Raw genomic sequence first — 56229 nt, 5'->3', positions numbered from 1 at the left:
CCGCTATCTTTTGGATCAGAATGTGTTGTTCAAGGAGCTTGCGTAAATGTTGAAGGGTCTCAACCCCATCCTTAATCCCGAATTGCTGTCGACGCTGCGCGCCATGGGGCATGGCGATGAAATTGCCATTGTCGATGGCAATTATCCGGGGCTCGAACATGCGCGCCGCTTGGTGCGTCTCGATGGGGTAGGCCTCATCCCTGTTCTGGATGCCATCCTGTCCGTTCTGCCAATCGACGATTTCGTGCCGGAAGCAATTTTCCGCTCCACTGTCGGCAAGGACCGCGATGCGCTTGATCCGGTGCATGAGGAAATCATTGCCTGCTGCGCTGCCCATGAGCCGAAGCAGCCGGTCGTGCCGCTGCTGGGGCCGGATTTTTATCCTCGGGTCAAGGCCGCACATACAGTTGTGCAAACCAGTGAACCACGGCTTTATGCCAATGTCATTCTTAAGAAAGGCGTGATATACCCTAAGTGACCCTTGGTTGTGGCAGCTGCAATGGTGGACCTGCAGCTGCAAATGGCGGCGGCCTCGCATCAAGGGGCTGCGCCGAAAGAGGCCGTGCGGGCATGCTCGCACGGCCTCTTCCTTTTGGAGCCCATGCCCCAAAAGGGCCGATGTCAGATGGCGGTAAAGCCGTTATCGACGAAGAGGTGCACACCGTTGACGAAGCGGGATTCATCGCTGGCGAGATAGAGTGCGGCGCGGGCCACGTCTTCAGGCTCGCCGATCCGGCCTTGCTGAGCTGCGATGGCGGCATCGGAGACATCGACCCCGAGCGCCTGTAGTTCCGCCACTTCCTTAAGGCCATGCGGGGTGCGGATGAAGCCGGGGCAGACAGCGTTGCAGCGAATGTTGCGATCACGGAATTCGATGCCGATCGCACGGGCGAACATATGCACCGCGCCCTTGGTCGTATCATAGAGCACTTCCATCGGCGTTGCCGCCACTGCCGAGATTGATGAGGTGCAGACGATCGATCCGCCGCCCGCGGCGATCATGCCCGGCAGCACCGCCCGCGTCATCAGAAACATCGAGCGGACATTGACCGCGTGAAGCCAGTCCCATTCCTCAAGCGTGGTTTCGAGAAATGGCTTGATGACGATCGTGCCGGCATGGTTGAACAGCACGGTGACGGGGCCAAACCGGTCCTCAACGCCTTTGACGGCGCTCTGCACGGCGGCTTCTTCAGAGACGTCAGCCACCCAGAAATCGGCTATGCCGCCAGCCGCCCGGATGTCCGCGACCGTCTTTTCGGCTTCGGTGCCGTTGCGGTCGATGATGGCGACGCTAGCGCCTTCAGCAGCAAACAGGCGCGAAGCCGCGCCGCCCATGCCGGTTGCACCACCGGAAATGATGGCAATTTTTCCCTTCAATCGATCTGTCATGGTTCCCCTTTTTTGGTTTTCTGCGTTGTCATTACTGCATAATTTCCACCTTGGGTCTGGATCGAGTTAAGGTAAAAATCATGCAGCAGATTAAAGTGCTACAGCGGCGTAGGCCGCTGGAGTGATGCCCGCACTCACGGCGACAGCCTCGCCCGAGTGGAGCGCGGTGTCGAGAGGATCAGACTGGTTTCGCTGTTGGTGATGCCAGGCACCAGCCGCACGCGGCGCAGCACGCCGTCGAAGTCGGTCAGCGTTGCAGCGCCGAGCTCGACGATCAGGTCCCAACGACCGTTGGTGGAGTGAATGGCGGAAATTTCGGGAAAGCCGCTCAGGGCGCGGATCACCTTGTCGGTGACATGGCCCTCGATCTCGATCATCATGATGCCACGCACGCCGAGGTCAACAGTGTCGGCCCGCAGGATGACGGTATAGCCCAGAATGGTGCCGTCGCGTTCCAGCCGCTCCAGCCGGGCCCTGACCGTGGCGCGCGAGGCGCGGGCTTCCAGCGCCAGGTCGGAAATGCTGCGCCGGCCATTATGGCGCAGCAGCGTGATCAGCTTTTCGTCAAGATCGTCCACTGATTTTCCATTTTGAGCAATAAAACTGCCATAACGGTAAGCCATATCGATAAAATTGCCAATCTATATCGTTCAAATCGCCGGTATCAGGTGGTTGACTATATTCTAGAACAGGAGACGCACATGGACGTGACGTTGATCGGAGTTCCCCTGCAGATCGGGGCAGGCAGGCTGGGTTGTGAGATGGGCCCGAGCGCGCTGCGCATCGCGGGCCTCGCCCCGATGCTGGAAGAGCTTGGTCATCGCGTGACCGATCTCGGCAATATCGCGCCAGCGCCGTTCAAAGCCCTCACGCATCCCAATCCGGCCGTGCATCACCTGCCGGAGACGGTCGCCTGGATCGAAGCGCTTTCGGAAGTTTCTTATCTCGAAAGTGCGGCGGCCATGCCGATCTTTCTTGGTGGCGACCATGCGCTATCGGCCGGCACGGTGCCGGGCTTGGCGCGGCGGGCGGTGGAACAGGGGCGCCCGCTGTTCGTACTATGGCTCGACGCCCATACCGATTTCCATACGCTCGACAGCACTGAGAGCGGCAACCTGCACGGCACGCCTGTCGCCTATTTCACCGGCCAGCCCGGTTTTTCCGGCTATTTTCCTGATCTCGCCAAGGCCGTCGATCCCGCCCACATGGCAATGATCGGCATCCGCAGCGTCGATCCGGCTGAGCGGGCGGCGCTGAAGCGCACCGAGATGACAGTGCATGACATGCGGATGATCGACGAGCACGGGGTGGCGGTGCTGTTGCGCAGCTTTATCGACAAGGTCCGCGCGGCAAACGGTTTGCTGCACGTCAGCTTCGATGTCGATTTTCTCGATCCGATGATCGCGCCGGCCGTTGGCACCACGGTGCCCGGTGGCGCTACCTTTCGCGAGGCGCATCTTGTGATGGAAATGCTGCATGACAGCGGCCTCGTTACCAGCCTCGATCTGGTCGAACTCAATCCTTTCCTCGACGAGCGGGGTCGTACGGCCATCCTGATGGCCGACCTGACCGCCAGCCTGATGGGACGGCAGGTCATGGACCGCCCCACGCGCGATTTTGCCGGGAGTACATGATGACTGCGATCGCCAATCTGAATATCGTCCCCTTCGTCAGCGTCGATCACATGATGAAGCTGGTTTGGCGGGTGGGGGTCGAGAGTTTTCTTATCGAGCTCGCCGCCACCATCGAGGAGGATTTCCGCCGATGGGAGATCTTCGACAAGTCGCCGCGCATTGCTTCGCATTCCAGCGATGGCGTGATCGAGTTGATGCCGACCAGCGACGGCACGCTCTATGGCTTCAAATATGTCAACGGTCATCCGAAAAACATGCGGCAGGGGCGTCAGACCGTGACCGCTTTCGGCGTGCTGTCTGATGTGGGTAATGGTTATCCGATGCTGCTCTCGGAAATGACTATTCTGACGGCGCTTCGCACCGCCGCGACTTCGGCACTGGCGGCCAAATATTTGGCCCGGCCCGATTCCCACACGATGGCGGTGATCGGCAACGGCGCGCAGGCGGAATTTCAGGCGCTCGCCTTCAAGGCGCTATGCGGCGTTACCCATTTGAGGCTTTACGACATCGACCGTAGCGCCAGTGAGAAATGCCGCCGCAATCTGGCCGGCAGCGGTCTAGACGTCACGCTCTGCACCTCGTCGCAGGAGGCGGTCGAGGGTGCCGATATCATCACGACAGTCACCGCCGACAAGCAATGTGCAACGATCCTCACCGACAACATGGTTGGCCCCGGCGTCCATATCAACGCTGTTGGTGGCGACTGCCCCGGCAAGACCGAGCTGCACCGCGACATTCTCAGCCGTTCTGACATTTTCGTCGAATATCCGCCGCAGACCCGGATCGAGGGCGAAATCCAGCAGATGCCAGCGGATCATCCGGTGACGGAGCTCTGGGAGGTGATGACGGGCCGCGCCTTGGGCCGCAGCGATTCGCGCCAGATCACCCTGTTTGATTCCGTCGGCTTTGCCATCGAGGATTTTTCGGCGCTGCGCTATGTGCGCGCGAAGCTGACCGAGACTGGCCTTTATGCGGAACTCGATCTGCTGGCCGATCCAGACGAGCCGCGTGATCTCTATGGCATGCTCCTGCGCAGCAAGACTGTCGGCAGCGTCTAACGAAAATTTCATGATCCATTCTATGGATCCTTTTGTCGTGATCCCCATTTCTGGAGAGATATGTGAACACGAGAAAGGATCTTTCATGGATATCATTCGTATTTTGCTGGCAATCGTCCTGCCGCCGGTTGGCGTTTTTCTTCAAGTCGGCCTGGGGTTGCAATTCTGGCTGAATATTCTTCTCACCTTGTGCGGCTATTTGCCGGGCATTATTCATGCGATCTGGGTGATCCTGCGCAAGTAAAGAATGCCCAGACCGTGTGACAGCGTTCGGCAAGACGATTGACAATGGCGGCAGGGCGGATGACTTTGCCCCTGCACGCCGCCGGGAGGAAACGGGTGACGTGCCGCCTGGGAGCCCTGCCATGACTATTGATCTGCTTGTTTATTTCGATGCCTATGCCCGCGATTACCAGCCCTACAAGGGCGGTAGCTGGTGCTATGAGGATGGCTGCCTCTATGCCGGGTTGATGGCGTTGGATGTAGCGACCGGCGATCCGCGATGGGCCGCGCATCTGAAGCGTCTCGTCGATGCGCAGGTGGATGAAGCAGGGCGGATGCAGGACTATGTGCTAACCGAATACAATATCGACAATATCCTGCCCGGGCGGGCGCTGCTTTTCCTGCTGCGGCAGGGCGGCGATAAGCGCTATCGCATCGCCGCCGACCGTCTGGCGCGGCAGTTGCAAAGCCATCCGCGCCTTGCCGCTGGACCCTATTGGCATAAGCTGCGCTATCCGCATCAGGTTTGGCTGGACGGACTTTATATGGGGCTCGGGTTCAAGGCCGAGTACGGCCTTTTTGTCGATGCGCCTGAGATGGTCGCGGATGCGCTCGAAGAATTGCTGGTCACCCTCGATCTCACCGCAGATGCAGTCAGCGGGCTTTATCGGCATGGCTATGATGAAGAGCGGCTACAGGATTGGGCCGATCCGCAAACTGGGCTTTCGCCTGCCCATTGGGCAAGGGCCATAGGCTGGCTGGCCATGGCGATGATTGACCTTTTCGAGCATGTGCCGTTGGGCAGCGGTCGCGACAGGCTGGCCGAAAAGCTATCGGCCCTGCTTGCGCGCCTTGCCGCACTTCGCACCAATGACGGACGCTGGCTGCAGGTGATCGACCAGCAGGATCTGCCGGGCAACTATCCCGAAAGCTCTGCTACGGCGATGTTTGCCTATGCTTTTCTGAAGGCGGCGCGCCTCAGGATTTCCGGAGCAGATGCCACCGTTGGGCTTGCCGCGCTGCAGAGCCTTCGGGATCATGCGATGCGGCCTGATGCGGGTGGCCGTATCCTGTTGCAGGATATCTGCTGCGTAGCCGGCCTTGGCGGCTTCGGCGGGGTCTATCGCGACGGCACGCCGTCCTATTATCTCTCGGAAGCCCTGAACCCAGATGACATCAAGGGCGTTGGCCCGTTGATGATGGCCGAAGCCGAGCGCCTGCTTTTGACGGCGGGCAGTTTGCCCGCCTGAACCGATAGAGCCTCGTTTTATCTCAGATCAAAGCGGATGGGCACGTTGATCGTCTTGTTGACACCCGGCGGCGGGGCCGGCACGGGCGAGGAGCGGCGGATCGCGTCCAAGGCCGCCTGGTCGAGATTGGCAAAGCCCGAGGACCTCGAAATCGAGGCCGACAGGACATTGCCGCTGTCGTCGATCTGGAAGCGGATGGAAACCGTGCCTTCCTCCTTGTTGGCGCGCGATTCACTCGGATAGCGCTTGCGTCGTTCCAGATAAGCCTGGAGGCGCGACTGCCATTTTTGCGGCGTCGCTGTGGATGAAAAAAGACCGGAACTGGTTGTCGATGCCGCGGTGCGATCCGATTGGGTCACCTCAGCCTTCGCCTCGCGCTGGGCCTTTTGAGCAGGGCTCTGTGGCGCGACCTTTGCCGGCTTCTTCTTGGTCGGGGCCTCCCTGGTCTCGACGGGCCTTTGCACCGGGCGGGTCAGGGGCAGCGGCACTTCGACATTGTCGAGTTCCTTGGTCACCTGCTCTTCGACAGGCTTCGGCTCCTCTACCGGCGGCGGCCCGGGTTGAACCTCTGCCATCTCAGGCACAGGTGGTGGTTCCTCAACCTTTTCAGGCGGAGTCGGCTCTTGTGGTTGCGGGTCAGGCTGCGGCTGTGGCGGTTGGGGTTCCGGCGGTGGCTCGACCGGCTCCGGCGGCTTTTCCGCCGTTTCCGATTTCACCTCCTCGGCATCCTTCTGATCGGGCGCTATCTGGGTTTCCTCGACCTTGGCTGCTTCCGGCTCCGGTGCCAGCTCTATCATGACGGCCGCAGGCGGCGCGCTGCCGGCGGGCGGCTCTTCCGGCTGCTGCAGCATCAGCACGACGGCGCCGGCATGGGCGGCAAAAGCCAAGGTTCCGGCCGTGCACCAGAGCAGCCAGTCGAGCGACGAGCGACGTCGTCCCGTCAGGTCTGTTCTCTTGCTCATTGCCCGTTGGTATCCTCAGCCGGCGATGCGCCTGATGTGCCGTTTGACGTGCTGCCTGGCGGTTGCGGTAGCGTTTCCACACCCACCAGCGCGATCTTCAGGTAGCCGGCGTCGCGCAGCAGGTTCATGACGGTCATGAACTCGCCATAGCCAACCGTCTTGTCGGCCCTCAGGAAGATGCGGGTATCCTTGTTGCCCTTGGAGATCTGGTCCAGCATCGCTGGCAGGGCGTCACGGCCGACAGTATCATTGCCAATCGCAAGCGTCAGATCCTGTTTCAGTGTCAGATAGACGGGCTCGTCCGGCCGCTTGGCCGGTGCGGCGCTGGAGGCCGGGAGATCGACATTGACATCGACGGTGGCTAACGGTGCCGCCACCATGAAAATGATCAGCAGGACCAACATGACGTCGATGAAGGGGGTGACGTTGATCTCGTGGTTTTCCACCAGATCATCGCCGGAATGATCGCGAATTCCGCCTGCCATGGGTTTACTCCGTCACCACTTTCAGTCGAGCAGCCCGCACATCGGCCGGCACCTTGCGGAAGTCCAGGTCACGGCTGACCAGCCGCTCCACCGCCGCTGCGGCATCGACGAGCTGCTGGCGGTAGCCGGTCACGGCACGGGCAAAGACGTTGTAGATCACGACGGCAGGAATGGCGGCGACCAACCCGACGGCAGTGGCCAGCAGCGCCTCGGCAATGCCGGGGGCGACGACTGCAAGATTGGTGGTCTGCGATTGGGAAATGCCGATGAAGGAATTCATGATGCCCCAGACGGTGCCGAACAAGCCGACGAAAGGCCCGATGGAGCCGATCGTGGCGAGGATGCCGGTACCTGAGGTCATCCGGCGTCCGGCGGCGACCTCGATGCGCGACAGCGCCGAGCCGACACGCTCCTTCACGCCGTCATTACCGGCATAATCGAGCGCAGATTCCGACAGCTTCAGCTCACGCGCAGCTGCCGCCAGCATGACGGATACAGTACCGCGGCCGCCTTGCAGCCCGCCTGCGGCCTGTGACAGCGAACGCGCTTCCTGCAGGATGGCGAGGCCACGCCGCAGCCGGATCTTGCCACCGGCAAGCTGCATGGTCTTTGCCAGAAGGATGGTCCAGGTTGCGACGGAGGCAAGACCAAGCGCGATCATCACCGATTTCACCACCCAATCGGCGGCCATGAACATGCCGACCGGCGACAGATCATGCGGGATGTCGCTGCGCTGTCCGGCATGGTTCGCTGCGCTGGCGGCAGCCGCTGGGGCCGAGGCGGGGGCCGGAGGGGGAGCAGATGCGGAGGGAGCAATACCGGTTGCAATCGGCGCCGACTGGCTCGTGGCGCTGTCCATCGCAGCGGATGTTGGCGGCGTCTGCGGGCGCTCGGTCTTCTGCTGTGGTGCTGTCTGTCCGCTCCCAGTTGCCGGAGAAGGGGATGTTTCATTCGCGGCTGGCGGCGTGGTTGCCGGTTGGCTTTGGACCTGCTCGCTGGTCGCGCTTGAGGCCGGCTGCGCCTCTTGGGCGTTTGTGGATAAGACCACTGCGCCGAGCAACAGGCTCGAGCCGAGAGCCAGGATCTTACTCGCGCGGGCAAGCGGAGAGGAGCCAGAATGGGCCATGAAACAACCTTCCAGATCGAAATCAATTGCAGGCGCTGGCTGACGTGCCAGCATGCCTTAACCCGTTCTCGATATTAAACTTGAGTACTTATTTCAAGTATAATATCGCCAGCGCCGCATTTTCCAGGGTTGCATTCTGCGGCTGGCATTTGTCGACCAGCGTGGCGATGCAGGAACCTTTTCAGCCGCTTACCGTTCTGCTTCTGATATTTTTGATAAGGAGCCTAACATGCTGCACTGGATCTTGATTTTTCTGCTGATCGCCGCCGTTGCGAGCCTTCTTGGCTTCCGGGGTGTCGCTGGTGCCTCTGCCGGGGTGGCGAAGATTCTGATTTTCATCGTGCTGGTGATTTTCATCATCGCGCTTATCAGCGGTATCGTCATTGTCGCCTAAGGCCTCTGGTCGCGGGCTCCTTGCCGCTCACTGCCCCGATGCGGGCTGGGCGGCAAGGAAACGCGATGTTCGACCGACATCTACCGCATAGGGCCGGAAGCGATCCCTCTTAGGTTCTATGCGTCGCCCGTGCGACGGGCTAGGCCAAAGTCCACTGGTTTCTCCAGGGTGGGCTTTGGCCTTTTCTTTGTTTTGAGGAAATTGTGGGTCAGATAAACGGGCGACGGGTGATACCGTCCGGCTTCCAGTTTGCCGCTTCCTGAAGCCCGAAATTGTCGAGAATTTCGCAGCCGCGATCAAGCCAGCGGATTAAGCCGCGCGAGACCAGCTTCTTCAGGGTCTTGTTGGTATGCACGATCGACAGGCCAAGCGTGTCGGCAACGTGGGCTTGGGTGATCGGAAGATAGGCCTTGTCTTCGCCTGTCAGGCCAGAGACCCGGCCGCGATCATCAAGGAAGGCCAGGAGATAAGCGGCCCGTTCCAAGGCTGTTCGCCGTCCGATACTGATCAGGTGATCGTCCAGCATGCTTTCTTCGCGTGACGCGATCCAGGTAAGGTCGTAGCCGAGGCCGGGGTGCTTTTCGAACAGCGATAACAACCTGTCGCGCTCGAAGACGCAGAGCCGCATCGGGGTCAGCGCTTCCACGGAATGAGCCATCTCATCGAAGACGGCTCCCTGTAGACCGATCATATCACCGGGAACGACGTAATTGAGGATCTGGCGGCGACCATCCTCGAGGATCTTATAGCGAAAACCCCAACCGGTCAGCACTGTATAGAGATGGGCGCTGTGGCTGCCTTCGACGAGAATGGTGGTGCCGGCATCGGCGTGAAACTCGCCCTTGCGAAAGCTTCTGACGAATTCCAGTTCGCCAGGGCTGAACTCGCGAAAGTGATCGTTGAGACGGATGGGGCAAACCAGACAGGCTGTATGGATTCCATTCTTTAGCCGTTCACTCTGTCCTGCCCGTTCCTCCGGCATTGCGACCCCTTTTTATGTTTTTCCCGAAATATGCTCGATCCCAGAAGACTGAACGATTTCCCGGCTCTTTTGTTGTCGTCGATCTCCCGGGAAAGCCGGTCTTCGCTCTTCCCGATCGCATTCGAGACGATAAAGGGCCGGAAGACGCATTTGTTCCTGCATGTCGCATGCGGAACATGTCTTTTTTAAATGACCCCGGCGAGCCTAGCGTCGATAAGGGCTTTTAGCAAAAAGGTTAATCAATGACTGACAAGCCTCTGCACGTTCTGGTCGCCGAAAAGCAGGCCCTGATCGCTCTAGAAATTGAAGTCCTGCTGACTGAGGCTGCCGGCTGCACTATTACGGTCTGTCTTCCCCGCGACATGTCCTCAAAGCTGCTTGAAGAGCGGTATGATGTGGTCCTGACCGATGCAACCATCATTCCCCGACATAACCGCGCCCAGTTCGATCTCATTCGTCAGAACGGTGCCGGCGCCGTCTTTTTGACTTCCTTCGACGAAGTGCCAGGATTATCGCAGGCCGAGCCAAGTTTTGCGTCGCTGATGAAGCCGTTTGACGAACAGAGGCTGCTTGCTGCCGTCTTTGCGGCGGCCAATCGCGACCCGCAGGCTGCAGTGAGTGATGGCGTAGATGGGGGCGATACCGGCAACCGGCACGGACATGGTGGCTGATCGCTCAAACAAAGACGCCGCCGAAAGCTGATCTCGGCGGCGACGAATTTAATTTATAGAGATATCTTATACCGCAAATGCGCGTTTGGTCACCGCCGCGTCATGAGCGTCAGGGCCGAAGTCGCCTTCGCCGCTGACGCCGAGAATTTCCTGCAAGCGATTGCGTGCGCGGTTTATCCGGCTTTTGATTGTGCCGACAGCGCATCCGCAGATTTCAGCGGCTTCTTCATAGGCAAAACCAGATGCTCCGACGAGGATGATTGCTTCGCGCTGATCGCTTGGCAACTGATCCAGCGCCTTCTTGAAATCTTGCAGATCAAGAGATCCATATTGCTGCGGATGCACGGCCAGCTGGGACGTAAAGATGCCATCTGGATCGGACACTTCGCGACCGCGTTTGCGCATTTGTGAATAGAATTCATTGCGCAGGATGGTGAACAGCCAGGCTTTCATATTGGTGCCGGGCTCAAAATGGTCCTGCTTGGCCCAGGCCTTCATGATCGTGTCCTGCACGAGATCGTCGGCCACATGATGGCGCCCTGCAAGCGACACTGCGAAGGCGCGCAGATTGGGAAGCGCTGCCAGCATGTCTCTCTTGAAACCGCGGTCGTCCGCCTCTTTTTCAGCTGTCATCGGGCGTTATCCTTCATATCACGCACGGTTCCTGAGGCCTTTTCAGCCGCGTCCAGGCGCTCAAGCAGATCCATGAACCGGTCCGGAATACCTTCGTCTTGAACGGCATTATAGAACTGTCGCAGCTTGCTGCTGATCGTGCCATGCATATCTGCCGGTGCTCCCCCGGCTTCCTCCTGTCTCAGGTCACGATAGTTATGATGGTTGTTCATGATGTCTCTGACGGTTGCTTGGGTAACGTGCGGCCTTAACGAGTGATACCGATGAAGGTTCCGTTTGCCAGCGCAGAAAATTCCCTGTCGCTTCTTCCTTCAAAGATTAAGGCCGGCGTCGCGCTTCTCCAGGGCACTTGCCAGTGGCGGGATAATAACTCGCTACGTCGGTCATGCTGCTGTCTGTTCTTGGAACACTCTATACCCCAAAAGTGTGCCTGATGCGAGAAAACTGTCCCGCTGAAGATCGGCAGGGAACTTTAAGCACCCGGTTTCGTTTTTTAAGCAGTTTCAAAAGGAGGCTTCATCGATGCTGTACTATTCTCTCGTCTTCCTCGTAGTGGCCCTGATCGCCGCCGCTCTGGGCTTTGGTGGCATTGCCGGTGCTTCGGCCGGTATTGCGAAGATCTTGTTCTTCATTTTCATCGTTCTCTTCCTGCTGTCGCTGGTCAGCCGCTTGTTTCGTCGGGTCTAACCCCGGAAACGTCCGGCGGTAGCGCAGGACATCGAGAAGAACGAAAAGGCCCGGTTTTGTCCGGGCCTTTTCGCTTTTGATCATTGGAATAATAAGGCCTCTCGGCGACCTAGCGGTTAATATCGTCAAGCGCGACCGCCGAGACAGTTTTGCCGCTGCCTTGGCGTTCGTTAGAACTACCCTTAGCGAAATCCTGCTTTTGATTCTCGCTCAGCATCGAGCGGATCCCGATCTTACCGGCCACCAGGTCGGCGGAAACCGGAATACAATCGCCATACAATTTCAATGTCCGCTCATCGAGCTGGCGCAGACGCACCGGCAAGGCTGTCTGACACTGGCTCAAGTTGCCATAATTGATGACGGCGACTGGCTGTTTCAAGCAATCGGCCCGCTCGGGATGACAAGCAACAATCACCATTATTGCCGCAAAGCTTACCATGACTGATCTCCCTTACCCTTGCGGGGAGAATGTCCGGGAGACCTGCTTGTTCCGGCAGCGACAGGGCGGCTGCGAAGCCCGCCGACGCGCCTGTTGCAAGATGGCAACAGACGCCGTCAAGGCTGGTTACCAGCTGCGGGTGTCCGTCGCGGCGTGGATGAGGTTGTGGATGAAATCCAGCTTGACCAGCACCGGTTCCGATAGCACGAAGGGATAGAGATCCGGCTGCCCCATGCTGCGGTTGATGCTGTTGATGGCAACGGTGAGCGGCACCCAGGCCTCGACCAAAGCCCGAGCATCCTCTGACCGGTAGGGATCGAAATCTACCTTCACGGCCATGTTTTCCTCTTGCGTCGCCTTTCTCTCCGGCTCTATGGCCGGCCGGGTCCGCAGGCCAAAGGCATAGGCGGTTTCGAGCGCATCGACGATGTGGATATAGTGGGCGAAGGTCTCGGCGAAGTCCTCCCATGGGTGGCTGGAGGCATAGGCGCTGACAAAACTGCCTTCCCAGCCCGGCGCCGGGCCGTTGGCATAGTGGCGCTGCAATGCCTCGCCGTAATCTTCTTCATCATTGCCGAAAATCGCCCGGCAGTCGTAAAGCCGGCCGCCATCGCGAACCAGAACGTTCCAGTAGTAGTGGCCGACCTCGTGGCGGAAATGACCAATCAGCGTGCGGAACGGCTCGCCCAGCGCCACGCGCCTGGCTTCGCGCTCGGCGTCCGACCCCTCGGCGATGTTCAGGGTAATCAGCCCGGAATCATGGCCGGTCATGACTGGCTGACCGCCGGTCAGAGCCGAATCGTCTTCCAGGAACTCGAAGGCCAGACCGTCAGGCACGGTATCTGAACGTTCGGCGATCGGCAGGTGGAAACGAAGCAGCGAATAGAACAAGACATGCTTTGCATTTTCAATCTTGCGCCAGTTTTCCAGGTTGTCACTGCTCGACAGATCAGGGATGACCAGATTGTGGCGGCAGGCGATGCAAAAATCCGCGACATCTTCCACCAGCCAGTTGCAGGCATCATGCTGCGCATTGGCGCAGAGCCTCATCGGGTCACCCTGCCTCATGCCATCGATCAGCGCGGTATGATCGGCATCCATGGCAAGGAAGCGGGTTTCCGAGGGCCGAAAGCCGAGCTGGGACTGGCAGGACAGGCATTGAGTGTTGTCGAAGAATACAACGGTTTTACAATTGGAACAGTTGAACAGGCGCATCATGGCTCCTTTATTTGCCGCGCGCGTGATCGCAGCGCAGCAGCTTAGCGCACCAAAGCGCTGGCGGGGGAGTCTGTTCCCCTTTTTATGCGGAATTCGTTATTAGTGAGGGACTTGAACGCAAACGCGGTCATTCATGCGCTTCGACGGGAAAGGTCAGCTCGTAATAGACGCTGTCTTTGTCGAAGCGGTGAACGACATGGCCATTGACGGAAGCGGGAACAACCCGCTCCAGCACGGTGCTGCCAAACCGCCCCTTGGCGCGATCCAGGTCTTCATCGGTCATCGTTTCTACCGGTTCGTTCCAGGTGACGCGAATTTCCTCGCCATTCTTGGTCCACTGCCGGTGGCATGCGACGTCGATCTTTCTCCGCCTGCTGATAAAATCGCCATGGCTGACCGCATTGACGATCAGTTCATGCAGCGCAAGGCCGATATGGAGAGAGGCATTCGGGGATAGCAGTACATTATCCCCGGAGACCTGAATGAGATTGGCCGTTTCCGGTACGTATTTTTCCAGTTGCTGGCGAACCAGGTCTTGAAAATAAGCACCACGCCAGCTGGAATCCGTGATCAGGTCCTGTGACATCGATAAGGCATGCAGTCGCCCCCGGAATTTGCCGAGGAACTGGTCGAGCGTGCCGGAATAGCGTGCGGTCTGGAAGGCGATGCTCTGGATGATCGCCAGCAGGTTTTTCGACCGATGGCTGACCTCGCGCAGCAAGGCCCGCAGAAGTCGCTCGCGCCGCTTTTCTTCGGTGCGATCAACCAGAATCGTCATCATGCAGACCTCTTCGGGGCCGATGCGGATCATTCGGCAACGAAACTCGAAGACCGTATCATCGCCCGGCTCGACGCTCAGCTCGGCGCCCTGTCCGGTGTCGGTCAGCCCGGCTTTCAGTTCACGCAACTGCGCGCCTATCTCCGGGCCGAATATCGAATCATCACTCGGCTCTTCGCCATGGGCGAGCGGCCACCTTTGTGGAAGCGAGGTAATGCAGATGTATCGCCCGTCCATGTCCTGCAAGGTCAGGCTCGCGCCAATATCCAGCAGGGCCGTGATGAAGAACTCGCGCAAAGGCCTATCAGCACGCTGCGGTTCGAACCATGTCAGCCGATGTACCAAGTGCTTCTCTCCAGCGCCAAGCGCCCTCCCGAGAGGGTGCCGGCGGCATCCATGCTCCCGCACAGTTTAAACAGTCTCTAAACGGCGAATGTGATTGTTCCGTCGTCTCGCCGTCAGGCCTCCTGATGTGCGCGCTCGTTGAAGAACAGCGCCTGGCTGATGAGCGCTTTGACCATGTCAGGGTTGAACGGCTTGGTGACGAGGAAAGCCGGTTCAGGCCGCTCTCCGGTCAAAAGGCGCTCGGGGAAGGCGGTGATGAAAATGACCGGAACGGTATCGACCTTGAGAATGTCGTTGATTGCGTCGATCCCGGAGCTGCCGTCGGCAAGCTGAATATCAGCCAGCACCATCTTCGGATTGGTCCGGCCGTAAAGCTCCACGGCTTCTTTGTGGGTGCGGGCAATGCCGGTCACGCGGTGGCCGAGATCTTCTACCATCTGTTCGATATCGAGCGCGATCAGCGGCTCGTCTTCGATGATCATGATGTCGGTTGCGACCTGGCGGGAAATTTCAACGGATGCCTGGTTAAACAGGGCCCGGAATTCGGCATCGTCGACGCCAAGGATTTCGGCCGCCTCTTCGTAGGTGAAGCCTTCGACTGAAATCAGCAGGAAAGCGTGACGCTCACGCGGGGGCACGGCGAGCAGATTGGACGCGGCACGATTTTCCCAGGCAAAGGGCGAGGCAATCGAGCGGATCTCGATATGAGTGGAACCGAAGATTGTCACGAACAATTTATAAAGAGCAACCCGGTCGCTACTGGCTTCAGGATAGATCGACAGATCAGCGATCAAAGCCTCCAGAACAGCGGCGACATACGCGTCACCTGACGTCTGCGAGCCCGTGACGGCTCGGGCATATCGCCTCAAATAAGGAATATGAGCGGCGACGCGGGTGGTAAGGGACATCAAGTTTCTCCAGTTTGCACGAATGCAGCATAAACTCGCTAGCAAACGTGGGGATCCAAAAAAAGTTCCAATCTTCCGCCATCAGTCTTCCCAAGGGTTCAGAGTAGCGGCGGTGGTTATCGGTAGCAGCAGATCACGTTCGTTCGATGCCCTAAAACAATCGCTACAAAACCTGTCGCTGTTAGTGCTAGGGACGATTTTGAGGAGCGCGACCATCGTCATGGTTGAAAGATTATGGCGGGAATCTTATGCGCCGTAGGTGCTCAATTCAAGGCCCAATGACTGGAACCATATGGCTTCGGATCCGTTGGGTGCAGATATTCCGAGCCTTGAATGGATTTGTGAGAAGCACGCAGTTTTGAATATGCCGACCCCCCTAAAATTCATGAATTGTGTTCTACAGCATGGCCGGCATAAAAAACAGATTGCGATGGATCACGAACAGATGCAGGCGATCAAAGTTAACAAAAGTCAAGCGAAACGGCTATGCAGTCTCTCCGAACATTCTCGCGTTCTAAGGTTACGACATGAATTCCCGACATTATCTCTTCACTTGCGGCAATTATTGTTTATTGGGCGGCCTTCCTATTCTCGTCCCGAGCGATTTGCTGGTATAATCTGATCCACCGACGAATTTCCCTTTCCCAGGCCGCAGGCGTGCTCATGTCCGAACAAAAAATCCCAAAGCCCGCGAAGAAGCCGACGAAACAAAGTCGGGCCGATGCAAATGCGACCATCGCGTTAAAGTTGAAGTCTTATTACGATGAGATTGTTGAGGAAGGCACGCCAGATCATTTTCTCGACATGCTCGAGAAACTGGACGCCGCCGAAAGAGCCGCGAAATCCAAGATTGGTGACAACTGAGTCATCGATACGCTGAACAATAGCGAAACGGTCTTGGCATTCGACAACGACAAAGCATAAAAGAAGACCGGATACTGTCAATGCAATCCGGCCTTTTTCGTTTCAACGCCAAGGAATACCGTCCGCTTTTGCTAAGCGTGAACGAAATCCTCCAGCACCGCTTGGTATTACCATGCAGTGCCGGATGCTTCGCTATTAAGCCGCGATGATTGCCCGCAGCATCCAAAGTGCCTTCTCATGAAAGGTCAACCGGTCTGTCAACATGTCTGCGGTCACCAGGTCGCCGGCTTCGTCGGCAGCCTCGCCGGCCTCGCGCATCTGACGCACCGCTTCTTCGTGATCGGCGATCAGGTCCTGAACCATGTCGATAGCGGCATGATGCTGTGTCTCGCCGCTCTTTGGCGAGAAATTGCTGCTGTTTTGCAGGTTGACCGGGGCGAGGTGGCCGAGTGCCCGAATACGTTCGGCGATAATATCGACCGCAGCAAACAGCGTATTGTAATGCTCTTCCGTCAGTTCATGTATCGGCTTGAACAACGGGCCAACGACGTTCCAATGATAGACCTGGGTCTTGATGGTCAAAGCATAGGTTGCGGCGAGAATCTCCGAGAGATCCTTTGCAGCCTGCTGGCGATAGCTGTCTTCCAGGCCGATATTGATTTTTTCGTCACGGGCGCGTGGTTTCAGAACTTCTGCAACTTTAGCCATGATTATCTCCTGTTTTGTGATCTTGTTTTAATATCGCGTCCGCCAGAGGACAGCAGAAGGCGTCGCCGAAATCGATGATCTCGGCGTCCTTGCTCTGAAAGCTTCGTCTGACGGCAATAAACCGTTATTTGCGGCCGATGCCCTGACTGCGCGCAAAAAGATAAGCGAGCATACCAACCGCTGCGACGCCAACGACCGGGTTGACCTTCAGCATACCCGGAAGCCGCCCCATAAGACCGGTCGTAATCGGGTCGGTGGCCGCGAGTGTAGCCGTCTGCAGGAACATCCGACGACGTTCTTCCCGGCGATTGATCACCGAAACGATCGCCAACGCGATGAGGCCCAGCAAAACGGCAATGCCTGCGATCACCAGCCCTGCCGGACCTGCACCAATCTCAGCGGCGAGAAAAATCCAGCCGGAAACGATACCTGCGACAATAGCCACAAGGAAGCAGAAGCCGGCAATCATGCCGGCGACGGCGTTTCGCTTGGCCCTGTCAATGCGGGGCTTCACGCCTTCGGCAGCAACCAGAGACAGCCGTGCGAGGAGACCGAACATCGGTTAGCGCCGCGACAGCAGGGCGCAAATGAAGCCGAGACCGGCAGCAATGGCCACGGACTGAAGTGGCTTCTCGCGGATCTTATCTTCCAGATCCTGCTCCATGGCCGACACACTTGTGCGGGCAGAATTGATGGCGCCGGCGGCCTTATCGCTGACCTGGTGCAATGTCGCATTGCCGAAAGATGCAAGCGTGCTGGTCAAGGCGGCTACGTCGTGCTTCAGCTGCTCTATCTGCGCTTCGAGTTCCTTGGCGCGTGCATCGGCTTCGGCATTGTTGACGGCTTCGTTGATGTCTACCATGGACCAGCTCCTTTGGATGTTGTGGCTGTGCAGACACCTAACACGTCTGCGCGCTCGCTCCCTTGACAAACGTCGATCTGCGGCAAGGGTTCCCAATTTTCATCCACTAACCCGTCAGCCTCCTGCGAAAAGGATCAGATCATCGCAGAAGCCGCACCATTAGCTCATGGGAATAGCCTATGCGGAACAATCTGCGACTTGAGGGTGTTTTATGGACGTAAGCCTCCAGGCGAAGATTTACCTGAGGCGCCGAAATCCGCACTGCGATGGATTTGCAACCGAAAAGGAGACAGCCATGAACTGGAACCGTATCGAAGGCAATTGGGAACAATTCAAGGGCAAGGCCCAGGTTCAATGGGGCAAGCTCACGGGTGACGATCTCGACGTCATCGCCGGCAATCGCAAACAATTGAGCGGCAAAATTCAGGAACTTTACGGAAAAGGCCAGGATGAGGCCGATCGAGAGATCGACGAATGGGTCAATCGCCACTAATATATCTTGAACCGCGTCGGACGACATGATGTCGTTTAGCGGTGGCGGCGCCGGAAACCATGATGGTCCTGGCGCCGCTTTTTTATGCCGGCAGCATGTGCAGCAGGGTATCCAGGCGGTCGGCATCGCGCGGCAGCTTGTCGGTGCGCAGCCGGGCGATACGCGGAAAGCGCATGGCAACGCCGGATTTATGCCGGCCTGACCGGTTCAGGCCCTCAAAGGCCACTTCCACCACGAAACCATGATCCGGCTCGGCGCGGATGGAGCGGACGGGGCCGAAGCGCTCTATAGTGTTATTGCGCACATATTTGTCGAGCACTTCCAGTTCCTGATCGGTGAAGCCGAAATAGGCCTTGCCGACCGGCACCAGTTGGTCTCCCCCTTCAGGCATGGCCATCCAGACGCCGAAGGTAAAGTCTGAATAATAGCTCGACCGTTTGCCATGGCCGCGTTGGGCATACATCAGCACAGCATCGACATTCAGCGGCTGCTTCTTCCATTTGAACCATGGGCCTTTAGCACGCCCAGCCTGATAGATGCTGTCGCGCCGCTTGATCATCACCCCTTCAATAACAGGATCGGGTGGCGCGTGGCGCAGTCGGTCCAACTCGTCCCAACTGGAAAACGGGATGAGCGGCGACAGGTCGAAGCGGTCATGAGGGGCGGCATCGACGATATCGCTAAGCAACGCGCGCCGCTCATCGTAGTTCAAGCCGCGCACATCGCGCTCGCCGGTAAACAGAATGTCGTAGGCCCTGATGAAAACCGGATAATCACTGAGCATCTTTGCCGTGACGCTTTTGCGGTTCAGCCGCTGCTGCAGGTCCGAAAAGGTGCGGGTCGGCTGGTTGGAGCGCGCCGTGCCGCCCACCAGCAATTCGCCATCGATGACGCCATCGAAGTTGGCGGCCGAGACAATGTCTGGAAAGGCGCCGGAAATATCGTCGCCTGAGCGGGAATAAAGCCGGCAGGTGTCACGGTGGCGCGAAAGCTGCACGCGGATGCCGTCCCATTTCCATTCCGCGGCATAGTCGGCAGGATCGAGCCCGGTGAGGTCGCTGTCGCCGACCGGGTTGGAAAGCATGACCGAGTGAAAGATGGCGGGGGTCGCGAGAACCGGCTTGTCGGCGCCACCTTCAAGCCAGGCGAACAGGCTTTCATAGGGCGGCTGTAATCCATGCCAGAGCGTTTCGATCTCGACGATGTCCTTGCCAGACATATCGGCCAGCGCCTGTTTGGCAAGTCGTGCGGAAACCCCGATCCTGAGGCCGCCGGTAACCAGTTTCAGGAAGGCGAAGCGGCCGGATGGATCGAGCGTGGCCAGCAAATCACGTACGGCGCCACGCACCTGGGTGCGGCCGAGCGACTGCATGAGGGCGACGACCTCTCCCAGCGAGGGCTCGGCGCGTTCGGCCTTTTCGCCCCGGTCCTGATCCCAGACAAGAGCGATGGTTTCTGCGAGATCACCGACATAATCATAGGAATAGCCGAACAGGACCGGGTCCATCCGCTCCAGCACCAGCTCCTTCAGCAGCGCCGGCTTGACCGCCTTCAGGTCGAGCGTGCCAGCGAGCACTCCGAGCGCATAGCCGCGATCCGGGTCCGGCACGCTTGCAAAGTAATCGGAGAGCAGCTTCAGCTTGCCATTGCGGCTGGGCGTCAGGACCAGGCGGTCGAGCAGGGTGGAAAAGGCGCGCATCAGTCCCCCTCATCTTCATAGCCGACCAGATGCAACGGTTTGGCGGCAATGCCGTTCAGCTCGCACCAGCGCACCAGTGCCTCTTCCCGGCCATGGGTCACCCAGATGGCGCCAGGTTTCAGCTCGCCGATGGTTTCGATCAATTCCGGCCAGTCGCAATGGTCTGATATCACCAGCGGCAGTTCCACCCCGCGCTGCTTGGCGCGCTGGCGCACCATCATCCAGCCCGATGCAAAAATCGCCAGGGGATCGTTAAAGCGTCGCGCCCAGCGGTCGTTGAAGGCCGAAGGCGGACCTATAACCACTGCGCCCTCAAACTGGCTGGCGCCGCCGTTTTCGATGGTGGCGGGACGCAACTCGCCAAGCTCGATGCCTTGGCTGCTGTAATAATCGCAGAGCTTGGCCAGCGCGCCGTGAATATAGATCGGCTTGTCATAGCCGCCCTGGCGGATCAGCGAGATGACCCTCTGCGCTTTGCCCAGCGCATAGGCGCCAATCAGATGGCTGCGCTGCGGAAACTGTTCGAGCGAAGCGAGTAACTTGCCTATTTCCAAGGCCGGATCGGGGTGGTGAAACACCGGCAGACCAAAGGTCGCCTCGGTGATGAACACATCGCAGGGAACTGGCACGAACGCTGTGCAGGTCGCATCCGGCCGGCGCTTATAGTCGCCGGACACAACGATCCTTACGCCCGCATGTTCGATGGCAATCTGCGCCGAGCCCAGCACATGGCCAGCCGGATGAAAGCCGATCTCGACGCCGTTGAGATGGATGGTTTCGCCAAAATCGATCGCCTGCTCAGACCCCGCAAAGTCTACGCCATAGCGCAAGGCCATGATATCGAGCGTCTGGCGCGTGGCGAGCACGCGGCCATGGCCGGAACGGGCATGATCGGAGTGGCCATGGGTGATCAGCGCCCGATCCACAGGACGCACGGGATCGACATAGAAATCACCGACCGGACAATAGAGACCGGCGGGCGTGGGAAAGAGCAGGGCCTCGGGCTTGATCATAGAGCTAAAATAGGGCGAAGCTTGCGGGAAGTGTAGGGCGAAAAGGCGCTTGACCCGGCCCCTGGGGCCGCTCCCAAAGAGATGGCGGTCCACAACGAACGAGGTGATTCGTGACTCATTCCGCTCTCTATCTCAATCCATCGGAAGCGGCGCGCCGGCTGGGCGTTTCCGCAAAGACTTTGCGTCTCTATGAGCAGAGGGGCCTGCTTATGCCGCTGCGCACGTCGGCAGGCTGGAGAACCTATGGGCCAACGGAGATCAGCCGCGCCAAGGAGATCCTGGCTTTGCGCGGCCTTGGTCTCAGCCTTATGGCCGTCGAGCGGGTTTTGCATGGTGACGTAAAGTGCCTGGAACAGGTTCTCGCCCAGCAGCAGGCGGCACTTGAGCAAGGCATAGGCGACACAGTGGCGGCGGTTGAGCGAATCCGGCTTCTCCGCCAAAGCATCGCTGCCGGCCATATTCCCTCTCTGTGCGAGCTTGCCGGCCTGTCAAAACCTGTGCGAGATGCCTGCCTTTCCCTGGAACTACCGTGGCCATGGGACGGAGAGCGGTTTGAGCTTCTGGATATCCGCCCCATCACCTACATTGTCGGCCCACTCGGCAGCGGCAAGACCCGCCTTGCCCGGGAGATTGCCGCAGCCCTGCCGAACGCGGTTTTCCTTGGACTGGATCGGCTCGCCGAAGACGGCTCGCCCGCACACACTCGGCTCGACGGCGATCCCGGCTTGAAAGCGAACGTCGAGAGCGCCTTGACGTGGCTTGTCGAAGAGGGGGGCTCTCCCTCGGAAGCGTTGACGGCGCTGCTGGCGTGGACGGAGGCGAACGAACCGGCCTGTCTGGTTGTCGACATGGTTGAACAGGAGCTGGATCGGGCGACGCAGGAGGCGCTGATCAGCTATCTTCGCCTGCGCTGCTCACCGCATCGGCCTCTATTTCTGATGACCCGCTCGTCGTCCATCCTCGATCTGGAGGCGGTTGGGAGCAATGAGGCAATCCTGTTTTGTCCGGCCAATCACGGTGTTCCGACCGTGGTGCAACCCTATCCCGGCGCTCCCGGATACGAGTCGCTATCAACGTGTCTTGCCACACCGGAGGTCCGGGCGCGCAGCCATGGTGTCATTGCCTTCAGGCCAACGGCGTGATGGCAGTTCGGCGCGCCGAGCCTCATTCCAAGCGATTGCAGGGGTGACATCCCGCTTGCATTTGGGATATCGCATGGGAATAGTGCGGGCATGGGTGCGTCAGCTCATGCCCCGTTCCACCTCGACGCAAAATCCAGGATCCATCCTCATGAAGCCTATCTTCGTTCAGCTGCAATGCGTGCCCGGCAAGACCTATGAGGTGGCCGATGCGATCTACAAGGCGGAGATCGTCTCGGAGCTTTACTCCACGTCGGGCGAATATGATCTGCTGATGAAGGTCTATATCGAGGATGGTCAGGATGTCGGCAAATTCGTCAACGAACACATTTCCGCCGTGCCGGGCGTGGTGCGCTCGCTGACGACAATGACATTTACCGCTTTCTGACGGTGCTGGTTCTTACCAGCCTTCGCTCAAGACCTTGTCCAGCATCGACGCGAAGAAGCTGGCGCTCTCATAGGTCAGGCACAGCGGCGGCTTGATCTTCAAGACGTTGAGATGGTCGCCGGTCGGCTGCATGATCACGCCGAGGTCGAGCAGGCGTTCGCAGATCGCGGCAGTTTCTTCTGTCGCGGGTTCCAGCGTCTCGCGGTCGCGCACCAGTTCTAGGCCGAGATAGAGCCCCATGCCGTGGACAGCGCCGACCAGGGGGTGGACGGCAGCGAGGTCTTCGAGCTTTTCGCGCAGGAAATCGCCGACATCGCGGGCATTGGTCTGCAATTGCTCGTCACGCATGATGTCGAGCACGGTCATGCCGATCACCGAACTGACCGGGCTGCCGCCTGAAGACGAGAAGAAATAGCCTTCCTGTTCTAGCGCATCGGCAATTGCCTTCGAGGTGATGACGGCGCCCAGCGGCTGGCCATTGCCCATGCCCTTGGCAAGCGTGATGATGTCCGGCACGACGCCTTGTTGCTCGAAGGCCCAGAAATGATGGCCAAGTCGGCCATAGCCGACCTGCACTTCGTCAGCGATGCAAAGCCCGCCGCGCTCCCGGATCATTCCATAGACGGCGTCGAGATAGCCCGGTGGCAGGACGATGCCGCCCGCATTGCCGAACAGGCTTTCGGCGATGAAGCCGGCCAGGCCTTCGCCGCTGGCATCGATCTCCGCCAGGGTCTTTTCCACTTCAGCTGCATAGGCAGAGGCGCTGGCGTCACCCCTATAGGTGCCGCGAAAGCTATTGGGGGCCGTCACAGGCCGCACCCAGGCAGGTCTGGTTTCCAGCGCACGAGGATTATCCGCAATCGACGTGGAGACAGCGTCGCTTGCCACGGTCCAGCCGTGATAGGCCTCTTTGAGGCTGACGATGTTGCGTTTGCCGGTGGCGGCCCAGGCGAGGCGAATGGCAAGATCGACCGCTTCCGAGCCGCTATTGACCAGGAAAACCGTATCAAGCCCCTCGGGCGCAAGATCAGCCAGCCGCTCGGAAAATTCCGCAACCGCGCCATAATGGAAGCGGGAATTGGTATTCAGCCGCGACCACTGCCGCCAGGCGGCATGGGCAAGACGCGGATGGCCGTGGCCGACAGTCGCGACATTGTTGACCATATCAAGGTAGGCGCGGCCCGCCATGTCGAACAGATGTTCGCGGTAGCCGCGCTCTATCTGTGGCGGTTGCTGGTAATAATGCTTCTGTGGGCTGGCAAAATGGCGCTTGCGGCTGGCGAGCAGGCGGTCATTTCGTACCGAGGGCGCATCGAGATCGATGCCAAACAGGGCTGATGGAGACAGGCAAATGCGGCGCCACGCGTGCGCGTGATCGGGCCGGGCAAACAGCGGCGGCACAAGGTCCTGATCCCGGCAGAGCTGCAACCTGAGGCCGCCGACCGAGCCCTCGGCCCCGGCGATTTTGCCGAGCGGCGCGCCGCTCTGCAATTCGGTACCGTCTTCCAGCTGGCATTCCAGCCCGTGGATGTGCAAGGCGAGATCCGGCGCCATCAGGATAAAATGCTGGCTTGTCCGCTTCAGCACGCAATCGAAGGGCACGACAGCTTCGGTGCCAGCCGGCAGGCAGGCATCGACATGGAGCGCAAAAGTGGCAGGCATGCGCGGTGACAACAGCCGCGTATAGGAGAGCCGGCATTCGCCATAGCGGGTGGCGGCGACGCCTGTGTCAGCCGCAGCCTTGGCCAGCAATTTCCAGTCGATCTGCGCATCGGCCCAGTCGTCTTCGATCAGGTCGGGGCTCAGTGTCGACAGGTCGGTCAGATTGACGGTCAGCGGATCGATACCGGGCAGCAGCCGTCCGAGAACGGGCTGTTCGTCGGGCAGATCTTTGCCGAGCGCCGTCATGATCGCCGCTTCCATCACTGAGAAGGGAATGGAGGTAGCCAGCGTGAAGATCTCGCGCTCGTGTTCGAGATTGCCCGCAACATAATCATTGTCGGGATCGATCGATAATTGCTGCTCGCCGCTGGCGACCAGCACGGCGGCGCGGGCAACCACCAACGGCCAGAGCGCCCGGACCTCCGCATCCGTCAATGGATAGAGATCGTGAAAGGCCCGGATGGCCGGCAGGACGGCGAAAACATCGCCATCGGCCTGGTGCAGCAGGGCGGCACAGGTGACGGCGAGGTCGCCGACCAGCCAGCCGTTGACCAAGTCGCCGAAATCGATCACCGCGTCGGGAACCAGCCGACCGGCTGCATCGGAGACGCCCATGATATTGTCGCCGGTCAGGTCGTGATGCACCGGTTGCAAACGCAGGTTTTCGATGAGTGGGTTGATATGGCGCATGGTGACAATCATCGCCTTGGCGACGTCGTCACGGCGCTTCTGCTCACCGACCGAGGCCAAGAGATGCAGGGTCACCGGACCGGCGCGCCGCAGATCCCATTGCAGGTCGCGTTCCAGGCCGGGATGGCTGAAATCGGCAAGCGCCAGCGCAATACGTGCGCAAAAGGCGCCGACAGCCCTGACGCTGTCGGGCGCGAGATAGCGGCGGCGGCTGAGCGGTTCGCCGTCGATATAGGTCAACAGCCGGGCGTGATAGCTTTCTTCGCCAAGGGTGACGGTAAGAATTTCCTCGCCATTGAGGGCTGCGACTGGCTGCGGGGCCGAGGGTGCATCCGGCTGTTGCGCCAGATGCCGCATGGCGGCATTCTGGGCGTCGAGCTCGGCCATGCTGTAGTCCTGGCGGCAGATCTTCAGAACGAAGCGGCCAAGGGCTGTGTCCACGCGAAAATTGCGGTCCTGCTGTGAGCCCAGTTCTTTGATATGGCCTTCCAGGCCGTAATGCTCTTTCAGCAGGGCAGCTGCAGCCTCTGCTCCGACCTGGGGACGTGCGAGTCCCGTGCGGTGAAAGAGAATTGTATTGGGCATGAACTGCCTCCTGCAGAATCGCCAACGAGACCGAGCTGTCCCGCCCGTGGGAACGGATCGGTTCGAAACCGGTTCCCGGCGCCGGCCGCTGATTTTCCTCGCAAACTCTAGCAGAGAGAAACGGCGCGTCTATCGCCCAACCTTAAAATAGCATGGACAACAATCCTTTGAGGTGTGGACAGAGCGCGATTTCGCGCCGGAAGATGCCCCAAAACGGAACGGAGCAAGGCGCCCTTGGAAAAGGAGCGCCTTGCTGTGTGCGGTTGCGGACACTTGTATTGCTGGACTTAGCCCATGCGTTCCGAGGCGTAGGAACCTGGGCTTGCCGGGAAGACGACGGTCTTGTTGCCGTTGATGAAGGTACGGTGATGGATATGGGCGTGGATGGCGCGGGCCAGAACCTGACTTTCCACATCGCGGCCGATCGACACGTAGTCATCAGGGCTTTGGGCATGGGTGATACGGGCCACGTCCTGCTCGATGATCGGGCCTTCATCGAGATCTGCCGTGACATAATGGGCGGTGGCGCCGATCAGCTTCACGCCGCGCTCATAGGCCTGCTTGTAGGGGTTTGCGCCCTTGAAGCTTGGCAGGAAGGAGTGGTGGATGTTGATGATCCGGCCCGACATCTTCTTGCAGAGATCGTCCGACAGTACCTGCATATAGCGGGCCAGCACGACCAGTTCGGTGCCCGTCTGTACCACGACATCCATCAACTGCGCTTCGGCCTTCGCCTTGTTCTCCTTCGTCACCTTGATGTGGTGAAAGGGAATGTCGTGGTTCACCACGACTTTCTGGTATTCGAAGTGGTTGGAGACGACGCCGACGATATCGATCGGCAAGGCACCGATCTTCCAGCGGTAGAGCAGGTCGTTCAGGCAATGGCCGAAGCGGGAGACCATCAACAACACCTTGACCCGGTCGGCGGCATTGTAGAGACCGGTTTGCATGATGAAGCTCTTGGCAATCGGCTCAAGACCGGCCTCGATCTGCTCCCGGGTTGCGCCTTGCTCCGAGATAAAACTGACGCGCATGAAAAAGCGGGCCGTTGCGAGGTCGTCGAACTGCGAACTATCGACGATGTTGCAGCCCATTTCTGCCAGATATCCGGACAGGGCCGCGACGATGCCGCGCTTTGATGGACAGGATACCGTCAGAACATAACTCGTCATCTCGTCTTCCTCTCATCTTCCAATATGGGAGCCGCTCGGTGCCGCACCCGTTAAACCAGCACCTGTGCAACAAGCGGGTTGTCTCGCCTTCTGATTTATGATGCATAATCCATTGTCAATCCCGGTAGATCTCTAGGGATCGCTGGAAGTTCTGGTAAACTATTTTTCCTCTAAGGAAAAGAGGCAAGGGGTGCTGCGTGCTAAGCTGCCGGGTTCGCGGAACAAAGGCTGGTCTGCCTGCGTCTTAAAGCGCCGCATTTCGTAAAATGTCGAATCGCAGTTTTCTGCTGTTATCCCTTGGGATTTAACGGATAAGTTATGCGGCGCTGTTGAGAGTTTCCGGCTCTGTGCAACAGGCGGATGGCTTCTATTGGTTGCTTGGTGTGCAGAGAGGTAAGGCGCCTGTTCTGCAATGACATTACAAACGAGGACAGGCGCATGGCAGCCATGATGGCGGCGGTAAAGACTGAAACGGGCAAGGCTTTCTGGAGGAGGGCGGTCACCATGTCAGTGGCGATCACGCTTTCGGCAACATCCTTGGTGAGCGCTGAGGCTTTTGCTGCCCAGGCCTGCATGCGGGGCGTCAACCTGTCGGGTGCGGAATTCGGGGAGATTGGCGGGGCGCCGGACAGGGCTTATGCTTATCCGAGCACCAAGACAATTCGATATTTTGCCGAAAAGGGTTTTACGTCTGTGCGACTGCCGTTCAAATGGGAGCGGTTGCAGCCCAAGCTCAAAGGTGGCCTCGATCCGGCCGAGTTGAAGCGGCTGGACGATACGGTGGCGCGGCTGAAGGCGGCCCGGCTCAGGGTCGTGCTCGATCCGCATAATTTCGCCGTCTACAACCAGAAGCAGATCAATGGTCCGGACGTGCCGACCGAGGCCTTTGCGGATTTCTGGATGCGGCTTGCCGCCCATTATGTCGATGATCCCAGCATCGTCTTCGGCTTGATGAACGAGCCCTTCGATATGCCGGCCAGCCAATGGCTGCCAGCCGTCAATGCGGCCATCGCCGCCATCCGGCAGGTCGGAGCGAAAAACCTCATTCTCGTGCCCGGCGTGTCCTGGACCGGCGCCCATAGCTGGCTGAGCGATGGCTATGGCGGCGCCAATGGCGAGGTGATGCTTGGCGTGAAGGACCCGGCCAACAATTATGCATACGAGGTGCATCAATATCTCGATGCGGATTTTTCAGGCACCAAGGATGAGTGCAGCCGTGCCGACGATGCCGTGAGCGCGCTTGAGGCCTTTACTGCCTGGCTGCGCAAGAATGACAAGCGCGGCTACCTCGGAGAATTCGGCGCGCCCGGCGCTCCGCCCTGCGTCGAGGGTATCCGAAAGATGGCGGGTGTGGTGGAGAAGAACCCAGATCGCTGGGTTGGCTGGGCCTATTGGGTGGCGGGCGACTGGTGGCCGGAGACGGAAATGCTGAACATCCAGCCCGGTAAATCCGGCGACCGCCCGCAGCTTGCGGGCCTTACGCCTTACCTGCGCGATTTCTCCGCTTCGGCTTCCGATTGCCCGTCCTTGCGCAATCGCTGAAGCTTTAGACCTCTTGCTGCAAAACCGGTCCAATCCACAGCGTCGGCGGTGCCGATCAGGAACCACATCAGGGCTGCTGTCTTGATGGAGTAGAAGGAATTGGAAATCAGCATCAGCAGCAGGAGGTAAACCACCATCATGCCCCTGAAAGCCCAGGCCTTGGCGTCCTGCATCGGTGACAGCACGAAGGCGGCCCAGAGACCGACAAAGCCGAACAGGCCGAAATTGGTCAGCGTATAGGAAATCCCGGAATCGGCGGTGAATTGATCCGTGGTCTTTGACCCCAGCACCACCTGCAGATCCAAATGGTTGAGAATGGCGGCGGTGACTTTCAGGCGGCCGGAGACGTCGTTAGCGCCACCTTCTGCGCCGACGATCAGCCCATAGGCGGCGATCACGGCCAAAAGAATAAACGGCGCTACCAGCCAGACGGTTTTCGGGATGAAGCGGTAGACCGGCAACAGCCCTGTAATCACCACGCAGGTGAAAAAGCCGAAACGCGCATCGGCCAGCACGATGCCCGTCAGCGCCATGGCAATCACGATTAGCCGCCAGGGCATGGTGGGGCGAAACAGTGCCCAGGCAAACAAGATGACGCCGAAATTGCCGGCCGAAACAGGTTCGAGAAACACCGAGGAGACGCGGTGCTGGCCTAGAAACGGCAGCAGCGTGCGCGGCTCGGGCCTCAGGCCGGAAATGAACAGGCCGCGGGTCTGGCCGAAGCTTTCCTGCAGGGTGACGGTGCCGCGGGCGATGTAATAGCCGAGCACGTTGAAGTAATCGAGGTAGCTCTCCAGCGCCAGATATTCGTAAAGCGCCACGACCAGTACGATCAGGCCGCAGACGATCACCAGCCGGTCGGCCAGGCCGACGCGGGCGACGCGCTTGCCCATGAAATAGAAGCCGACCGGAATGAATACGTCGCGCAGCGCCTTCAGATCCAGCGCGCCGCGCAGGGCAAAGATCATCAGCATGTAACTGACGAAGAGAAGCAGGGTCAGGTAGAGACCGGGGCGCCGGTCGACGGCCAGAAGAAAGGCTGAGCCCAACATTGTCATTTCGCCCAGCATGACATGGGTGTCGCTGACCGGCATGATCCTTGTGTTGACGAAGCACAGGAAAAGATTGAGCAGCAGCCCGCCGATCACGGCAAAAGAGGCCACTGCGTGGACCAGCCCTTCGGGCAGGAAATGGCCGGGTTCTGTACCGGTGTCGTCCGCTACGTTCTCGCCGTGCTCGGACACCTGTGTGGCCGCAGCCGTCATCCTGCCGCCTCAAGCACGATGCGGCCCATCACCCGTTCGCCGTCCTCACCCAGCCGCGCCAAAAGGCGGCCCATGTTGCCAGCCGCTTCTTCGGCGGGCGTTGTCAGGACGAGGATCAGATCCGCCTCGGCAGCCAAAGCGGTCAAATGCTGTTCACCGGCCACACCGCAGGCATTGATCAGGGTGAAATCGGTCTCGCTTGCTTTTGCTTGTTCCATGAAGCGCGAATAGGTCGGCCGCCCCCCGGTCGCCGGCGCCTGCTGCCGTTGGGCCGGAAATCCGAGCCGCTCATATCTGAGAATATGAGACAGCGGCGCATCTTCCAGATCCGGCTGCTGCAAAGCCTGAGCAAGGCTCGGTCTGCCATTGCCGCTGGCGGTGTTTCCCTGCCGGATGGCAAGACGACGGCTTGCCATGGCGCCGTTGGCCAGCAGGACACCGTATTGGCGCTCGACCAGCTTTTGCGCGACATCGGCAATGAAGGCAGCGGCCTTGGGTTCGCCCAGTGCCGTAAACACAACAGTCATCTGGCCATAGCCCTGGCTGCAGTCGGAAAGAAAGCCCGTGGTTGCCGCCACAGCGGTGGCCCAGGCGGAGCCGGCAGCGCGATCGTCAGCGTCTGAAGCCGGAGCCGGAGAAAGGGGTGAAACAAGCCGTCTTGCGAAGGCACCAATTACGCCGAATCGGGCGCGGGGTTTTGTCGTGAAGCGCTGGGTCGCATCGGCAATCAGTGTCACATCCGTTCTAGTTACGGCTGGTTCCGGTTCGATTGTGTTGCGCGTGATGGGGGCTGCCGCGGCGTTGGCGCTGGCACCGACCGGTGCCGGAACTGCGCCGTACCGCCTGGCCGTCAGGATTTCCATGATTACAGCGAGCGTGCTGCCGAAAGCCAGTCCGAACAGGACGGCGGCAGCGAGGATCATGATCTTCAGGGTCGCGACTGATTTCGGTGTCGCCACGGCCTCGGTAATGATCCGGGAATTGTTGATGGAAATCGTCTGTTCCTGGCTCAGTTCCTCGGCGCGGTTGAGGAAGGCCTTGTAGATGGTACGGACCGCATCGGCCTCGCTTTCCAGCTGGCGCAGCGTGATCTGGCGCGAGCCGCTGTCGAAGCTGGTCTTGGTCAGGCTCTGCAACTGAGCTTCCAGCGCCTTGCGGTTGGCGACAGCTCGGTCATGGTTGAGCTTCATCGACTGACGCACGCGGTCCAGTTCCTGCTGGATCGCCTGGTGCATGGCGGCAACTTGAGAATTGATCGCCTTCAACTGCGGATGATTGGCGCCGAGATTGGTAGCTGCCTCCGCCTGCCGATCCTGCAACTGCACAAAGCGATCACGCAGCAGGCTGATCGTGCTGGACTGCACGGCTTCCGGAATATTACCGTTTTCGATGGAGGCAGCTGTCAGGCTACGGGTCTGATCGTAGATGGCCTGCTGCTGCTCTTCGGCGCCCCTTGCGGCAATCAGTTGCTGGTTCAGGCCGGCCAATTGCTGGTCGATGACCAGACCGGTGACGCCCGTCGAGGCAAGGCCATTGGCGGCACGGAATTCCTCGACCGCCGTTTCGGCCTTCAACACCCGGTCGCGCAATTCGCTTGCCTGGGCCTGAAAGGCACCACTGGCGCGGCGGGCGGCATCTGCGCGGGCCTCGTCCAGCTGTTTCAGATAGACTGTGGCGATCATGTTGGCGATATCGGCGGCGCTCTTGGCATCGCGATGCTCGACCGTGATCGACATGATGAAGGACTGTCCCTCGCGCTCGACCTTGATGTGGCGGATCAGGCCGCCAATGGTCGCGGCCATCACCTCGTCCGGTGTGGCGCCGCTGCCGGGTTTTGCGGCGTAGAGATAGGGATCCTTGGTCAGGTCCAGCCGGTTCACGACGTCGCTGAGAACAGCACTCGACAGCACGACATAGATCTGGCTGTCGAGGATGCCGGGATCGCTCTGGGTCGCGGTGGCCGGGAGCCGGCTCTCGCTGCTTGAGGCGGACAGGCCGCGCGGGTCGAGCAGGATCTGGGTTGCGGAGACATAGACAGGTTTCAGGCCAAGCGCATAGATGAGCGCAAGCGCTGCAAACAGCACGACGAAAGCGGCGGGATAATACCAGCGCCGCCGCAATATCCCGGGAATTTGAAAAATGTCGATGTCCATTTTCATGTCCAGGACCGTAGCGTCCAGCTGGTGGTCCTTCCGAGAGGCTTCGTCTTCCCTGGTTGGCCATAAGGCCGAAACTCTGGGCCTTGTTAACCGTTCAGGAGGTATTCGGCAGCTCAAAATGGCAGGCTATGGTTAATGATACCTAACAATTTGGCCTGTTAATCACGATTCTTTACCGCGTTTGTGCAAGGATAGGTCATTTATGCACAAGAAGCTTTACCACGCTTTCAACTCATTCTAACCAAATGACAAGAAATTTCAGGTTTTTCCCGTTTAAAACAGGGGTGTTGGGATGATCATCGGCGCAAAGAGAGCGGCAGCGGAGGCAGGTGCCTCAACCGCACCTTTGGTCGTCCAGGTGGTCCGGCAATATCCGCCGGGTCGCGGCGGGCTGGAAGACGTGGTCTCAAGCCTCAGCCGACACTTGCTGAAGCGCGGCTTTCGAGTGCGGGTCGTCACGCTCGACCGGCTATTTTCCGATCCCGAAACGTCTTTGCCGGCGCGGGAAGTCGTCGATGGCGTCGAAGTGGTCAGGATCCCCTATCACGGCAGCAGCCGGTACCCCCTAGCGTTTTCCGTCTTCCGCCATCTTGGCGATGCCGATCTTATTCACGTTCATGGCGTCGACTTCTTCTTCGATGCGCTGGCCATCGGCCGCTTTCTGCACGGCGCGCCGATGATCGCGACCACCCATGGCGGCTTTTTCCATACGCGCAAATTTGCGGCGATCAAGAAGATCTGGTTCCAGACGCTCACCCGGTTTTCGGCCAGCGCCTACCGATCCGTGGTTTGTTGCAGCGCATCTGATCTGGAGACCTTCCGGACCATTGCGCCGAAACGCTCGGTGCTGATCGAGAACGGCGTAGACACCAGCAAATTCACCGGCATGGCCTCGCGCCAGCCGGTCAAGCGCATGCTGACGATCGGCCGTTTTTCGGTTAATAAGCGGCTCGAGCAATTGCTGCGGACGATGGCCGTGCTGGTTAAAAATGATCCGCAGTGGCGGCTCGATATCGCCGGCTCACCCTCGGACCTCTCGGCTGAAGATGTCCGTGGGCTCATTGCGACGCAGGGGCTCGCCGATCACGTCAGCCTGCATCTGCAACCCGACAATCAGCTGCTCGGTCGGTTGATGGAGAAGGCCTCGCTGTTCGTCTCCGCCTCCGATTACGAAGGCTTCGGCTTGGTCGCCGTCGAGGCGATGAGTGCCGGCTTGCTGCCTGTCCTGCACGAAAACGAGGCTTATCGCGCACTCGCCGCCCAGCATCCGGCCATTGAACTTGCCGATTTTTCCAATCCACCCGCTGCCGCGCAAGCCGTTGAGGCTGCCTTCGCCAAGCTCAGCGCCAGCGGCAACGATCTGCGCCGTGGCCTGATCGGTGAAGTCGGTCGTTATTCCTGGGAAGGCGTGGCGGATCGCTATATCGCGCTCTATCGCCGCGCGCTCCCTACGGCGCGTTCCTGTCGCCGAGAGGCGACCGCATGAGCGCGACCGCGTCCCGCCGTCAGGTTCTGATCGTAACCGGCCAGCATTTCGCCGATGCGCCCCGCAAGGTCGATCTGCATTTCATGGCCGATAGTCTCATCTCGCGCGGTGATCGGGTGGATTTCCTGGTCTGGCGGCTGAGCCCGATCAGCCGTTTCCTGAAGGATGGCCGCTACGCGTTTGCCAAGCAGCATGTGCTCAACCGCTGGCAGGATCTTGGCAGCAACCTCAGGCAGTTCATCTGGTTCCAGCTGTTTCATCCCATGAACCTGAAACGGTCATTTCTCAACCGTCTTGCCGATCCAATGTTCGCGCGCATTGGCGCATTCTTGCCCAATGCTGTGCGGCGGGACCTGGGCGCCTACAGCCATATTCTCGTCGAAAGCGGCCCGTCGCCACTGTTGACGCCTGTTCTTCGCCGCCATGCGCCCAAAGCGCAGATCGTCTATCACGCCGCCGACCGGCTCTCGACTATTGGCGTGCCGCCAGCCGCCGAGCGCATGCTCCTGGACAATCTCGGACTTTACGACCGGGTCCATATTCTCGCGCAGGCGCTGGCCTTGGATTTTCCGCCGGATGCGCCGCTTTTCTACCTGCCGCATGGTATCGACAAGGCGGCTTTCGACGCGGCTACTGACAACCCTTACCGTGATGGTAGATACGGTTCCGGCAAGCATGCCGTCAGCGTCGGAGATATGTTATTTGACGCCGATGCCATCGACGTCATGGCGGCAGCTAATCCCGATTGGACGTTTCATCTGTTCGGCGCCAAGGCGGAGCCGAGGCAGGCGCGGGCCAATATCGTCGCGCATGGGGAGCAGCCGTTCGGGCGGATCGTGCCCTTGATCAAATTCGCCGATCTCGGCATTGCACCCTACCGCGACGGCGCGCGAGCCGATTATCTCAGTCAATCCAGTTTGAAGATGATCCAGTACAGCTATTGCCGGTTGCCGATTGTTGCCCCGCAGTTTGCGGCCGCCGGTCGCGATCATGTCCTGGGTTACGATCCCGCCGATCCGGGATCGATCCGCGCAGCTTTTTTAAAAGCAGGCACCTACGATCGTAAGACGATCGCAACCGATGGTGTTCTAAGTTGGAACGAGACCGTCGATGCATTGTTTCCATAGCCGGTTCAAGGCTGCCAGTAATCGATGAACGCCACGGCAGGTGCCGGGAACAGAGTGAGTATAAAGGGTATGACTGATCAATGAGCAATGGAATCGTCGCAAATTCCGCCTTCAATGCGGCTGCAGGGCTTACCCTGTTGGCGACGGGTTTCCTGTGCTCTATCTTCACCGCCCGCATGCTTGGCCCTGAAGCCAATGGTATCATCGCCTTTTCAATCTGGCTCGCATCGACCGCGGCACTGGTCGCGGAGCTCGGCACCGGCGTGCTGCTGTTGCGTCTCTTGCCGCAGCTGAAAGGACAGGGCTTCGACGAGCGCGATCGCAAGGGCTTTGCAGCCTATCTGCTATGGCCGGTGATCGGCTCGACAGCGCTGTTTTTGACCTTCTATTTCCTGTTTTTCTGGGTGGCCGAAGCCAAACATTGGGCAGAAACGGCGCCGACCGTGCTTGTGGTGACGGCCATGCTGTTTGCCACCCAGGCTATCGGCATGTTTGCTAAGAATTATCTGATCGGCGAGCAGCGGGTCGATATCTTCTTCCGGATGACGTTGACCGCCGGCTTGTTGCAGCTGATTGGGGTTGTCGCTGGCACCTTGCTCTTCGGCGTGCCCGGTGCGCTGTTTGGCTATGTGCTGGCCTATATCTCACAATTCATGTTCGCGGTGGCGCTGTTGCGCCACAAGGTGAAGACCTGCGGCATCGGCTTCCGCTATCTCGTCAACTCCTCTTTCTTACTCTCGCTTGAATTCATGATCGACTCGATCTTTCTCAACCGGATCGAGCTGTTCTTCCTGCAGCGCTACCACGGGATCGAAACCGTTGGCTACTACGCGGTCGCATTCTCGCTGACCAATCTTGCCTTGCAGGTGCCCATCCAGCTGTCGGGCAGTCTCGTGCCGTATTATGCGGAACATCTGCATCGCGCCCCCGGCAAGCGGCTTCCAGTCGAGATGTTCGAAAGCGTCGTGCGCAGTCTTGCCTATTTCACCCTGCCGATGAGCCTTGGCCTGGCGGTGATTTCCCATCGGCTTGTGACGCTGGTGTTCGGGGATGCTTTTGCGCCCAGCGCCTCCATGTTGACGCTGCTTGCCCTGTCTGTGCCGGTTGCCGTTGCATGTCAGGTTGCGACACAATATTTGTTTGCTATCGACAAAATTCGGGAGCGTCTGTTCGTAGGGCTGGGCGGGGCCTTGATCATGCTGGCTGGGGATGTATTGCTCGTTCCTGCTTACGGCGGCGAGGGTGCGGCTTTTGTGCGAATTATCGTATTTACGGCTATGAGTCTGGCGATGCTGCGCTGGATGCGGTTCGAAGGTTCGCTGGCGCCATTGGGACGCAGCCTGTTGAAAGTGCTGCTGGCGTCGGGTTGTTGTGCCCTGGCGGCCTTGGCCGTGCAGGAGGTGGTACCCGGCATTCCCGGTCTGGCGTTGGCAATTGTTGGCGCAGCCGGTGTTTACGGGTTGGCGCTGCGCGTGTTGCGGGCGGTGCCGAAGGCGGATGTCAAGGTGATGGAAGGGTTCATTGCCCGGCTGCCAAGCTGGCTTGCCGCACCGCTTGATGCCGTGTTGCTGATGTTAACGGGAATACCGAAGGAAGCGGACTAGCGAAGCGGCAGGGTGCGCTAGTGCCTGTGGTTAACGTGAATGCCGGATAATTATCTCGAGGCCAACGACGGATCCGAGATTTATGGAAGCGCCATCTGGGAAAGGCCGAGAGGCAGGAAAGGGAAGGTGGATGGAAGCGATAACCGAGCGGATAGGCCCCGTGTCTGGCGAGCGACTTAAGTCGCGCCAGCGCGCCGTGGCCCAGCCGGTCAGCTTTGCCGGCACCTTCGGGCTTTTCCAGCCAGCCGAGGGGCCAAAGCCGACGGCGGTGCGCAAGTGTTCGGTGCTGTTTCTTCAGCCTTGGGGCTTTGAGGAAATGTGCACCCATAAGCTTTTCCGAATTATTGCAGAGGAACTAGCCTGCGAAGGCATTGCCAGCCTGCGCTTTGACTATCCCGGTACCGGCGATGCGCTGGACACGACAAGCTATGAGCAAGACCTGTCGCCCTGGCAGGAGACGATCAAAACGGCGGTGGACGTGCTTCGTCAAAAAACCGGCGGCCTACCGGTGATTTTGCTGGGGCATGGGCTTGGCGCTTCGCTGGGTGTCAGCCTCGCGGCCGAAATCGAAGATCTCGTGGGTCTGGTCGCAATGGCGCCTGTCGCGTCTGGTCGCGCTTATCTCAGGGAATTGCAGTTTTGGGCGCGGGTGATCGATGACGGTCTCGGCCTTGCCGAGCATTTGCGGCCAAGCGGCGTTACCGCCATCGCTGGTCATGTCCTGCCGGAGGCCAAGGCTGCGGCGCTGAAGAAAACCGATTTCGCGTCCGTGCAGCCGCATCGCTCGATTCCGCATCTCTTCGTCAACAGGGTCGACCGACCCGGCGACAGGCAGATGGCCGAGCAGATCGAGGCGAAAGGCGCCCGCGTCGAGATGATCGATTATCATGGTTATGACGCGCTGGTCGGCAATCCCGCCATGGCGCGGATGCCTATGGCGGCGGCGGAAAACGTCATCAGCTGGATTGTACGCCGTGCAGCAGCCCTTGGCGAACAGGTGCGGCTAGTGCCGGGCGAAGACGCGGACAACCGCGAGCGGGATGAGGCCGTGCTCGAACAAGCCGGCTTCCGCGAGACTGCCCTGCGGTTCGGTCGTGGCAAGCGGCTTTATGGCATCCTCTGCGAGCCTGCGGGAATACGGTTGGGGGCAAGTGTATTGCTGCTTAACACGGCCTATGACCGCAGCTCCGGATGGGGCCGTTCCGGAGTAGAGATGGCGCGGCGCCTGGCGGGCGAAGGCATTGCCTCGCTGCGCTTCGACGTGGCCAATGTCGGCGACAGTCCTCCGGTTCCTGATCTGCCGGACCAGGTTCTCTATGCCGAAACCCAATATGACGATGTCGAGGCGGCCCTTGCCGTGCTTGAAGAGCGGATGCTGCTGCCTTGCGTTGCAGCCGGGCGGTGCAGCGGCGGCTATCTCGCCTTTTCCTGCCTGATCAAGGACCACCGGATTGCCGGTGCCTGCCTTGCCAATCCCTTCGTGTTCTATTGGGATCCGAGACGGAAGGTGGAGGACAGCCTTGCCGTTGTGCCACGTTCGCTTGACACCTATACGCACCGGTTATTCCAGGTGCAGACCCTGCGGCGGATGATGCGCGGTGATGTCGACGTGAAAAATGCCGTGCGTAATTTCGCAATCGTTGGTGCTCGTCGGGCTCTCAACCGGCTTGGCCTCAGCCATGCCTTCAGCCGCGAAGCGCGGCTTGAACGCCGGGCGGTCCGCGTCGCTTTTACCGGGCTTGCCAAGCGCAAGACGCCGCTGGTCCTGCTTTATAGCGAGCACGATGTTGGGCTTGATCACGTCTATCAGCATTTCGGCTCTGATGGCGCAAAGCTGGCGCACTACCCTAATGTGACGATGGATATTCTCCCGGAGACCGATCACAATTTCTCGCCACCCGCTGCCCAGCAGCGCTATTTCGAGGAAATTTGCAATCTGGTGCGCTCGGTCGCGGCCGCGCGTTCGATCTTCCGGGGAACCTCAAAAGAGTAACGCTAAGAAGTCTTCAGATTGCATGAACCGGGTCTTTGGGCCGATCAGAAGCGGAAGCGTCTGGATGATGAGGCCGTCAGCACCTCGCCGCCGGGCTTGCTCGACGTGAGCAAGCGGATTTGCCTGGGAAAGCCGGGCGCCAGATGGAAGAAATCATCGGTGGCGCGGCCCTCATCCAGCGCAATATGCACCGATTGCGCCAGCCGATCGGCTTCAAGCTCCAGATACCAGCCCTTGTCGCCTTGCGCGACGGCGACCCTGATGTCCGCATCTTGCATAGCCCTGGCGCGGCCCTGGGGGAAATAAAAGGCCTGGCTGACAACCTCCCCGGTTTGCGGATCGCTCAACGTTGCTACCGTCACGTCATGGGCGGGCGGGCCGAAGCGGAAGGCATAGGTGGTGTCGAAGAAGGCGCCGAACAGGTCCGTGGCTTGCAGGCTGGTGTGTGAGCTGCCCGCAAGGGCGACCGCGCGCTGCGCTGCCACAACCGGCGTTTTGCCGTCGCGCAGACAGCTGAGGTCGAGGGTCAGGGTTCGCTCGTCCGCGCTATCATTGCAGAGATGGATGTCGAGCCCGTTGGTGCCCTCATCGGTCATGGCGACGCGGATCGGGTTGAAGGCGCGGCGTGCAGCATACCAGACCGGTTTTGGCTCTCCCGTCGCATCGACCAGCCCCCAGCCAGGGCCAACAGCGAGGTCCTGAAAGGTCCAGACCAGCGCGCCATGGCAGGATGAGCCGGGACGACGCCATTCGGCAAAAGTTTCTTCCAGAACTTCGCACGTCACCGCCCGCGACAGGTGCAGGTAACGGGTTGGGTCCTCGCGGCGCAGCCGGGCGGGGTCGAGATCGTAGAGGAGGGCGAGGTAGTGGTCGCGGATATCCTCGAAATCCCAGGAAGCGCCCCGGTCGCGTGGCACGCGGGCTTTCCAGCGCGGGTCATGGACCGGCGGCACGGTCAGATGCTTGTCCAGCACCGACTGTTGCGGCACATGGGCAAAGGCCAAGCACTCGGCCGCAAAGCGGACGCCTGCGCGGCGTGCATCTTCGAGCGGCCGGCAATAGGCGCCGACGCCATAGTAATGGGTGACACCGGTATTCGGCGCAAAGGGCATCGCACCGCCCATCGGCGAATTCTCGACATAGGGCAGGGTAGGTGCAAAGCGGGCGCAGAGTTCGGGCAGGAGGCTGGTGAACAGCGGACCTTTCCAGGCGGTCTCGGCCAAGCCCAGCATGGCACCCTGCTGATAGACCTCACTGCCGCCGCAGAGGATGGCGAGCGATGGCGAGGCCTGATTGGCTGTCAGGAATTGCTCGATTTCGCGGCTGAGATGGTTGGTAAAGGCCTCGTCGCTGGCCGGGTAGTCGAAATTGGCGAGGATTACATCCTGCCAGACCATCAGCCCCAGCCGGTCGCAGAGCCTGAAGAAATCGGCGCTTTCATAGGTCATGGTGCCGCCGATGCGGATCATGTTCATGCCCGCATTGGCCGCAAGCGTCAGCCAGGGCGCGTAATCCTCGGCCGAGCCGGGCAGGCTGACGATGTCGGCATTGGTCCAGACGGCACCCCGGCAGAAAATCGGCGTGCCGTTGACGATAACCGAGAAATCCCGGCCATCGGTGCCAGTATTGATGCGGATGCGGCGAAAGCCGGTGAGGCCGAGCGAATAGGATTTCCCATCCAGCGTCAGGCGCACGTCGTGCAGAACAGGTTTTCCATGGGTGCGTGGCCACCATGGCGCCACGCCTGGAATGGTGAGGCGGCCCTTCACCCGGCCGTCTGCGCCCGGTGTGAGGTCGAGGCTTTGACCAGCGCAGCTGAGAGTAACTTGGGAAACGACGGTGCCGAGGCTAAAGGCAATGTCCAAAAGGCCGGTGCCGTCCTCCTCGAGATCGGCGCGCAGACGAAGATCTGCAATGGCGACCGCACCAGGGCGGATCAGGCTGATGGGCCGGTAGGGACCGACGGCATGGATGTCGGGGCACCAGCCGGGCATGTGGCCCAGTGGCGTCGTCCGCACCAGCCGCAGGCCCTGCGAGGTCATCATCTGCGGCCGCCAGCGTGCGCGGGGACCCCGTTTGTCCAGATGGGGCTGAAGGGCGCGAAAGCAGATCGTCAACTGTTCCGTGCCATCAAGGTTCACGGCCACGTCATGGCTTTCGAACATGCTGTCGGAGCTCAGGATCAGCGTATCGTTGAGATACACCTCGGCGACGGTTGCCAGTCCTTCGAACCTGATCACGGCGGGTCCCGGCTTTTCGCCGGTCAGGGGACGCAGATACCAGACATCCTTGCCATGCAATGGTGTCGGCTTTTCCGGATCGAACAGCCCGGCCTTGGTCAGCGCTTCTGCTGTGGTGCCGGGAACGGGGGCGTGAATGCGGGCGCTGGCGCGATGCAGGCTTTTCGGGCTGTCATAGGTGTCTGGTTCCGTCACCAGCAAGGTCCAGCCGGCTTCGAGCGGGCGGATATCGGCATCGAGATAGGTGATCATCGGCCCTTGGCTCCTTCCGACGGTGCTGGTCGTCGATTGCTTGATTGCCGTTTGTCTTTTCGGGAAAACCGGTAACCACTTTTCCCTGACAAACTCTATTCAATCTTTGACGAAAGCCCCGCCATCAGCCTGTCCCAAGCGTCGATAGCGGGATCGATCGCGGTTTTCAACGGCTCGAATTTCTTGCGTGTGACGGCGCGGGCCAGTTGGAACTGCACGGTCTTCGCCAGTTCCGACAGGCGCAGTGCCTGGGCGATCTCGTCGCCAAAGCGTTTATCGCCGCCAAGCCACAGGAGATGGCTGGCGAGGAGCTCGAAATTCGCTCCGAACTGGCGAAGCGTGTTGAAGGCGTATTTGTGGAAGTAGCTGAAATCCCGCTCCGCCACCGCCTCCACCTGCTGCGGAAACACGTTGGCAAATCCCGCGAACGGATTTTCGCTCGGGCGGCGGGCAAAATGGAAGCGCAGCAGCCGCTCGGCCGTGCCGCGCAGATGGTTATCTTCTACCCGCTCAGCCGGGAACTTCGCAAACTCGGTATAGGGCAGGAAGGGCGGCCAGCCGTCAGGCGCGTTGTGCTGGAACAGCCCGTCGAAATCCGCACCGTCGAGCGAAAAGAAGCCGCCATTGTGGAAATAGTCCATCCGGCGGTTTTCGAGATCGAGGCTGTTGATGCCGACGGTGGTCTTGCCATGCTCTTGGCGATAGCCGACGCCACGGGTGTCGGGCATGTAGAAACTGTCCATTTCCACAAGGCAGAGGCGGCCGCGGGCAATCTGCTCACGGATATGGGCTTCGACGCTGTCGAAGATCGCCAGTTCCGTGACCTTGATCCCGTAGAGCGCTTCCAGATCCTCCAGCGGCACCTTGAAGAAGGTGAACTGGTCGCCCTCGAAATCCTGGGTCAGGGTAAAACCAAGCATGGCTTCGGGTGCTATGCCGAGCGCCGAGAGCACTTCGATCCACAGATCGACATAGCAATTGGTTTCCGGCCACATCCGTTCCGCTGCATGCAGGGCATGCGGCGTGTAGGCCGACGGATCGAGCGGCAGAACGCTTTGTACGGTCATCACCTGACGATCAGCCCCAGAGCGCCTTGCGCACCTTTTCCGGCCAGGCCTTCACGTCGAGGCCGTGGTGGTGGAACAGCGCCAGCGCGATGCGCTCCAGGCCAAAACCGACGCAGGCCGTGTGCGCCACGGAGCCGTCTTCGAGGTTCAGGCCCCATTTGGTGCCAAACGCATCCTGATGATAGTTGAAGCTCATGCACGCCGTAGGCTTGGCGACGGAGGTGATCGGGATCAGCAGTTCGAATTTCAGGTTCTGGTCGCGCTGATTGTTGGCCAGCATCTTGCCGGCGCGGCCGAAGAACGGATCATTGGCAATGTCGATTTCGACGGGAAGACCGACCTCTTCCATCATCTTCAAACCGCGATCCATCCAGCTCTGGCGGAAATCGGTGACATGCTTTTCCGTGCCCATGCAGACATATTCGCGCATGCGAAACAGCTGCTGGCGGGCAGGATCGGTCGAAGGTTCATGGCGGAAGCAATAGGATTGCAGGTCGAACAGGGCGCCGGAATTGGCAATCGGGCCGCGCTTGGCAACCGTCGGATAGAGCGGGTAGCAGGCTGCCGGCGTCAGAACGATATCGGTTGCCCTCTGCTCCTTGGTCCAGTCTTCGTCGGCATCCATGCATTTCAGCAGGCTGACATGGTCAAGCTCGTTGCCACAGAAACTGTGAACGGTGCCGGCCAGCTGCGGGAAGCTCTTCATATAGCCGCTGGTTTCGAAATAGGCGCGGTTCATGCCCGGCGGAAAGCGCAGGGCTTCGGCGCCATCGCCACCACCGACCCGGTCGATCAGCCGTTCGAAGGAAGCAATAACCTCTTCGAACTGGCCGCTGCGGCCATAAAGACCTTCGACGCCGGTATCGATCAGCAGGCCGGCATCGAACAGCCGGTCGAGAAAATTGGTTTGCGTGTCCATGGTCTACCCCAGCAGCCGTGTATCGAGTTTGTGAACCAGCAACATCGTCGAGGTGTTGCCGAGAATGCGGTCGTTGGAAATCATCAGCCGGGCCGAATGCGCGTCGCGCAGGTGGCGGCCGAGGCTGTAGGGCGTGCCATTCTTGTAGCCCATGATGCCGCAGATCAGCATAGCCTGGTTGATGATGTCGATGATCGTCTCTGAGGAGGCGAGTTTGACATTGTTCATCGTTACCGAGAAGCCAAAGGAAGACAGCTTGTCGCCATCATGCTTGGCATCCTCATAGGCTTTCAGTGCCGCCACCACGTTGGAGCGGACCAGTTGCAGCTGATTGGCGGTTTCCGCCAGACGTAGGGCGCCGGGCGGCATCTGACCCTGGCTCTTGCGAGCAGCGGCGCGCACGAAACTCTGCGCGCGGGCCACGGCATCGACGGCGATACCGTACCAGACACCGCTCCACAGGATATGGGAGGCAGCCAGCATCGACTGGGCGGCAATTTCAGCAAAAGGCTTTGGCAGGATCTGGGTGGTCGGCGCCTGACCCTTGAAGAGAAAACCGTCGGAGCGGGTGCCGCGCATGCCCAGCGTATCCCAGTCCACGGTCTTTTCCAGGCTGTATTGGCCCTTGAGGAAAACAGTCATCACCTGATCGGAGGGAGCGGCGTCCTTGTGGGCGCGCGACGTGATCAGGATGGCATCGGCTTGCGACCCATAGGAAATGACAGTGGCGTCTTTTTCCAGTCGGCAGATATCGCCGTCGACTTCGATAGCGCAGATCGAATTGCGCAGATTGCCGCCAATACCGCCTTCCGTCGTGGCCGAGCCGAGCAGCAATTGTTCGCTCGCGACCCTGGCCATGAAGTCGCGCTGCCAGGCATTGCCCTCGGCATGTTCGACAAGGCTCGAGCACTTGATGTGATGCATGGCAAAGATCATCGCGCTCGACGCGCAGGCCTGGCTAAGTGTGGTGCAAATCTCGGCGATGGCCGCAAAGCCGGCACCTTCACCACCGAATTCGACCGGGATCTGCATTCCGAGCAGCCGCTCGACCTTCAGGGCATCGACGGCCTCGCGCGGAAAACGGCCGGCACGGTCGACATCGTCGGCATGTTGGGCTGCGATAGCGGCAACCCTGGCGGCGCGGGCTGCGAAATCTTCTGGCTCAACGCGCCGGTTTTCGGTCGGCTGCGTGGTTTCTCGGGTCTGGGTGGCCGTGAGGGTCATCAGGCGACCTTCCGATCCTCCAGGATCTGGCGCACCGTGCGTTCGATGGCCTCGATGCTGGCAAAGGATTTACGATTGAGGAGATGATCGGGAAATTCGAGATCGAAGGCTTCCTCGATGCCCAGCATCAGCTGTACCGATGCGAAAGACGACAATCCAAGAGCGTAAAGGTCGGCATCGGCAGCAATTCCCGCCGCATCGACGGGCAGACCGCCCACTTTGCCTAGAATGGTCCGAATGGTCTCGTTCATCTCAACCCCCTCACAGGAAATGTGCTTGTTTCGGAGCCTTGGAGTAAACCAGAAATCGTAAGATTAGGCTAATATCATTCTTTGAATTCTACTGGTTCTGTATGAGATTCTGACAGTGGCGACGGAAATTCAATAGTTTAGTGAGGCCTCGCTTCGAGGTCTCGTGTGCGGCAACCGGCCTTTTTTGGTCTTAATACCGCTGTTGCAATCCAAGGCAGGATGTAACCGGCTTTAGTCTCAATAAGCGTGGATGTGGCCTTTGAAGTCGGTAACGCGATGCCTGTCGCCATCACGCTCGATCATTGCGGCTGCAATCGGTGCCTTGCCATGGCCGCCTGGGATATCCAGTACGTAGGTCGGCTGACAGAGACCGGAAAGCCGGCCGTGCAGGGCCGCGGCGATGGCCTGTCCCTCTGTAATGCTCAGCCTGAAGTGGCCGGTGCCCGGTGCAAGATCCGGGTGATGCAGGTAGTAAGGCCGGATGCGCAACTCGACAAAGGTCCGCATCAACTCGGCAAGGATAGCGGCATCGTCGTTGACGCCCTTCAGCAGCACCGTCTGGCTCACCAGCGCGATGCCGGCCGCATGCAATCGGTCGATCGCTGCCCTGGCATCTCCAGTCAATTCGCGCGGATGGTTGGCGTGAATGGCGACATAGGTCGTCTTGCCGCTGGCTTGCAGGGCGTCGACCAGTTCCGCCGTTACCCGTGCCGGGTCGGCAACCGGCACCCGTGTGTGGAACCTGACGATCCTGACGTGTTCCATCGTGGCCAGGCGTTCCAGTATCGAGCGGAACCGGCGAGGCGACAGAACCAGTGGGTCGCCGCCGGTGAAGATCACTTCCCAGATTTCGGAATTGTCGTTGATATAGGCAAGTGCCGCTTCGAGCGCTTCGCCAGCCAGAGTGCCGTCGCCGTCAGGGCCGACCATTTCGCGGCGGAAGCAGAAGCGGCAATAGACCGGGCAGCTATGCACGGCCTTCAGCAGCACGCGGTCCGGGTAGCGGTGGACAATGCCCTCGACGGGGCTATGGGCGTGATCACCGATCGGATCGGCCCGCTCTTCGGGCCGCTGCACCAGTTCCTCCGCTGTCGGCACGAATTGGGCGGCGATGGGGTCATTGGGATCGTCGTGGTCGATCAGCACCTGCATGGCAGGGGTGATGGCGATGGCATAGCGCTGGGCGACGGCTTCGAGATCAGCGACGGCGTTGGGTGCGACAAGGCCGGTCTCGATCAACTCGGCCACACTCTTCAGCGTTTTGCCGGAGGCACTCACGAGTTCGGCTCCGCCACCGGCGTCCACAGAACCTGATCGATGCGCTGAGCACCAGTGGCGAGCAGAACCAGGCGGTCGAAGCCGAGCGCGATGCCTGAGGCTTGAGGCATGATTTCAAGCGCTGCCAAAAAATCCTCGTCCAGCGGGTAGGTCTCGCCATAGACGCGCTGCTTTTCAGCCATCTCCATCAGAAAGCGGCGGCGCTGCTCCTGCGGATCGGTGAGTTCGCCAAAGCCATTGGCGAGTTCAACGCCGCAGGCGTAAAGCTCGAAGCGTTCGGCAACGCGCGGATCATCTACGGCAGGCCGGGCGAGCGCGGCTTCGGCGACCGGATAGCGATCGAGGATGGTGGGGCGCTCGAAGCCAAGATGGAGCTCGACTTTTTCGACGATCACCCGGCTGAACAGATCGGCCCAGGTGTCGTCATCGGCAACGCGGATCCCGGTCCGGCGCAGTTCGGCGGCCAGATGGTCGCGGTCGGTCTCGCCATTGGCGGATGTGCTGCCCAGAAGGTCGATGCCGGCATGGCGCTCGAAGGCATCGGCGACGCTCAGCCGTTCGAACGGCGCGAAGGGATCGCAGACCCCACCGTTGAAGGCGAACTGTCTTGTACCTGCCGTTTCGGCAGCGAGCGCGAGAAGGGCTGCACAATCCTCCATCAGTCGCTCGTAATCCTCACCCGCACGATACCATTCGAGCATGGTGAATTCGGGGTGATGCAGCGGCCCGCGCTCGCGGTTGCGATAGACATGGGCAAAACAGGCAAGCCTCGGCTCGCCGGCGGCCAGCAGTTTCTTACAGGCGAATTCCGGCGAGGTGTGCAGGTAAAGCGGAAAGGGCTGGCCGTCATTGCCAATGGCCGTCGTGGCGAAGGCGTGCAGATGCGCCTCGTTGCCGGGGGAAACCTGCAAGGCAGCCGTGTCGACTTCGAGGAAGTCGTGGCGGCTGAAATAGAGCCGAAGCGCTGCCTGGATGGCGTTGCGGCCGATCAGGAAGGGGCGGCGATCGGCATGCACCCTTGGCGTCCACCAGGGAGAGGCGGAGAGGCGCTGTTCGGTCTTTCCTGTCATTCCGTCTCTTCTTTCGGCTGTTGCGGCGATTCCGCTGCAACACGGGCTGGCTATTTGGGCAAATTTGGGTTAGGTGCGCCCCATGAAAAGCCACAGCATGTCAAAAGGCCGCCGGCCGTCCTTTACGACGTGTGTTTGAGAGATACAAGGAATTCCGAATGGTCAAGGTCATCGCCTCTTCGGTCCGCAAGGGCAATGTTCTCGAAGTCGACGGCAAGCTTTATGTCGTTCTCACCGCGCAGAACTTCCATCCCGGCAAGGGCACGCCTGTTACCCAGATCGACATGCGCCGCATCGTCGACGGCGTGAAGGTGTCGGAGCGCTGGCGCACGACCGAGCAGGTCGAGCGCGCTTTCGTGGAAGACGTCAATCATCAGTTCCTCTACGAGGACGGTGAAGGCTTCCACTTCATGAACCCTGAAAACTACGACCAGATCGTCGTCGACGTCGATACGATGGGCGATCAGAAGTCCTATCTTCAGGAAGGCATGACCTGCATCATCGCCATGCATGAAGGTGTGGCACTGTCCATCGAACTGCCACGTCACGTCACGCTTGAGATCACCGAGACGGAGCCGGTCGTCAAGGGCCAGACTGCGTCCTCGTCCTACAAGCCGGCCATTCTGTCCAATGGTATCCGCACCCTGGTGCCGCCGCATATCAATGCCGGTACCCGCGTGGTGATTGCTACCGAAGACAATTCCTATGTCGAGCGTGCCAAGGACTGATCCGGTCCGTCTCACTGAGAACAGCGTGCCGAATTAAAAATCCGCATGATGCTCTGAATTGCTGTTTTGGTGTCGACCATATCGCAAAACCGGTTCCCGCTTTTCGGCCGGTACTGTGAAAGTAATAAGGCCCAGGTTCCCTGAACAAGCCGAGATGTTGGAGATCCAACTTTCTCAGGCGGTTCCGGGAACCTGGGCCTTTTTTGTTTGTTTGGCGCGAGTTCGCTTTGTTCAAACCGCGAGTTCGCTTTGTTCAAACAAGGTGAACAAAGCAATGCGGCCATCTCGGACAATCGGGGCTGGGACGGACGAAATGAATGACGAGTAGGATGCCTTGTTCTTCCCGTCTGGCGGACCAAACAAAAAAGCCCGGCGATATCGAAATCACCGGGCTTTTTTAATAGAAGGAGTAGGACTTACTTCTTGGCGAGGCTCGGCGGGATGTCGGCCGGCTTGACCTTGGCTTCGACCTGCTGGGCGGTGCCATTGAAGTTATAGCCGCCGCCGATCGCGACGTTCAACGTCACATAGTCGTTTGCCATCTGCTGGATCGACGTTGCGAGGCTTGCCTGCGCGTCGGTCAGCGAGCGCTGTGCATCGAGAACGTCGAGCAGCGAGGAAGCGCCGTCCTTGTAGGATGCGGTCGAAAGTTCGAGTGCTTCCTTATAGGACTTCACATAGGCGCGGTTGGCGGCAACGGCACGGGCGTCGCGGTTATAGGCGGCGAGTGCGCTTTCAACGTCTTCGACGCCGTTCAGCACGGTCTGCTTCCACAGCAGATACTTCTCACGAGCCACCGACTGCGCATTCTTGACGTTGGCGCGCAGGGTGCCACCATCGAAAATTGGCAGGTTCAGCGAAGGGCCGAAGGACCATGTATTTGAAGTGCCATGGCTGCTGGAATGGACGTAGGACGGAGAAATCGAGCCGCTCAGCGTGATCGAAGGCAGGAGCTTGGCCTGTGCATTGCCAATATCATAGACGGCAGACGCCAGGTTCCGCTCCGCAGCCCGGATGTCCGGACGATTGCGGATCAGGTCTGCCGGAATGCCCGAGATGACCTTGTGGCGGGCGACCGGCTGCGGCGCGCTCTTTTTCAGGTCGTTGATCAGCGTCGAGGCCGGCATGCCGAGCAGCGTCGAGATGTGATAGGCGTTGCTGTAGAAGCTGGCTTCGAAGCCGGGGATGTCGGCGAGCGTCGAATTCACCAGACCTTCGGACTGAACGACATCGAGACGCGAGGCCGCACCGGCTTCAAGCTGAAGCTTGGTGAGCGACAGCGTTTCGCGGCGCGACCGGACGGCTTCGTTGGCGATAGCAATACGGGCCTGGTAATAACGTGCGTCGATATAGGCGGTCGCCAGGTCCGAGAGGTAGGTCAGGCGAGCAGTGTCGACACTGGCAAAGGCTGAATCAAGCGAGGCCTTGGCGCTCTGCTTGGCACGGCGGTATTCGCCCCAGAGGTCGAGCAGCCAGGAAGCTGATAGTTCGCCCTTCGAATCCCAGCTGCGCGGCTGCGAATTGAAGCCGCCGTTGGTCTGGCTGCCGGTCTCGCTGGCAGTGCCCGTCAGGCTTGGAAGGCCGCCGGCTGCCGAGGTGACAACCGAGGCGCGGGCCTGTTCGATGCGCTCCAGTGCCTGCAGAATGTCGAGGTTCTGGTTGATGCCCATGTTGATCAGCTTGTTCAGCCGAGTGTCATTAAAGGCTGTCCACCACTGAACGCTCGTCACATCCTGGTCAGACTTGGTGCCGCCTTCGTTGAATTTCGCAGGAAGCGCCGTTTGTGGTGGGCTGTGCTCGGGCCCGAACACGCAACCCGAAAGAAACAGCATTGCAAGGGGCGCAGCTAAGCGTACGGAGACCATCTATTCTATCCCTGTTTCCTGTCCGAAGGCGCGCCGACCAAAAGATGGTCGCGACCGCCACAATCCCGAAAATGCCGCGCTCTTTGCAGAGCACGGCAATTATTTTTTAACCTATCGATTCTGCTGCTCAAGTAATAGCTCTTCTTTCGCTTTTGCACGGTTTGAAGCCCGTCTGACAATGACAAAGAAGGACGGTACGAAGAAAATTCCGAGCAGTGTTGCAGAAAGCATACCACCGAGAACGCCGATACCGATGGCATTCTGGGCGGCCGAACCAGCGCCGGTGGCAATTGCAAGCGGTACGACGCCAAGAATGAAGGCAAGCGACGTCATGACAATCGGCCGCAGACGCAGCTTTGCCGCTTCCAAGGTCGCTTCAAGAAGGCTTAAGCCATGTTCCTGGCGCTCCTTGGCGAATTCGACAATCAGGATGGCATTTTTGGCTGCCAGACCGATTGTTGTGAGCAGGCCAACCTTGAAATAGACGTCGTTTGCCTGGCCCAGAAGATTGGCCGCCGCTACAGCGCCAAGCACGCCGATCGGCACGGCCATGATCACCGAGAAGGGGATCGACCAGCTTTCATAGAGCGCCGACAGGCAGAGGAAGACGATCAACACAGACAGGGCATAAAGCAGCGGGGCTTGCGAACCGGAGAGCCGCTCCTGGTAGGAGATGCCCTGCCAGGCCACGCTATATCCGCCATCCATCTGCGAAACCAGCCGTTCGACCTCGTCCATCGCTGCGCCCGAGCTGATGCCCGGCGCCGATGAGCCTTCCATCGAAAACGCGGTAACGGCATTGAAGGCCGAAATCGACGGAAGCCCGTTCACCCATTTCGCCTCGGTGAAGGAGGAGAAGGGCACCATTTCATTGTTGGAATTGCGGGCATTCCAGTACTTGATGTCTTCGGCCTGCATGCGATAGGGCGCATCTGCCTGAACGTAGACCTTTTTAATCTTATTGTTCAGCGTGAAGTCGTTCACCCGGCTGCCGGCGAATATCGTCGTCAGCATCGAATTGGCGTCTGCAATGCCGACGCCCATCGCACTCAGCTTTTCCTGGTCGAGCACGAGTTTGACCTGGCTTTCCTCATCGCGGTCGTTTGGACGCATGGCGGTGACGATGCCGGTGCTATTGGCCTGGGCCAGCAACTGCTTTGCGGCAATCGACAGGGCTTGCGATCCGTGATTGCCACTATCGACCAGATACATCGAGAAGCCGCTGGAATTGCCCATGCCTTGAATGGCTGGCGGTAGAATCGGGAAAACCTGTGCTTCACGAATGGTGAAGAAATAGCCCATCGCGCGCTGGACGATCGCGCCCGCCGCCATCTTGGGCTCCTTGCGCAGGTCGAAATCCTTCAGCTTGGCGAAGACGAGACCGTAGTTCTGGCCTGAGCCGTTAAAGCTGAAGCCATTGACCGCAAAGACCGAGTCGATGACGTTTGTTTCCTTGTCGAGGTAGTAATCCTCTACCTTGTTGATCACTTTGGCGGTTTGGGCAGCCGTCGCACCGTTTGGCAGCTGGATGATCGTCATCAGCACGCCCTGGTCTTCCTGTGGCAGGAAGGAGGAGGGCAAGCGCAGGAACAGCCAGGCGCAGCCGCCGACCAGGATCGCAAAAATCACCAGAACGCGCAGTGGACGCTTCAGCAGGTTTGTGACCGACCATACATAGCCATTGGTCGTGCGGTCGAAATTGCGGTTGAACCAAGCGCCAGGGCCAGTCTTCTTCTTGTGGTCCTTGTCAACAGGCTTCAGCATCGTAGCGCAAAGCGCCGGGGTCAGCACGATGGCGACCACCGCTGACAGGAGCATGGCCGAGACGATGGTGACCGAAAACTGCCGATAGATGATGCCGGTTGATCCGCCGAAAAACGCCATTGGGATGAAAACGGCGGTCAGCACGAGAGCGATGCCGACGATGGCGCCGGTAATTTCGCCCATGGACTTTTCTGTCGCCTCCAGCGGCGGCAAGCCTTCGTCCGTCATGATGCGTTCGACGTTTTCGACAACCACGATAGCATCGTCGACGAGCAGACCGATCGCAAGCACCATGGCGAACATGGTCAGCGTATTGATCGAATAGCCTGTGAGCGCCAATATCCCGAATGTGCCGAGCAGAACCACGGGCACGGCGATCATTGGGATGAAGGTCGCCCTTAGATTTTGCAGGAAGATCAACAGTACGAAGAAGACCAGTACGATCGCCTCGATCAGCGTGTGCACGACCTTTTCGATCGATAGCGATACGAAGGGTGTCGTGTCATAGGGATAGATGATGCTGACATTCTTTGGGAGCGCAGGCGCGATCTGAGCGAGCTTCCCCTTGACGCGGGCGGCCGTATCAAGCGCATTGGCGCCGGTCGCCAGATTGACAGCGAAGCCGGACGCGGCCTGGCGATTGGAACGCGAACTCGATGTATAGCTTTCCTGGCCAATTTCGACACGGGCAACATCGCTAAGTCGCACTGCAGCGCCGCTGGTGTCGACTTTCAAAATGATGCGCTCGAAATCCGGAACCGTCGTGAGCTGGCTCTGAGCCGTCATGGTGACGTTAAGCTCTTGGCCTTCCACGGACGGCAGTCCGCCGACCGAACCAACGGAAACCTGGGTGTTCTGCGCTTCGATCGCTGATGTGACATCAGCTGGAGTCAGCTGAAATTTCTGCAGCTTGAACGGGTCGAGCCAGACGCGCATGGCGAAAGCTGAACCGAAGGCGTTGATATTGCCTACGCCTTCAATGCGCTTCACCTGGTCTTCGATCTGGGTCGAGAAGATATCGCCGAGATCGGCCGAGGTGCGCGTGCCATCCGTCGACACGAGGGCGCCGACCAGAAGGATACTGGAGGTGGATTTCGTGACCTGGATGCCGAGATTCTGCACGACCTGCGGCAATTGCGAGGTCACCAGCTGCAGTTTGTTCTGAACCTGCACCTGTGCGATATCGGAATTGACGCTGTTGTCGAACGTCAGCGAGATCGAGGATGAGCCCGATGTGGATGAGGAGGTCATATAAGTCAGGCCGTCGAGACCGGTCATACCGTCCTCGATGATCTGGGTAACCGTCTTCTTGACCGTATCGGCGCTGGCGCCGGTATAGGTGGCGCTGATGCGCACTGAAGGCGGAGCGATTTCTGGATATTGCGAGATCGACAGGCTGGTAATGGCCAGGCCGCCGCCGAGCATGATCACGATCGCGATCACCCAGGCAAAGATCGGACGCCGTATGAAGAATCTTGCCATGACTTAACCTCTGATCACGATGTTTCCGTAGATGTGCTTTGACATCATGATTTCGGAGCGTCCGGTGCAGTCTTTGCAGGTGTTGGCGTGACCACGAAACCCTTGGAATCCACTTCCGACGGGACGGGCTTGACCGTGGCGTTGTCGGTGATCCACTGGAAGCCGTCGAGGATCAACTGGTCGCCGTCCTTCACGCCGTCGTTGACCAGCCAGCTATTTCCGGACAGCTTGCTGCTGCGGAAGGTGCGCGTCTCCACCTTGCTGTCCGCATTGACGAATTTTGCGGTCAGGTCGCCGTTGGCGTTGCGGCTCGCGGCCCGCTGCGGAATGAGATAACCCTCTTCCTCGCCGACGGTGATCGTTGCGCGGACATACATGCCCGGCAAGATAAGGTTGTCGGGGTTCTCGAAAAGGGTCCGGATCGAAACCGTCCCGGTCGTGGTGCTGACGGCCATTTCCGACATGTCGATTTTGCCGACATGCGTATATTCCGTGCCGTCTTCCATTGTCAGGCGAATATCCGTCGTGTCGGCGTCGCTTCCGCGTTTGCGGTTGCCATCGGCAATGGCCGTGCGCAAACGCAGCAGGTTCACGCTCGACTCGTTCAAGGTGATATAGATCGGGTTGATCTTGCGCAGCGTCATCAACGATTCGGTCTGGCTTGCGGTCACGACGTTACCGATGGAGTAGTTGGTAGCGGAAGTCACGCCATCGAACGGTGCCTTGACCTCTGTCAGGTCGAGGTTGATCTGCGCCGTCTGCAGGGCAGCGCGCGATTCAGAAACGGCGGCCTTGGCCTGCAGCAAAGTGGTCTGTGCGTCTTCAAATTCTTTTTGTGAAGCGCCGGTATTGGCCAGCCGCTCGTAGCGCTGCAGATTGGCCTGGGCCGCAGGCACGCTTGCCTCGGATTTCTCGAGGGTTGCCTTGGCCTCGTCCACGGCGGCTCTGTAGGTGTCCTCATCTATCTTGTATAGCAGGTCACCGGCCTTGACGAAGTTGCCTTCCTTGAAGGCAATGTCCTTGATGATGCCGCCGACCCGCGGACGGATGTCGGCAGACTGGAATGCTTCGGCACGACCCGACAGAACCGTCGTCAGCGGAGCAGAACTTTTCTTTATCGCGAGAACGCTAACCGGGCTTGGGGGCTTTGCCCCGCCGGCACCACCGGGTGCGCCCGCCTGCTTCTTTCCATCATCGCTGCATCCGGCAAGCGCAATCGCTGCGACAAGAAGAATGGATGACAGTTTCAAATGTCCGGCCATGCGCTGATCCCAATTTCGGAGGTACACGTGATCTCACGATCCCCGTAGAACGGGTTAATCACAAGATGCTAAAATTTTATACCACAACCTTTATATCGGAGTTTTCTGGGCAATGGGGCGCAAAAAACCAGAGTGGTTTAAAAAAACGACTGACGTGACGTAGGTTAACAAACGTCACTTTGCAAGCGGATTTTGCAGTGCGGTCGTGACGAGACCGATGAGGTCGCGGCAACGGCCCTGCAGAATTTCAGGCTTTTCGCGGGTTACCGACAGCGGATTTATAACCCCTTCCATCGCTGTCGCGACGACGGATGCGGTGTATTCCGGGTCGCGTACGAAGAAGATGCCGCTTGCCACACCTTCGCGGATTATACCTTCGATGATCGTGCAAACTCTATCCCGGTAGAGGTCGCGGGCGACAAGCTCGAGATCGGTGCTGAAGACAATCATCTCGAAGAGATGCGGGTTGTCGCGAAAATCCTGAAACAGCCGCTTCAGTAGATGCGCGGCCATTTGCTGAAGTTTTTCCTGAGGACAGGAAAACAGTTCCAGATCGGCCAGTCCCACCATCATCTGCTCGAGATGCATGGCGGCGATTGCGTCGACCAATGCAGTCTTCGAGTGAAAGTGCTTGAACACGTTGGCCGGAGACATTTCCAGTTCTTCGGCGATATCCGCCATTGCCACCTGCTGATAGCCGCGCTGACGAAACAACGCTTCCGCGGCCATCAAGATCTCTTGGCGGGTTTCGACAGCGGGCCGCCGCGACCGGCGCGGGCGACATGTCAGCCTCTTGCTGCCATTGCTTCCCGATGATTTTCCGATTGGTTTGGACGCCGCCATGGTCGTCAGCGCCGCTCGAGATAGGAAAAAAGATTGCTCCTGACGCGATCGAGCGGTGTTTCGCCGGACAGGTCTGCTTCGAAAGTTCGGCCGGTGATGGCTTCATAGGCCTGGATATATACTTTGGACGTTGCCTCCACGAGATCCTGCGGGATCTCTGGAATAGCGTCCTTATAAGGGTCGCAGCGCTCGGCCACCCAGGCACGGACGAAATCCTTGTCGAAACTTGCCGGGCGCGTGCCCGCAGCAAAGGCCTCTTCGTAGCTATCGGCAATCCAGTATCGGCTGCTGTCCGGCGTATGGATTTCGTCGGCGAGAATAATCGTGCCGTTTTCGTCGGTGCCGAATTCATATTTCGTATCGACCAGGATCAGGCCACGCTCTGCAGCCTTCTGCTGTCCTCGGGCGAAAAGAGCCAGCGCATAGTGCGAGAGTTGCTGCCATTGCTCCGGCGTCAGCAAGCCCTTTTCTATAATGTCAGCAGGCGTCAGAGGCTCGTCATGGCCCCCATCGAACTCCTTGCTGGTCGGGGTGATGATCGCCTGCGGCAGTTTTTCATTGTCGCGCATGCCGTCGGGCAGGGTCATGCCATACATGCTGCGCTCGCCCTTCTTATAGAGAGTGAGGATCGACGTGCCGGTCGTGCCGGCGAGATAGCCGCGGACGACGATCTCAACAGGCAGGATCGACAGTCGCTTGCCGACAACGATGGCGGGGTCCGGATAAGCGATTACGTGATTTGGGCAGATATCGGCAGTCTGTTCGAACCAGTAACGGGCAGTCTGGGTGAGAACCTCACCCTTGAAGGGAATGCAGGCGAGAATGCGGTCGAAGGCACTCAGCCGATCGGTCGAGATGATGATGCGGCGGCCGTCTGGTAGGTCGTAGTTTTCCCTGACCTTGCCGCGATAATAATTGGGAAGCTCTGGAAAAACAGCTTCTGTCAAAATTCGCATGGCTCGGCCCCTTTTATGTCACTGCTTACGTCACTGGCATGTCCCAGACCGATCATACCGTTCCGGCAGGATCGACACTTCATGATGCACCCTGACGCGCTACCCCATCGGGGCAGGATTTTCAAAGAAAAAAGCGCGCGGCTTATCGCACGTGCGCTTTTCCCTGGATCTTAACCTGCGCCGAACTCAGGCAAAGGTCAAACGATGCACCTCCGTAAGGCGCCCCGTGAGCCTTTGCGCCCCGAGCCGCTTGATGCCAAGCACCACACCATAGGTAATGCAGGCCTCCACAAGAAAGACCGGCGCATAGGCCAATACCCACCGAGCCCAATCGGAGAAGGCCAGACCGTCATTCGAGATCGATAGCCAGAAGCCGACCATCATAGACACGCCCATATAATAGGTAGCGTCTAGCCGAAGGACGCGTGCCAGATTGAGCCGCTCATTGATGATGGTCGAAAACAGCCTTCTCCCAAACGTTAGATGGACGACCAGCATTGGCAGCATCAAAGAGAGCGCGTTGACGCCAAGATGAAGGATATCGCCCGGCTCAAACAAGAAAGCCTGCAGCACCAGGCCTAAGGCGAACCCCAGCATAGCAGGCGTAAAGCCGAACAGGAGATAGATTGTGGTCGCGCCAATCAGGTGCAGCTCCGATGGGCCGACCGGCAGATGCCAGATCTGCATCATGGCCGAGAAGGCCACTGCCGCCAGTACCGCCTTTGGCAACACCAGGGGGTGCCGGATAAGAGATGGCAGTTGAGTGGCAATGAGCGATAGGGCGGCGGCGTTGGCAAGCGCCACCCGCGCCGGATCGATAATACCGACTTCTATATGCATGAGATAATGTCCTTTTATCCGCGCCCTCCGCGCGGGAATCCGTGGGAGCCGCATTTACGGCGTGAACACTGGCAGGTCTCCTGGCTCACGGGTCGAAGCTTTGTCCGCCTTATCGGCGCCTAGGCCAATGGCATGATGGACATTGCTCACCGTTCACAGTTGCGGGGGCAGCTACGGTCTCGGTCCCGCTGGGGTCGTCCTCACCGTATTCCCTTTTCATCTGCTCGCGTTTCTCGCGCTTGCAGAACCAATGCGGCCCTACTTTAGCGAGAAAAAACGAGGGTCGTCCATATAATAGCCGGTTCCAACAGCGCATCTCCACCGTTTTGCCGCACCCAGTGGCGCTGAGGGGGAGGGTGGTCACGCCTTCGCCAGCCTTTCCAGCCTGTAAAGATCCTGGGAAAACGACGAGCCAGTGAAAAATCCGTTTGATTATGGTTTGTTTTCAGTCTCTTATTCGAAAAATGATTCTCGGCGCAAAAATGGGTTTGACATGATGAGGGTGTGGGCTTAGAACCCGGCTCCAGAAGACGAGGGCGGCGGCGCTGCTAGCGGC

The 56229-nt window shown here is 59.3% G+C and carries 53 protein-coding genes and 1 riboswitch (1 of these 54 only partly in view); of the genes, 19 read left to right on the top strand and 34 right to left on the bottom strand.

What is annotated here, in order from left to right; all coding sequences use genetic code 11:
* Nucleotides 1–46, top strand: partial view of an ROK family transcriptional regulator gene (locus BJF91_RS00830; RefSeq protein ID WP_075612592.1) — the end only. Its footprint begins 1184 nt before the window's first position; 46 of the gene's 1230 nt are visible here — the last part of the coding sequence; its start codon lies off the left edge, out of view; the stop codon is at nucleotides 44–46.
* Complete coding sequence (locus tag BJF91_RS00825; RefSeq protein WP_075612591.1) at nucleotides 47–478, top strand: RbsD/FucU family protein; 432 nt, start codon at nucleotides 47–49, stop codon at nucleotides 476–478.
* A gap of 143 nt (nucleotides 479–621) precedes the next feature.
* Here BJF91_RS00825 and BJF91_RS00820 read toward each other — a convergent pair whose 3' ends face one another.
* Together BJF91_RS00820 and BJF91_RS00815 are read right to left on the bottom strand one after the other, a co-directional pair.
* Entirely contained in the window at nucleotides 622–1389 is a 768-nt protein-coding gene (locus tag BJF91_RS00820; protein ID WP_075612590.1) for an SDR family NAD(P)-dependent oxidoreductase, read from the bottom strand.
* 134 nt (nucleotides 1390–1523) lie between these two features.
* Nucleotides 1524–1967: an Lrp/AsnC family transcriptional regulator gene (locus tag BJF91_RS00815; protein WP_075612589.1), complete on the bottom strand. Its 444-nt coding sequence runs from the start codon at nucleotides 1965–1967 to the stop codon at nucleotides 1524–1526.
* 123 nt (nucleotides 1968–2090) lie between these two features.
* On the opposite strand from BJF91_RS00815, the gene rocF reads away from it, so the two are divergent.
* From rocF to BJF91_RS00795, 4 genes are all read left to right on the top strand, one after another.
* The gene (rocF, locus tag BJF91_RS00810) at nucleotides 2091–3023 is read left to right on the top strand and encodes an arginase (protein WP_075612588.1); all 933 of its coding nucleotides are present in this window, start codon (nucleotides 2091–2093) and stop codon (nucleotides 3021–3023) included.
* Nucleotides 3023–4081, top strand: a complete 1059-nt coding sequence (locus BJF91_RS00805) for an ornithine cyclodeaminase (RefSeq protein ID WP_075612587.1) — start codon at nucleotides 3023–3025, stop codon at nucleotides 4079–4081. Before rocF ends, BJF91_RS00805 begins: the two co-directional genes overlap by 1 nt.
* Before the next feature lie 85 nt (nucleotides 4082–4166).
* Nucleotides 4167–4325 (top strand): YqaE/Pmp3 family membrane protein, encoded by a 159-nt coding sequence (locus tag BJF91_RS00800; RefSeq protein ID WP_075612586.1) that lies wholly within the window; start codon nucleotides 4167–4169, stop codon nucleotides 4323–4325.
* A 121-nt stretch (nucleotides 4326–4446) separates the two neighbouring features.
* Nucleotides 4447–5553, top strand: a complete 1107-nt coding sequence (locus BJF91_RS00795) for a glycoside hydrolase family 88/105 protein (protein ID WP_075612646.1) — start codon at nucleotides 4447–4449, stop codon at nucleotides 5551–5553.
* Nucleotides 5554–5570: 17 nt separating this feature from the next.
* On the opposite strand, the gene BJF91_RS00790 is transcribed toward BJF91_RS00795, so the two are convergent.
* The 3 genes from BJF91_RS00790 to exbB are packed head-to-tail and all read right to left on the bottom strand — an operon-like array spanning nucleotide 5571 to nucleotide 8126.
* Complete coding sequence (locus tag BJF91_RS00790) at nucleotides 5571–6515, bottom strand: energy transducer TonB (RefSeq protein ID WP_075612585.1); 945 nt, start codon at nucleotides 6513–6515, stop codon at nucleotides 5571–5573.
* Nucleotides 6512–7000 (bottom strand): TonB system transport protein ExbD, encoded by a 489-nt coding sequence (gene exbD / locus BJF91_RS00785; protein WP_075612584.1) that lies wholly within the window; start codon nucleotides 6998–7000, stop codon nucleotides 6512–6514. The genes BJF91_RS00790 and exbD overlap by 4 nt, the downstream gene beginning before the upstream one ends.
* A gap of 4 nt (nucleotides 7001–7004) precedes the next feature.
* Nucleotides 7005–8126, bottom strand: a complete 1122-nt coding sequence (exbB, locus tag BJF91_RS00780) for a tonB-system energizer ExbB (RefSeq protein ID WP_075612645.1) — start codon at nucleotides 8124–8126, stop codon at nucleotides 7005–7007.
* Between the two features lie 229 nt (nucleotides 8127–8355).
* Between exbB and BJF91_RS00775 the strand changes: the two genes are divergently transcribed.
* A complete protein-coding gene (locus BJF91_RS00775; RefSeq protein WP_075612583.1) occupies nucleotides 8356–8520 on the top strand; it encodes a DUF1328 domain-containing protein in 165 nt (54 codons plus the stop codon).
* A 208-nt stretch (nucleotides 8521–8728) separates the two neighbouring features.
* Here BJF91_RS00775 and BJF91_RS00770 read toward each other — a convergent pair whose 3' ends face one another.
* Complete coding sequence (locus BJF91_RS00770) at nucleotides 8729–9502, bottom strand: Crp/Fnr family transcriptional regulator (protein ID WP_075612582.1); 774 nt, start codon at nucleotides 9500–9502, stop codon at nucleotides 8729–8731.
* Between the two features lie 242 nt (nucleotides 9503–9744).
* Between BJF91_RS00770 and BJF91_RS00765 the strand changes: the two genes are divergently transcribed.
* Nucleotides 9745–10173 carry a response regulator transcription factor gene (locus BJF91_RS00765; RefSeq protein WP_075612581.1) on the top strand — a complete coding sequence of 143 codons (429 nt, stop codon included), beginning with the start codon at nucleotides 9745–9747 and terminating at the stop codon, nucleotides 10171–10173.
* A gap of 66 nt (nucleotides 10174–10239) precedes the next feature.
* Here the strand turns inward: BJF91_RS00765 and BJF91_RS00760 are convergent, their stop codons facing one another.
* Together BJF91_RS00760 and BJF91_RS00755 are read right to left on the bottom strand one after the other, a co-directional pair.
* The gene (locus BJF91_RS00760) at nucleotides 10240–10806 is read right to left on the bottom strand and encodes an RNA polymerase sigma factor (protein WP_075612580.1); all 567 of its coding nucleotides are present in this window, start codon (nucleotides 10804–10806) and stop codon (nucleotides 10240–10242) included.
* Complete coding sequence (locus BJF91_RS00755; RefSeq protein WP_139310548.1) at nucleotides 10803–11018, bottom strand: NepR family anti-sigma factor; 216 nt, start codon at nucleotides 11016–11018, stop codon at nucleotides 10803–10805. Before BJF91_RS00755 ends, BJF91_RS00760 begins: the two co-directional genes overlap by 4 nt.
* A 310-nt stretch (nucleotides 11019–11328) precedes the next feature.
* Between BJF91_RS00755 and BJF91_RS00750 the strand changes: the two genes are divergently transcribed.
* The gene (locus BJF91_RS00750; RefSeq protein WP_075612579.1) at nucleotides 11329–11493 is read left to right on the top strand and encodes a DUF1328 domain-containing protein; all 165 of its coding nucleotides are present in this window, start codon (nucleotides 11329–11331) and stop codon (nucleotides 11491–11493) included.
* Between the two features lie 109 nt (nucleotides 11494–11602).
* Here the strand turns inward: BJF91_RS00750 and BJF91_RS00745 are convergent, their stop codons facing one another.
* The 4 genes from BJF91_RS00745 to BJF91_RS00730 form a co-directional block, all read right to left on the bottom strand.
* The gene (locus BJF91_RS00745; protein WP_075612578.1) at nucleotides 11603–11932 is read right to left on the bottom strand and encodes a hypothetical protein; all 330 of its coding nucleotides are present in this window, start codon (nucleotides 11930–11932) and stop codon (nucleotides 11603–11605) included.
* Nucleotides 11933–12058: 126 nt separating this feature from the next.
* Nucleotides 12059–13147 carry a zinc-binding metallopeptidase family protein gene (locus BJF91_RS00740; RefSeq protein ID WP_075612643.1) on the bottom strand — a complete coding sequence of 363 codons (1089 nt, stop codon included), beginning with the start codon at nucleotides 13145–13147 and terminating at the stop codon, nucleotides 12059–12061.
* 130 nt (nucleotides 13148–13277) lie between these two features.
* Nucleotides 13278–14273, bottom strand: a complete 996-nt coding sequence (locus tag BJF91_RS00735; RefSeq protein WP_075612577.1) for a sensor histidine kinase — start codon at nucleotides 14271–14273, stop codon at nucleotides 13278–13280.
* A 113-nt stretch (nucleotides 14274–14386) separates the two neighbouring features.
* Nucleotides 14387–15181, bottom strand: coding sequence for a response regulator (locus BJF91_RS00730; protein ID WP_075612576.1), 795 nt, complete (start codon nucleotides 15179–15181; stop codon nucleotides 14387–14389).
* 663 nt (nucleotides 15182–15844) lie between these two features.
* Here BJF91_RS00730 and BJF91_RS00725 point away from each other — a divergent pair.
* Nucleotides 15845–16045: a NepR family anti-sigma factor gene (locus tag BJF91_RS00725; RefSeq protein ID WP_075612575.1), complete on the top strand. Its 201-nt coding sequence runs from the start codon at nucleotides 15845–15847 to the stop codon at nucleotides 16043–16045.
* A gap of 195 nt (nucleotides 16046–16240) precedes the next feature.
* On the opposite strand, the gene BJF91_RS00720 is transcribed toward BJF91_RS00725, so the two are convergent.
* The 3 genes from BJF91_RS00720 to BJF91_RS00710 all read right to left on the bottom strand — a co-directional run bounded on the left by BJF91_RS00720 (nucleotide 16241) and on the right by BJF91_RS00710 (nucleotide 17615).
* Nucleotides 16241–16753 carry a Dps family protein gene (locus BJF91_RS00720; protein ID WP_075612574.1) on the bottom strand — a complete coding sequence of 171 codons (513 nt, stop codon included), beginning with the start codon at nucleotides 16751–16753 and terminating at the stop codon, nucleotides 16241–16243.
* A 124-nt stretch (nucleotides 16754–16877) separates the two neighbouring features.
* Nucleotides 16878–17312 carry a hypothetical protein gene (locus BJF91_RS00715; protein WP_075612573.1) on the bottom strand — a complete coding sequence of 145 codons (435 nt, stop codon included), beginning with the start codon at nucleotides 17310–17312 and terminating at the stop codon, nucleotides 16878–16880.
* 3 nt (nucleotides 17313–17315) lie between these two features.
* The gene (locus BJF91_RS00710) at nucleotides 17316–17615 is read right to left on the bottom strand and encodes a DUF883 family protein (protein WP_075612572.1); all 300 of its coding nucleotides are present in this window, start codon (nucleotides 17613–17615) and stop codon (nucleotides 17316–17318) included.
* Nucleotides 17616–17910: 295 nt separating this feature from the next.
* Here BJF91_RS00710 and BJF91_RS00705 point away from each other — a divergent pair, with 295 nt between their 5' ends.
* Nucleotides 17911–18108 (top strand): CsbD family protein, encoded by a 198-nt coding sequence (locus tag BJF91_RS00705; RefSeq protein ID WP_075612642.1) that lies wholly within the window; start codon nucleotides 17911–17913, stop codon nucleotides 18106–18108.
* An 82-nt stretch (nucleotides 18109–18190) separates the two neighbouring features.
* Here BJF91_RS00705 and BJF91_RS00700 read toward each other — a convergent pair whose 3' ends face one another.
* Together BJF91_RS00700 and BJF91_RS00695 are read right to left on the bottom strand one after the other, a co-directional pair.
* On the bottom strand, nucleotides 18191–19807 hold the full coding sequence (locus tag BJF91_RS00700) for a cisplatin damage response ATP-dependent DNA ligase (protein WP_075612571.1): 1617 nt from the start codon (nucleotides 19805–19807) through the stop codon (nucleotides 18191–18193).
* Nucleotides 19807–20820 carry a ligase-associated DNA damage response exonuclease gene (locus BJF91_RS00695; RefSeq protein ID WP_184412915.1) on the bottom strand — a complete coding sequence of 338 codons (1014 nt, stop codon included), beginning with the start codon at nucleotides 20818–20820 and terminating at the stop codon, nucleotides 19807–19809. The genes BJF91_RS00700 and BJF91_RS00695 overlap by 1 nt, the downstream gene beginning before the upstream one ends.
* A gap of 110 nt (nucleotides 20821–20930) precedes the next feature.
* On the opposite strand from BJF91_RS00695, the gene BJF91_RS00690 reads away from it, so the two are divergent.
* Nucleotides 20931–21962, top strand: coding sequence for a MerR family transcriptional regulator (locus tag BJF91_RS00690; RefSeq protein ID WP_075612570.1), 1032 nt, complete (start codon nucleotides 20931–20933; stop codon nucleotides 21960–21962).
* A 148-nt stretch (nucleotides 21963–22110) separates the two neighbouring features.
* Nucleotides 22111–22347: an Lrp/AsnC ligand binding domain-containing protein gene (locus BJF91_RS00685; protein WP_075612569.1), complete on the top strand. Its 237-nt coding sequence runs from the start codon at nucleotides 22111–22113 to the stop codon at nucleotides 22345–22347.
* A gap of 12 nt (nucleotides 22348–22359) precedes the next feature.
* On the opposite strand, the gene BJF91_RS00680 is transcribed toward BJF91_RS00685, so the two are convergent.
* Nucleotides 22360–25284, bottom strand: coding sequence for an aminotransferase (locus BJF91_RS00680; protein WP_075612568.1), 2925 nt, complete (start codon nucleotides 25282–25284; stop codon nucleotides 22360–22362).
* A gap of 287 nt (nucleotides 25285–25571) precedes the next feature.
* Nucleotides 25572–26456 (bottom strand): formyltetrahydrofolate deformylase, encoded by an 885-nt coding sequence (gene purU, locus BJF91_RS00675; RefSeq protein WP_075612567.1) that lies wholly within the window; start codon nucleotides 26454–26456, stop codon nucleotides 25572–25574.
* Nucleotides 26457–26960: 504 nt separating this feature from the next.
* Between purU and BJF91_RS00670 the strand changes: the two genes are divergently transcribed.
* Nucleotides 26961–27998 carry a glycoside hydrolase family 5 protein gene (locus BJF91_RS00670; protein ID WP_407639847.1) on the top strand — a complete coding sequence of 346 codons (1038 nt, stop codon included), beginning with the start codon at nucleotides 26961–26963 and terminating at the stop codon, nucleotides 27996–27998.
* Here the strand turns inward: BJF91_RS00670 and BJF91_RS00665 are convergent.
* Complete coding sequence (locus tag BJF91_RS00665) at nucleotides 27941–29263, bottom strand: hypothetical protein (protein ID WP_075612566.1); 1323 nt, start codon at nucleotides 29261–29263, stop codon at nucleotides 27941–27943. The genes BJF91_RS00670 and BJF91_RS00665 overlap by 58 nt on opposite strands.
* Nucleotides 29260–31416 (bottom strand): GumC family protein, encoded by a 2157-nt coding sequence (locus tag BJF91_RS00660; protein WP_162843816.1) that lies wholly within the window; start codon nucleotides 31414–31416, stop codon nucleotides 29260–29262. Before BJF91_RS00660 ends, BJF91_RS00665 begins: the two co-directional genes overlap by 4 nt.
* Nucleotides 31417–31714: 298 nt before the next feature.
* Between BJF91_RS00660 and BJF91_RS00655 the strand changes: the two genes are divergently transcribed.
* The 4 genes from BJF91_RS00655 (at nucleotide 31715) to BJF91_RS00640 (ending at nucleotide 37632) form a co-directional block, all read left to right on the top strand.
* Complete coding sequence (locus BJF91_RS00655) at nucleotides 31715–32908, top strand: glycosyltransferase family 4 protein (RefSeq protein WP_075612564.1); 1194 nt, start codon at nucleotides 31715–31717, stop codon at nucleotides 32906–32908.
* Nucleotides 32905–34035, top strand: coding sequence for a GumK N-terminal domain-containing glycosyltransferase (locus tag BJF91_RS00650; protein WP_075612563.1), 1131 nt, complete (start codon nucleotides 32905–32907; stop codon nucleotides 34033–34035). Before BJF91_RS00655 ends, BJF91_RS00650 begins: the two co-directional genes overlap by 4 nt.
* A gap of 80 nt (nucleotides 34036–34115) precedes the next feature.
* Nucleotides 34116–35639 (top strand): oligosaccharide flippase family protein, encoded by a 1524-nt coding sequence (locus BJF91_RS00645; protein ID WP_075612562.1) that lies wholly within the window; start codon nucleotides 34116–34118, stop codon nucleotides 35637–35639.
* 130 nt (nucleotides 35640–35769) lie between these two features.
* A complete protein-coding gene (locus BJF91_RS00640; RefSeq protein ID WP_075612561.1) occupies nucleotides 35770–37632 on the top strand; it encodes an alpha/beta fold hydrolase in 1863 nt (620 codons plus the stop codon).
* Nucleotides 37633–37676: 44 nt separating this feature from the next.
* Here BJF91_RS00640 and BJF91_RS00635 read toward each other — a convergent pair whose 3' ends face one another.
* The 7 genes from BJF91_RS00635 to epmA all read right to left on the bottom strand — a co-directional run bounded on the left by BJF91_RS00635 (nucleotide 37677) and on the right by epmA (nucleotide 45933).
* Nucleotides 37677–40124 carry a glycoside hydrolase family 2 protein gene (locus BJF91_RS00635; RefSeq protein WP_075612560.1) on the bottom strand — a complete coding sequence of 816 codons (2448 nt, stop codon included), beginning with the start codon at nucleotides 40122–40124 and terminating at the stop codon, nucleotides 37677–37679.
* 95 nt (nucleotides 40125–40219) lie between these two features.
* The gene (locus BJF91_RS00630) at nucleotides 40220–41191 is read right to left on the bottom strand and encodes a DUF1839 family protein (RefSeq protein ID WP_075612639.1); all 972 of its coding nucleotides are present in this window, start codon (nucleotides 41189–41191) and stop codon (nucleotides 40220–40222) included.
* Between the two features lie 10 nt (nucleotides 41192–41201).
* A complete protein-coding gene (locus BJF91_RS00625; RefSeq protein WP_075612559.1) occupies nucleotides 41202–42110 on the bottom strand; it encodes an amino acid--[acyl-carrier-protein] ligase in 909 nt (302 codons plus the stop codon).
* Nucleotides 42111–42113: 3 nt separating this feature from the next.
* On the bottom strand, nucleotides 42114–43334 hold the full coding sequence (locus BJF91_RS00620; RefSeq protein ID WP_075612558.1) for an acyl-CoA dehydrogenase family protein: 1221 nt from the start codon (nucleotides 43332–43334) through the stop codon (nucleotides 42114–42116).
* The gene (locus tag BJF91_RS00615; RefSeq protein WP_075612557.1) at nucleotides 43334–43585 is read right to left on the bottom strand and encodes an acyl carrier protein; all 252 of its coding nucleotides are present in this window, start codon (nucleotides 43583–43585) and stop codon (nucleotides 43334–43336) included. The genes BJF91_RS00620 and BJF91_RS00615 overlap by 1 nt, the downstream gene beginning before the upstream one ends.
* A 237-nt stretch (nucleotides 43586–43822) precedes the next feature.
* On the bottom strand, nucleotides 43823–44863 hold the full coding sequence (locus BJF91_RS00610; protein ID WP_075612638.1) for a lysine-2,3-aminomutase-like protein: 1041 nt from the start codon (nucleotides 44861–44863) through the stop codon (nucleotides 43823–43825).
* On the bottom strand, nucleotides 44860–45933 hold the full coding sequence (epmA, locus tag BJF91_RS00605) for an EF-P lysine aminoacylase EpmA (RefSeq protein WP_075612556.1): 1074 nt from the start codon (nucleotides 45931–45933) through the stop codon (nucleotides 44860–44862). Before epmA ends, BJF91_RS00610 begins: the two co-directional genes overlap by 4 nt.
* Nucleotides 45934–46091: 158 nt before the next feature.
* Here epmA and efp point away from each other — a divergent pair, with 158 nt between their 5' ends.
* The gene (gene efp / locus BJF91_RS00600; RefSeq protein WP_075612555.1) at nucleotides 46092–46661 is read left to right on the top strand and encodes an elongation factor P; all 570 of its coding nucleotides are present in this window, start codon (nucleotides 46092–46094) and stop codon (nucleotides 46659–46661) included.
* 416 nt (nucleotides 46662–47077) lie between these two features.
* On the opposite strand, the gene BJF91_RS00595 is transcribed toward efp, so the two are convergent.
* The 6 genes from BJF91_RS00595 to BJF91_RS00570 all read right to left on the bottom strand — a co-directional run bounded on the left by BJF91_RS00595 (nucleotide 47078) and on the right by BJF91_RS00570 (nucleotide 55673).
* A complete protein-coding gene (locus BJF91_RS00595; protein WP_075612554.1) occupies nucleotides 47078–48526 on the bottom strand; it encodes an efflux transporter outer membrane subunit in 1449 nt (482 codons plus the stop codon).
* A gap of 111 nt (nucleotides 48527–48637) precedes the next feature.
* Nucleotides 48638–51772, bottom strand: a complete 3135-nt coding sequence (locus BJF91_RS00590; RefSeq protein WP_075612553.1) for an efflux RND transporter permease subunit — start codon at nucleotides 51770–51772, stop codon at nucleotides 48638–48640.
* A gap of 44 nt (nucleotides 51773–51816) precedes the next feature.
* The gene (locus tag BJF91_RS00585) at nucleotides 51817–53034 is read right to left on the bottom strand and encodes an efflux RND transporter periplasmic adaptor subunit (RefSeq protein ID WP_075612552.1); all 1218 of its coding nucleotides are present in this window, start codon (nucleotides 53032–53034) and stop codon (nucleotides 51817–51819) included.
* Between the two features lie 174 nt (nucleotides 53035–53208).
* A complete protein-coding gene (locus BJF91_RS00580; RefSeq protein WP_075612637.1) occupies nucleotides 53209–53763 on the bottom strand; it encodes a TetR/AcrR family transcriptional regulator in 555 nt (184 codons plus the stop codon).
* A 119-nt stretch (nucleotides 53764–53882) separates the two neighbouring features.
* Nucleotides 53883–54833, bottom strand: coding sequence for a phosphoribosylaminoimidazolesuccinocarboxamide synthase (locus BJF91_RS00575; RefSeq protein ID WP_075612551.1), 951 nt, complete (start codon nucleotides 54831–54833; stop codon nucleotides 53883–53885).
* A 186-nt stretch (nucleotides 54834–55019) separates the two neighbouring features.
* Nucleotides 55020–55673 carry an energy-coupling factor ABC transporter permease gene (locus tag BJF91_RS00570; RefSeq protein WP_075612550.1) on the bottom strand — a complete coding sequence of 218 codons (654 nt, stop codon included), beginning with the start codon at nucleotides 55671–55673 and terminating at the stop codon, nucleotides 55020–55022.
* 53 nt (nucleotides 55674–55726) lie between these two features.
* A riboswitch (cobalamin riboswitch) is annotated at nucleotides 55727–55940 on the bottom strand.
* Nucleotides 55941–56229 lie beyond the last annotated feature (289 nt).

Source organism: Gillisella taibaishanensis (genome assembly GCF_001938985.1).
Lineage (GTDB): Bacteria > Pseudomonadota > Alphaproteobacteria > Rhizobiales > Rhizobiaceae > Allorhizobium > Allorhizobium taibaishanense.
This window is presented reverse-complemented; position numbering and strand designations above follow the sequence as displayed.

Coding starts and splice junctions, on each gene's coding strand:
- BJF91_RS00620 (WP_075612558.1), bottom strand. CDS start 43,334: ATGACCCTCACGGCCACCCAGACCCGAGAAACCACGCAGCCGACCGAA.
- BJF91_RS00665 (WP_075612566.1), bottom strand. CDS start 29,263: ATGACGGCTGCGGCCACACAGGTGTCCGAGCACGGCGAGAACGTAGCG.
- BJF91_RS00695 (WP_184412915.1), bottom strand. CDS start 20,820: ATGATCAAGCCCGAGGCCCTGCTCTTTCCCACGCCCGCCGGTCTCTAT.
- BJF91_RS00660 (WP_162843816.1), bottom strand. CDS start 31,416: ATGGACATCGACATTTTTCAAATTCCCGGGATATTGCGGCGGCGCTGG.
- BJF91_RS00765 (WP_075612581.1), top strand. CDS start 9,745: ATGACTGACAAGCCTCTGCACGTTCTGGTCGCCGAAAAGCAGGCCCTG.
- BJF91_RS00710 (WP_075612572.1), bottom strand. CDS start 17,615: ATGGTAGACATCAACGAAGCCGTCAACAATGCCGAAGCCGATGCACGC.
- BJF91_RS00595 (WP_075612554.1), bottom strand. CDS start 48,526: ATGGTCTCCGTACGCTTAGCTGCGCCCCTTGCAATGCTGTTTCTTTCG.
- BJF91_RS00670 (WP_407639847.1), top strand. CDS start 26,961: ATGTCAGTGGCGATCACGCTTTCGGCAACATCCTTGGTGAGCGCTGAG.
- BJF91_RS00740 (WP_075612643.1), bottom strand. CDS start 13,147: ATGCGCCTGTTCAACTGTTCCAATTGTAAAACCGTTGTATTCTTCGAC.
- BJF91_RS00705 (WP_075612642.1), top strand. CDS start 17,911: ATGAACTGGAACCGTATCGAAGGCAATTGGGAACAATTCAAGGGCAAG.
- BJF91_RS00725 (WP_075612575.1), top strand. CDS start 15,845: ATGTCCGAACAAAAAATCCCAAAGCCCGCGAAGAAGCCGACGAAACAA.
- BJF91_RS00625 (WP_075612559.1), bottom strand. CDS start 42,110: ATGGACACGCAAACCAATTTTCTCGACCGGCTGTTCGATGCCGGCCTG.
- BJF91_RS00715 (WP_075612573.1), bottom strand. CDS start 17,312: ATGTTCGGTCTCCTCGCACGGCTGTCTCTGGTTGCTGCCGAAGGCGTG.
- BJF91_RS00730 (WP_075612576.1), bottom strand. CDS start 15,181: ATGTCCCTTACCACCCGCGTCGCCGCTCATATTCCTTATTTGAGGCGA.
- BJF91_RS00745 (WP_075612578.1), bottom strand. CDS start 11,932: ATGGTAAGCTTTGCGGCAATAATGGTGATTGTTGCTTGTCATCCCGAG.
- BJF91_RS00775 (WP_075612583.1), top strand. CDS start 8,356: ATGCTGCACTGGATCTTGATTTTTCTGCTGATCGCCGCCGTTGCGAGC.
- BJF91_RS00685 (WP_075612569.1), top strand. CDS start 22,111: ATGAAGCCTATCTTCGTTCAGCTGCAATGCGTGCCCGGCAAGACCTAT.
- BJF91_RS00720 (WP_075612574.1), bottom strand. CDS start 16,753: ATGGCTAAAGTTGCAGAAGTTCTGAAACCACGCGCCCGTGACGAAAAA.
- BJF91_RS00630 (WP_075612639.1), bottom strand. CDS start 41,191: ATGACCGTACAAAGCGTTCTGCCGCTCGATCCGTCGGCCTACACGCCG.
- BJF91_RS00645 (WP_075612562.1), top strand. CDS start 34,116: ATGAGCAATGGAATCGTCGCAAATTCCGCCTTCAATGCGGCTGCAGGG.
- BJF91_RS00580 (WP_075612637.1), bottom strand. CDS start 53,763: ATGGCCGCGGAAGCGTTGTTTCGTCAGCGCGGCTATCAGCAGGTGGCA.
- BJF91_RS00615 (WP_075612557.1), bottom strand. CDS start 43,585: ATGAACGAGACCATTCGGACCATTCTAGGCAAAGTGGGCGGTCTGCCC.
- BJF91_RS00795 (WP_075612646.1), top strand. CDS start 4,447: ATGACTATTGATCTGCTTGTTTATTTCGATGCCTATGCCCGCGATTAC.
- BJF91_RS00640 (WP_075612561.1), top strand. CDS start 35,770: ATGGAAGCGATAACCGAGCGGATAGGCCCCGTGTCTGGCGAGCGACTT.
- BJF91_RS00790 (WP_075612585.1), bottom strand. CDS start 6,515: ATGAGCAAGAGAACAGACCTGACGGGACGACGTCGCTCGTCGCTCGAC.
- efp (WP_075612555.1), top strand. CDS start 46,092: ATGGTCAAGGTCATCGCCTCTTCGGTCCGCAAGGGCAATGTTCTCGAA.
- BJF91_RS00700 (WP_075612571.1), bottom strand. CDS start 19,807: ATGCGCGCCTTTTCCACCCTGCTCGACCGCCTGGTCCTGACGCCCAGC.
- exbD (WP_075612584.1), bottom strand. CDS start 7,000: ATGGCAGGCGGAATTCGCGATCATTCCGGCGATGATCTGGTGGAAAAC.
- epmA (WP_075612556.1), bottom strand. CDS start 45,933: ATGACAGGAAAGACCGAACAGCGCCTCTCCGCCTCTCCCTGGTGGACG.
- BJF91_RS00805 (WP_075612587.1), top strand. CDS start 3,023: ATGACTGCGATCGCCAATCTGAATATCGTCCCCTTCGTCAGCGTCGAT.
- BJF91_RS00760 (WP_075612580.1), bottom strand. CDS start 10,806: ATGACAGCTGAAAAAGAGGCGGACGACCGCGGTTTCAAGAGAGACATG.
- BJF91_RS00800 (WP_075612586.1), top strand. CDS start 4,167: ATGGATATCATTCGTATTTTGCTGGCAATCGTCCTGCCGCCGGTTGGC.
- exbB (WP_075612645.1), bottom strand. CDS start 8,126: ATGGCCCATTCTGGCTCCTCTCCGCTTGCCCGCGCGAGTAAGATCCTG.
- BJF91_RS00570 (WP_075612550.1), bottom strand. CDS start 55,673: ATGCATATAGAAGTCGGTATTATCGATCCGGCGCGGGTGGCGCTTGCC.
- BJF91_RS00575 (WP_075612551.1), bottom strand. CDS start 54,833: ATGCGAATTTTGACAGAAGCTGTTTTTCCAGAGCTTCCCAATTATTAT.
- BJF91_RS00655 (WP_075612564.1), top strand. CDS start 31,715: ATGATCATCGGCGCAAAGAGAGCGGCAGCGGAGGCAGGTGCCTCAACC.
- BJF91_RS00635 (WP_075612560.1), bottom strand. CDS start 40,124: ATGATCACCTATCTCGATGCCGATATCCGCCCGCTCGAAGCCGGCTGG.
- purU (WP_075612567.1), bottom strand. CDS start 26,456: ATGACGAGTTATGTTCTGACGGTATCCTGTCCATCAAAGCGCGGCATC.
- rocF (WP_075612588.1), top strand. CDS start 2,091: ATGGACGTGACGTTGATCGGAGTTCCCCTGCAGATCGGGGCAGGCAGG.
- BJF91_RS00755 (WP_139310548.1), bottom strand. CDS start 11,018: ATGAACAACCATCATAACTATCGTGACCTGAGACAGGAGGAAGCCGGG.
- BJF91_RS00820 (WP_075612590.1), bottom strand. CDS start 1,389: ATGACAGATCGATTGAAGGGAAAAATTGCCATCATTTCCGGTGGTGCA.
- BJF91_RS00585 (WP_075612552.1), bottom strand. CDS start 53,034: ATGGCCGGACATTTGAAACTGTCATCCATTCTTCTTGTCGCAGCGATT.
- BJF91_RS00770 (WP_075612582.1), bottom strand. CDS start 9,502: ATGCCGGAGGAACGGGCAGGACAGAGTGAACGGCTAAAGAATGGAATC.
- BJF91_RS00680 (WP_075612568.1), bottom strand. CDS start 25,284: ATGCCCAATACAATTCTCTTTCACCGCACGGGACTCGCACGTCCCCAG.
- BJF91_RS00590 (WP_075612553.1), bottom strand. CDS start 51,772: ATGGCAAGATTCTTCATACGGCGTCCGATCTTTGCCTGGGTGATCGCG.
- BJF91_RS00825 (WP_075612591.1), top strand. CDS start 47: ATGTTGAAGGGTCTCAACCCCATCCTTAATCCCGAATTGCTGTCGACG.
- BJF91_RS00750 (WP_075612579.1), top strand. CDS start 11,329: ATGCTGTACTATTCTCTCGTCTTCCTCGTAGTGGCCCTGATCGCCGCC.
- BJF91_RS00650 (WP_075612563.1), top strand. CDS start 32,905: ATGAGCGCGACCGCGTCCCGCCGTCAGGTTCTGATCGTAACCGGCCAG.